Origin of the sequence: Enterobacter cloacae complex sp. P27C (assembly GCF_014895705.1) — a bacterium.
In the GTDB taxonomy this organism is placed as follows: Bacteria; Pseudomonadota; Gammaproteobacteria; order Enterobacterales; family Enterobacteriaceae; genus Enterobacter; species Enterobacter bugandensis.
Window position 1 is genome coordinate 1 of sequence record NZ_JADBQB010000008.1, and the last position, 57671, is coordinate 57671.

The following is a 57671-nucleotide window of genomic DNA, read 5'->3' on the forward strand; positions in this document are numbered from 1 at the left end:
GCGTTATCGATCTGGTCGAATGCACGAGCAGAACCACCGTAGGTTTTAGCCAGAACGGTAGTGATTGCAGCGGTCAGCGTTGTTTTACCATGGTCAACGTGGCCGATAGTACCGACGTTAACGTGCGGTTTTGTACGTTCAAACTTTTCTTTAGACATCGATTGTCCCTCTAAGACACGGATAAATCGGTGATATCACCACATCAACCAGGCGAAATGCCTGAATTGTTGAATACAGTAAAATTGAAACAGAGAGAAACGGGAAGGAGAAGTGAAGTGGTGCTGATACCCAGAGTCGAACTGGGGACCTCACCCTTACCAAGGGTGCGCTCTACCAACTGAGCCATATCAGCACGTATTGGAGCGGGCAGCGGGAATCGAACCCGCATCATCAGCTTGGAAGGCTGAGGTAATAGCCATTATACGATGCCCGCATCCTGAAACTCGGCTACCCAGTTCTTTCTGTAACAAAAAAAGAGATTTCTCTCTTTTTCAGTTTGAGCTGGCTAATTTTTCCAACCAGCTCCGGCGGCATTTACGCTGCCAGAAAGTGGTGGTGGGGGAAGGATTCGAACCTTCGAAGTCTGTGACGGCAGATTTACAGTCTGCTCCCTTTGGCCGCTCGGGAACCCCACCGGACTTGATGGTGCCGACTACCGGAATCGAACTGGTGACCTACTGATTACAAGTCAGTTGCTCTACCTACTGAGCTAAGTCGGCATCAAGTAGCGCGCATTCTATGGATACCTGCGCGGTCATGCAACTAAAAATTTGCATAAAACGTTCTTTCGCTCACATTTTATGCGAACGCAGCGCTAAGCGATGTAAAAGTAGCCATTGCGGGTCAAATAATCAACATACAGGCATGATTTACATCGCATACACCGTAGCGTGACGGCTTCCGCGTAACGCAGCGCTTTCCATCTTTTTTCTTATTATTCCCGCCATCTGGTGTTAACCTCCTGCCCATTGTCCAAAATTAACTGTGTGATGAGCCACGTCCCGGCAGCATAGCGCTGGCTCACTGAAGCATGCTTATGAGCAAAAAAGAGCAAACGTTAATGACGCCTTATCTTCACTTTAACCGCAGCCAGTGGGCTGCCCTGCGTGATTCCGTCCCTATGACGCTGACGGAAGGTGAAATCGCACGGTTAAAAGGGATAAACGAAGATCTGTCCCTGGAAGAGGTGGCAGAAATTTATCTCCCCCTCTCTCGCTTGCTTAACTTCTATATCAGCTCCAACCTGCGCCGTCAGGCGGTGCTGGAGCAGTTCCTCGGAACCAATGGTCAGCGCATTCCTTATATCATTAGTATTGCGGGCAGCGTGGCCGTGGGTAAAAGCACTACCGCACGCGTGCTGCAGGCGCTGCTGAGCCGCTGGCCGGAACACCGCAGCGTTGAGTTGATCACCACCGACGGCTTCCTGCACCCGAACGAGGTCTTAAAAGAACGCGGGCTGATGAAGAAGAAGGGCTTCCCGCTCTCTTATGATATGCACCGTCTGGTAAAATTTGTCTCTGACCTGAAATCTGGCGTGCCGCACGTCACGGCGCCGGTCTATTCACACCTGATTTACGACCGCATCCCGGATGGGGATAAAACGGTAGTCCAGCCGGATATCCTGATCCTTGAAGGTTTGAACGTGCTGCAAAGCGGCATGGACTATCCTCATGACCCGCATCATGTATTCGTTTCGGATTTCGTCGATTTCTCTATTTATGTTGATGCGCCGGAAGATCTGCTGCAGAACTGGTATATCAACCGCTTCCTGAAGTTCCGCGAAGGGGCATTCACCGACCCGGACTCCTATTTCCACCACTACGCCCAGCTTTCTGAAGAAGAGGCGATTAATGTGGCCAGGGGGCTGTGGAATGAGATCAACTACGTGAACCTCAAAGAGAACATCCTCCCGACGCGCGAGCGTGCGAGCCTGATCCTCACCAAGAGCGAGAAGCACGCCGTCGACCAGATTCGCCTGCGAAAATAGTCAGGCAGACATAAAAAAACCGGCTTAGCGCCGGTTTTTTTTCGTTATGCGTGCGGCTTCTCGCCATTTTCATCCTGATCGACCGCAAAGCAGGCGACCAGCTGACCGCCATAATCCTTCAGCTGCGGCTGAAGCTGGGTGCACGGGCCAAAGCGGCGGCTGCAGCGCGCGTTGAAGGCACACCCCGGCGGCGGATTCAGCGGACTTGGCAGTTCACCCGTCAGCTTAATGCGCTCGCGACGATCGTCCGGGTTCAGACGCGGCGTCGCAGACAGCAGCGCCTGGGTGTACGGATGACGAGGATTATTAAAGATCTGCTCTTTGGTCCCCTTCTCCACGCAGCGCCCCAGATACATCACCATCACTTCATCGGCAATATGCTCCACCACCGACAGGTCGTGAGAGATGAACACATAAGACAGCCCCAGATCCTGCTGGAGATCCATCATCAGGTTCAGCACCTGCGCGCGCACGGACACGTCGAGCGCCGAAACCGGCTCATCGGCAATCACCACATCCGGATCGAGCATCAGCCCGCGGGCGATGGCGATACGCTGACGCTGGCCGCCGGAGAACATATGCGGGTAGCGATCGTAATGCTCGGTTTTGAGGCCGACCTTCGCCATCATTGCCAGCGCTTTTTCACGGCGCTGCTCTTTGCTCAGATTGCTGTTAATCAGCAGGGGCTCTTCCAGGATCTGTCCCACTTTTTTACGCGGGTTCAAAGAACCGTACGGATTCTGGAACACAATCTGGATTTTCTGGCGGCGCAGCTTCTGCGCCTGCGGATCGTGCTTGAGCAGATCCTGGCCCTGATAATAAAGCTCACCGCCGGTCGGGACTTCAATCATCGTCAGCAGACGGCCCAGCGTCGATTTCCCGCAGCCTGACTCCCCCACCACCGCCAGCGTTTTACCGCGTTCGAGGTTAAAGGAGACGCCGTCCAGCGCTTTCACCAGGCGCTCGGGGGCAAAAATCCCCTTTTTCACCGGGTAGTGTTTTTTCAGGTCGATGGCCTGCAACAGCGGCTGCTGCGTGGTGGCCTGTTGCGTACTCATAGTGTTGGCCTCCCGGCATCATCGAGTGGGTAGTGGCATTTTGACTGTCGACCGTCGGCCAGCAGATTCAGCTCTGGCTCCTCAACGCGGCATTTGTCCGTGGCATACGGGCAGCGCGGATTAAGCAGACAGCCCTGCGGACGGTCGTATTTGCCCGGAACCACGCCCGGCAGCGACGCCAGACGCGCTTTGTCCTGGGCAAACTCCGGCAGCGCGCGCAGCAGTGCCTGCGTATACGGATGACGCGGCGCGCGGAAGATATCGTGCGAATTTCCGGTCTCAACCACCTGGCCCGCGTACATCACGATGATCTTGTGTGCGGCTTCGGCCACCAGCGCCAGATCGTGCGTAATCAGCACCAGCGCCATGTTCTCTTTCTGTTGCAACTCCAGCAGCAGCTCGATGATTTGCGCCTGGATGGTCACATCCAGTGCCGTTGTCGGTTCATCCGCAATCAGCAGCTTTGGTCGACAGGCAATCGCCATGGCGATCATCACGCGCTGGCTCATCCCACCGGAAAGCTGGTGCGGGTATACGTCCAGCCGCGATGCCGGGTCAGGAATACCCACCTGGTTCAGCAGGTCGATCGCGCGCTGGCGACGGGTTTTCTTGTTACCACCCTGGTGCACCTTAATCGCTTCCATAATCTGGAAGCCGACCGTGTAGCACGGGTTCAGGCTGGTCATCGGGTCCTGGAAGATCATCGCCACTTCGGCGCCCACCAGCTGGCGGCGCTGTTTCTCAGAAATGCGCTTAAGGTCCTGACCGTTGAACTGCAGGTTTTCCGCCATCACGCGGCCCGGGTAATCAATCAGCCCCATGATTGCCAGTGAACTCACCGACTTACCGGAACCGGACTCCCCGACGATACCAACCACTTCGCCCTGATTGACGCTGTAGCTGATGCGGTCCACGGCGCGAAACGGGGTGCCTTCGTCGCCGAAGTGCACCGATAATTTATCTACATTTAATAACGCCATCTCGTGCCTCTTACTGCTTCAGTTTGGGATCAAGCGCATCACGCAGGCCATCACCCATCAGGTTAAATGCCAGCACCGTCAGCAGGATTGCCAGACCCGGGAAGGTGACAACCCACCAGGCGCTTTGTGCGAACTGCAACACGTCGGAGAGCATGGTGCCCCACTCCGGTGTTGGCGGCTGCGCACCCATGCCCAGGAAGCCAAGAGCGGCCATATCAAGAATGGCGTTAGAGAAACCGAGCGACGCCTGAACGATCAGCGGCGCAAGGCAGTTAGGGAAGATATTAACGAACATCTGGCGCATCGCACCGGCACCCGCCACGCGAGAGGCGGTGACGTAGTCGCGGTTCACTTCCACCAGCACCGCCGCGCGTGTTAATCGCACGTAGTGAGGAAGCGCCACGAAGGTCAGCGCCAGGGCGGCGTTACCGATCGACGGGCCGAAGATCGCCACCAGCACCAGAGCCAGCAGCAGGCTTGGCAGTGCCAGCATGATGTCGACGATACGCATAATGATGTTATCAACGATGCCGCCGAAGTAACCGGCAACCAGGCCGAGGATGATCCCCATAATCAGGGAGAGCACCACCACCAGACAGCCAACCAGCAGCGACAAACGCGCGCCGTACATCAGACGCGACAGCACATCGCGGCCCACATCATCGGTACCCAGCAGGTGCGCCAGACTACCGCCGTCCTGCCAGGCAGGAGGTGCCAGCAGCGCATCGCGGAACTGATCCGCCGGGTTATACGGCGCCAGAAAGTTCGCAAACACCGCAATCAGGATCATGATAGCGACATACACCAGCCCGACTACCGCGCCTTTATTGCGCTTGAAGTAGTGCCAGAACTCCTGCAGCGGCGTCATTGGAACCGGTGCAGCAACAGCTTTGTTTTCAGAAACCTGTGACATGATGGCCCCTTACTTCTTATGACGAATACGCGGGTTCACCACGCCGTACAGCAAATCGACCAGCAGGTTGACGAGGATAATCATCGTCGCGACCAGCAGCACCCCACCCTGCACCACCGGATAGTCACGGCGTTGCAGCGCATCAATCAGCCAGCGTCCGAGGCCCGGCCAGGAGAAGATGGTTTCCGTCAGGATCGCCCCCGCCAGCAGCGTACCCACCTGGAGGCCGATAACGGTCACCACCGGCAGCATGGCGTTACGCAGCGCGTGGACGATGATGACGCGCATGCGGGTTAAACCTTTGGCGCGCGCGGTACGGATGTAATCTTCACCCAGCACTTCCAGCATGGAGGAACGGGTCATACGCACGATCACCGCCAGAGGAATGGTGCCCAGCACCATGGCAGGCAGGATCATGTGCGCAACGGCATCAATGAAGTTGCCCTCCTCGCCCCAGATGGCCGTGTCGATCAGCATAAAGCCGGTTAACGGATTGGTATCATCAAGGAAGACCATATCGCTGACGCGTCCGGAGACCGGCGTCAGGTTCAATTGCACCGAGACCAGCATGATCAGCATCATGCCCCACCAGAAGATAGGCATGGAGTAACCGGTCAGCGCCAGACCCACGGCGGTATGGTCGAAAATAGAGCCACGCTTAACGGCAGCCAGTACCCCAACAGGAATACCCACCGCAGTGGCGAAAATCATGGCGCAGATGCCAAGCTCCAGCGTCGCTTTAAAACGCGGCACGAACTCGTCCCACACTGGAAGACGGCTTTTTAACGAAATCCCTAAGTCACCGTGCATCACGCCCCAGATATAGTGGAGGTACTGCTGCCACATCGGCTTATCGAGGCCGAGTTCAGCCAGCAGCTGCGCATGACGTTCAGGGGAGATACCACGCTCGCCCGCCATAATCATTACCGGGTCGCCGGGGATCATATGGACGAAGGCAAAAGTGAGAAGGGTGATACCGATAAACGTCGGGATAACAAGTCCCAGACGTCGGAGGATGAACTGCAACATAACCCGGATTCTCTCTGATGACGCACGGCCAGTGGCGTGACGTCTGTATTGCTCACAAATCTTATTCCCTCCCCTTTCAGAGAGGCAATAAAGCACTGCTGCCGGGTGGCGCTACGCTTACCCGGCCTACATACCGTAGGCCAGTGCAAGCGCAACGCCGCCTGGCGTTGCTTTTAATTATTCAACCGATACGTTTTCGAAGTGGTGTTTGCCCAGTGGATCAACCACGTAGCCCTTCACTTCTTTACGTACTGGCTCATACACGGTGGAGTGAGCAACAATCAGCGCCGGAGCCTGATCGTGCATAACAACCTGAGCCTGCTTGTAGAGTTCAATACGTTTGTTGTGATCGTCGGTCGCACGCGCCGGCTGGATCAGGTCTTCAAACGGCTTGTAGCACCAGCGAGAGTAGTTAGAGCCGTCTTTCGCTGCCGCACAGCTGAACAGGGTGGCGAAGAAGTTGTCCGGATCCCCGTTGTCACCGGTCCAGCCCATCATTACCGCCTGGTGCTCACCCGCTTTGGCGCGCTTCAGATACTCGCCCCACTCGTAGGTCACAATCTTGGCCTGAACGCCAATTTTCGCCCAGTCAGCCTGGACCATTTCCGCCATACGGCGTGCGTTCGGGTTGTACGGACGCTGTACCGGCATCGCCCACAGCTCGACGGTAAAGCCTTTGTCCTGGCCCGCTTCTTTCAGCAGCGCTTTCGCTTTCTCAGGATCGTAACTGTAGTCCTTAACGTCGTCGTTATAGCCCCACATGGTTGGTGGGATCAGGTTCTTGGCAGCAACGCCCGCGCCCTGGTAAACGGCCTTGATGATCGCTTCTTTGTTCACCGCGTAGGTCAGCGCCTGACGTACTTTCACGTCATCAAACGGTTTCTTCTCGGTGTTGAAGGAGAGATAGCCCACGTTCAGGCCCGCCTGCTCCATCAGGTTGATGTTCTTGTCCTGCTTCATGCGCGCGATGTCTGCCGGGTTCGGGTACGGCATCACCTGGCATTCATTTTTCTGCAGTTTAGCGTAACGTACGGATGCGTCAGGCGTGATGGAGAAGACCAGACGGTCGATCTGCGGCTTGGTGCCCCAGTAGCCCGGGAAGGCTTTATACAGAATACGGGAGTCTTTCTGGTACTGCAGCAGCTGGAACGGGCCGGTACCGATTGGGTTCAGGTCCACTTTTTCCGGCGTGCCGGCTTTCAGCATGTTGTCCGCATACTCTTTAGAGAGAATAGAGGCGAAGTCCATGGCCAGGTCAGCCAGGAATGGCGCTTCCGGACGGGTCAGCACGAACTGAACGGTTTTATCGTCTACTTTTTTCACTTCGGCGATCAGGTCCGGCAGACCCATCCCTTCGAAGTATTCGTAGCTGCCGCCAGACACTTTGTGGTACGGGTTCTGGGCGTTTTTCTGACGGTCGAAGGAGAACACAACGTCGTCGGCGTTAAAGTCGCGCGTTGGTTTGAATTCTTTGCTGTCCTGCCACTTCACGCCCTGGCGCAGGTGGAAGGTATAGGTTTTGCCGTCTTCGCTGATGTCCCACTTCTCGGCCAGACCCGGAATCACTTCCGTGGTGCCGGTTTTGAATTCAACCAGACGGTTATAGATCGGTACAGAGCTTGCGTCGTAAGTCGTACCAGAGGTAAAGAGCTGTGGGTTAAAGCCTTCCGGCGAGCCTTCAGAACAGTAAACCAGGGTTTTTGCCTGTACGCTTGCTGCCACGGTCATAGCCACCAGGCTCAGACCAAGCTTCAGCATCCCTGACTTCTTCAAGGAAATACTCATTATTCTGCTCCAATGTGATGTTTTGCTTTGTTGTGTTACGCCGCCAGACCTTTATTTATTTTTTACCCGGTCCGGTCGGAGGTGCCCGAAGGCGTTAAAGGGATGGAGAATCCTTTCAGAAGAGCGTTTGAGTTGCAGCGCAGATCGTCCCTGAAATGCCCCTCATGCCCTACAATCTGTCAACAGAATGTGAAAACGTCAATACAGGTGACGGGGATTTGCGCCGAGTGTGAGAAACCGCAAACAAAGATTAAAAAAACCCTGAACGCCAGTTTTCAGCAGGGAAATTTATGCTACTCGCCAACTTGCAGCACAAATATCTTCATATTTCGCAACAATCAGTGATTAACTTTTATTCAGAATGGGTAAATTTTCTTGCAGAATGGTGATTATCTGAGCACTAAATACCGCGAACGTTAAAACGCACAGCGAAAAATGCTGAGGTTATCCATAAGCAACGCGAAAAAAGATCAATCTATATATAAAAAAATACAATGGATTATGTCACAAAATCGTTAACAGGCAGGAAGAAGCGGGGATAAGGGGCATTTTACTGAATCAGGATAAGTAAGCCGTTAATGCAAAAAGGGCTAACCTTGCGGTTAGCCCTTTTCAGAATGTGGTCGGCGAGAGAGGATTCGAACCTCCGACCCACTGGTCCCAAACCAGTTGCGCTACCAAGCTGCGCTACTCGCCGAATGCGGAGCGCATCTTACTGCTGAGGTGCGCCCCCGTCAATCCCTTATTTTCAAAAAGCCATTCAACTGGCGATATTCTCGCCAGAGCAGCTACTGCGCGGCTTTTGCGGTGTTATCAGGGAGTTTACACCAGTTGTTGTTTTCGTTAATCCCACCGTTCGGTGAGGTATAGCCGAGGCAACCCATAATGGTGTCGTACAGCTCAACGTGACGGCGCGGCACCTTCATTTCCGCCTCTTTCTTAAGCTGCGCAAACATCTTCGCTTTCTCCGGATTTTCAAGATACTTATCCGACATCCACATGATCATCGGCACGCGGAACTGCTCCGGCGGTGCCAGCTTGCGCGGCGTACCGTGCAGGTGCTCTTTCTCATTAATGGACTCACCGTGGTCTGCGGCGTAGATAACAATCGCTTTTTTATCACGCAGCTGGTCAATCACGCGGCTCAGGAAGGTATCCACATACAGAACGGAGTTATCGTAGGCGTTGATCAGCTCCTGCTTGCTGCAGTCTTTATTAATGCCTACGCACTCAGGCTGCCATTTCGCGAAATCACGCGTGTAACGCTGGTAATAACTGTAATGCGACCCTTTGGTATGCAGAATGACGAGATGTTTGCCCTGCGGGTGATTCTTCAGAGACTGGGACATCTCCTCAAGCAGCAGCATGTCGTCAACGTTTTTCCCGCGGTTGCGAGGCTCGGCACCTATCTGCTCACGATACGCGATGTTATCTGCCAGCGTGTTGGTGTAGAACCACATCTCACTTTGCATGGCGAACAGATCGGAGCTAAATCCAAGCTGCTTCAGCACGGCAAAGACGTTTTGCTCTTTGAGGGTACGCTGCGGGTTATCGCTCGCCCCGCCTTCACGCACAAACATACAGCGCAACGAGAGCTTCGTGGCGGTATCGCAGGAATAGCCGCGGTAAGCCACCAGATTCTTCTCCTGCGCCAGTTTCGGCGTGGTATCGCGGTCATAACCGAGGATACCCATATGATCCCAGCGCGTCGTTTCACCGATGACAAAGACTACGTAAGTATCATCCAGCCCGTCAGCCGGCGCCTGGTAGGTGAACTTTTTGGTCGGGTTAATCAGCGATTTCACATCGCTGGATTCGTCCGCCTGTGCCCAGGCGTAAAGACCTAACGCGGACAGCCAGTTGGACGGCAGATACGAGTTAGCCACCACGCCGCCATAGCTCGGCATATCCACACCCGTCGCTTTTTCGATCCGTTTTTGCTGTTTTTCCATCAGGCGAATCGGCGCCCACACCAGCAGGCCCGCCAGCAGAACGACGGCGACGTTGCGGATACGCTGTCCCCGGGTACGCAGCTGGCGTAACAGGGTATAACGGCAGGTATTACTCCAGATAAAGAAGAGCGGGATCAGGCAGGTCAAAATCGTCCATATGATGAACCCTTGACCCACCACCTCTTTCGAGAGGTCGATGTCCGTGGTCATCACCGAGGCGACAATACCGTAGCCAATGACCACGTTCATGAATGTCATGTAATAGCTTGCGGCGGCAGAGATAATCACCACCAGCGAGGCCAGAATTTGCCATGTACGTCGGCCAAAAAGTGAGAGCAGGCGTAACAGGAAGAAGGTTGCCAGGATAGAGCCAAACACTTCAATGACGGCAAAAATTCCATTTCTTACGCTGAGGTGTTCGAAATAACCTTCCACACGTCTGAACAGTACCGCGCCATTCAGAAACAAACCGATATAGACAGCCAGCATCAGACACAATCTTTGCTGGGTAAGAGACCTAATATATTTCATGCAAACAACCCTGGGGGAAGGGGTATAAAGATCCGCCGAATCTCAGTGAGAAAGCTGACAGAGTAAGTAGATGCGAGCGAAACCGTTATCAGAAACGTCTACAAGCGCGATAAGTAGACCACAGCGGGAAAGAAAAGTGGCAGCAGAGAGTGTGATCGAGGAAATTTTTTACAAAATAACAAGTCCGAAAGTGATGTTGAGATAAAAAAAGAGGCCCTGAGGCCCCTTTTCATCGAATCATGCATGCGCTTCTTTATACACCTCGCGCTGCGGCTGACGAATCGTTGTGGACAGCGCCAGCGAGATAATCAGCAAGGCAAATATCACGCAGAAGGTTACGTAGAAGCCACCGAACAGCGAGGCAATCAGCGACCCGCAGATACTGCCGATACCGAAGCCGAGATAAATGACGCCGTAGTTTTTCGCCAGATTGTTGAGGCCAAAGAACTCGCTCACCAGCGACGGGAAAACGGTAATGGTGCCGCCGAAGTTAAAGGCGACGCAGGCAATCGCCGCAAAGAAGGTCGCCTCGTTCAGCGGTGCAAACAGCAGCGCCGCCATGCCTACCAGAGAGATGACCTGCCCCAGCGTAATCACGCGGATGCGGGCGATTTTGTCAGACAGGATACCGAGCACCAGACGACCCGAGAGGTTAGCAATGGAGATGACCGTCACCGCATTCGCCGCCGTCGCGGCATCCAGTTTTACCATCCCCTGCGCGATATCCTTTGCCACACCGATGACATACAGACCGCTCATGCAGGCCGTCAGGAACATCACCGCCAGCATCCAGTACTGCGGTTTACGCATGGACTGCGCGAGGGTGAAATCATTCTCCACCACGCCGTTAACGGTTTTCACTTCCTGCTGCGGGGCATCTTTCATCAGCGTGGCGCCAAACAGAATCATCACCAGGACAATTGCCCCCCAGATCATGAACGTTTTTTCGAGGCCAACGGACGCCAGCAGTTGAGAGTCGATAAATTTAAAGCCAAGGCTGCCCAGGCCATAGGAGCCGATAGCAAACGCGGAGATCAAGCCTTTACGCTCCGGGAACCACTTCACGCAGTTCGACAGCGTCAGCAGGTAACCTGCGCCGTCCGCCAGCCCCACCAGCACGCCGGCGCTCAGCCACAGCATCATCAGGTTGCTGGAATGCGCCGTCAGGAAAAAGCCCAGGCCCAGCAGAATGCCGGAGGCCATGGTCACGCGCTTCACGCCGAAGCGTTCCTGAAGTTTGCCCGCCACGGAAGAGGAAATCGCTAATCCAAGACTCAGCAAGCCGAAAGAGAATGCCACCTGGCTTATCGGCGCGCCGAGCTTATCAGACAAGGCGCTGTTAAACAGACTCCAGGTATAGACCGAACCCAGTGCGAACTGGGTAATGATGGTGCCGAATAGCGTCAGCCAGCGCGTGCGGTTATAGGTTGAGGTGTTCATGGCAGTATCCTGCAAGAGAAATTAAGGAAATTCGCTGAGGACACGATAAACAAAACCCCTAAACGCCAGGGGTAAAACGGCATGAAATGCAGGAGAAACGGAATGAAATGCCTGGAAGCGGGAATGAACGACCTTGCCAGAGAAGAAAACGTTTAAAGGTGAGTGACCACTATCACCACACCCCTCGCCGTTATTGTATTAAATATGTTACCGCAGCGTTTAAAAAAGTAACAACCCTAAAATTTGGCGCTTAAGCCCAGGGTATACAAATATTCTTCTTCCGACTGCTGGTTGTAGCTGATCTTCGCCCAGGGGTGTAAATCGCCGTACTGGGTATCAACACGCCACCCCAGCGAGTTCACGCTGGCATGCCAGAGGGGTTCGGTAAGCGACTGCGCGGTGGTTGTATCACTAAACGTATTTACCGTTGAGGGTGGAGTGCCCTCTGTGCGCCACGCCATGACCGGCCCGGTTGTGATATGCCCCGCCACGGGAAAATTCCAGCCAACGCTCAGAACGGTTTCCGCATCCGAACCGGATGGGTCGTTCAGCGAAAAGCCCGCAGCATTCTGCGAATGGTTAATACGCTCCGCGAGAATATCTTCATAACGAGGTTGGTGATCGGCGTCCCATGTATAGCGTTCTGTCGTATTACTTTGTGCATCTGAAACGATATATTCCTGTTGCCACGCAAAAACGGTGTTACATATAAGCAGGCAGGCTGAAACGCCCACCAGGCCAGAAGCAGCATGGCGACCACTGATTTTTTTTATCATCATCAAAGCGACTCCAGAAAGAGCCGAGTTCGGCGATATATGTCATTGTTCGAAGAGGTATTAGGGCATATAGCCCTGTATTAACTATTGTCTCTTTAGCAGACACGTCAAGCCGGGCAGATTGAAATTTTTGCGTTTATCGTATCAGGAAGGGAGATGACCTATGCAACGTTGCGGTTGGGTAAGCCAGGATCAGCTTTATATCGATTATCACGACAAGGAATGGGGCGTACCGGAAACCGACGGTGAAAAACTGTTTGAAATGATTTGCCTTGAAGGCCAGCAGGCCGGTCTGTCGTGGATCACCGTTCTGAAAAAGCGTGAGAACTACCGCAATGCCTTCCACCGGTTCAATCCGGCTGCGGTGGCCGCCATGACCGACGACGACGTGGAAAGGCTGGTTCTGAATCCCGGTATCATCCGCCATCGCGGTAAAATTCAGGCCATTATCGGTAACGCGAGGGCTTATCTGGCGATGGAGCAAAACGGCGAACCCTTCTCAGCATTTGTCTGGTCGTTTGTGGATAACGAGCCGAAGGTGACGCGGGCCGCCACGCTTGCAGAGATCCCAACCTCGACCCCTGCCTCGGATGCCCTGTCGAAAGCGCTGAAAAAACGCGGCTTCAAGTTTGTGGGCACCACCATCTGTTACTCCTTTATGCAAGCCTGCGGGCTGGTCAATGACCATATTACGGGCTGCATCTGCCACCCGGAGGGCAACCATGATCCGCAAATGGCACAGTGAGAATACCGCTCAGCTCCTGAGACTGTGGCTTGAGAGCACCACCGAGGCGCATCCGTTTATCGACGCCGCCTACTGGAAAGCGAACGAAGCGCTGGTGCGGGATGAATACCTTCCCGCCGCCGAAACCTGGGTCTGGGAGGAGAACGGCACGCCGCGCGGTTTTATCAGCGTCATACAGTCGCAGTTTGTGGGGGCGCTGTTCGTTACGCCAGCGTATATCGGAAAAGGCATCGGGCGCGCGCTGCTGAACCATGTTCAACAGCGCTTCCCGCACTTAACCCTGGAGGTGTATCAGAAAAACGTCCGGGCGGTGAATTTCTACCATGCTCAGGGCTTTCGCATTGAAGACAGCGCCTGGCAGGATGACACCCAACACCCGACATGGATCATGAGCTGGCAGGCGGATCAAACGCCGTTAAGGTAAGCTCGGGCCCCTCATATTTCTCGACCCAGGCCAGCGCCGTGTTCCCTGCGCAACCATTCCCCAGCTTCGAGCTGGGGAGATCTTTGGTCAGCACGTTAACCGCCCCGTTTTTACAGATCCCACCTTCGGTGGGCTCAAGGTCGGGCCAGGCTCCCTGATGAATACAGATCACGCCTGGCTTAATCCCGTCGCTGACCACCGCCCCTGCCAGCACCTGTCCACGCTGGTTCCAGACGCGCACCACGTCACCGTCCGCAATCCCACGCGCTTTGGCGTCTAAAGTATTCAGCGTAATTGGCTCCCGCCCGGCGACCGCATACTGCTCGCGCAGAGAGGTGTAGTTAAGCTGACTGTGCAGACGATGCGCCGGATGGGCAGACAGCACCTGCAGCTGCGCCGGCTGAGCGTTGCCGTGCCACTCGTCCGGCTCCAGCCACGAAGGGTGTGGCGGACAATCGGCATATCCAAAGCTGGCGATGCGCTCGCTGTAGATCACAATCTTGCCGCTCTCGGTTTTCAGCGGATGGTTTTCCGGGTCGCGACGGAAATCGGCGAAACGGACAAATCGGGCGTTCTGTTCGCTTTCCGGCATTTCGAGAATCTGGTTCGCCTCCCAGAATTCAGCAAATGGCGGAAGCGTCACGCCCTGCGCCGCACCACGCTGTCCGGCGATCTGGTAGAAACTCTCCAGCCACTGAAGGTCATTTTTCCCTTCGGTAAAGCGTTCGCGACCGCCCGCTTCCCAGAGCTCGCTCAGTTCAGCAAACACGTCAAAATCATCACGCGCTTCATCACGCGGGGCCACCACGCGCTTCATCGGCACCATATGCTGGTTGCTGTAATCGCCGGTCATGGTGAGATCGTTACGCTCAAACGACGTGGTCGCCGGCAGCACGATATCGGCATGTTTGGCCGAGGCGGTCCAGAAGCACTCGGAAATCACCACCAGCTCCGGCTTTTGCCAGGCGCGGATCAGGCGATTGGTATCCTGATGGTGCGTGAAGTTTGCCCCGCCCGCCCACCAGACAAACTTAATGTCCGGGAAGTGGCGGTCCAGACCGTTATGCTGATAAAAACCGCCCGGGTTTTCCAGGGCTTCAACGATTCGTGCCACCGGGATTTTATCCACGGCATCCACGCCGCCCTGCACCGAGCCTTGCAGGGACGCCAGCACCGCCGCTTTACGCGTTGGGTTACCGCCGTTCGCAAAATGATAGGAAAGACCAAAACCGCCGCCCGGCGTACCAATCTGTCCTAGCATCGCGGCAAGGGTCACCAGCATCCAGTGTTTCTGCTCGCCAAACTGCTGGCGCTGCATCCCCCAGCCGGACATTAACATCGTGGTATTTTTATGGAACAGTGCCGCCAGTTCGCGGATTTTAGCGGCTGGAACGCCACAAATTTCCGCGGCCCACTCTGCCGTTTTCACTACCCCATCAGATTGGCCCGTCAGGTAGTCGGCGAATTTGTCGAAGCCGGAGGTGCACCGGGCGAGGAAATCGCGGTCGTGCCAGCCGTTCTCCACCAGCGTATGGGCGATACCCAGCATCATCGCCACGTCGGTGCCCATATGCGGAGCAATCCACTCGGCGCAGTCGCCGAAGAAGTCCATGGTTTCAGAACGCATCGGATCAATGCAGATGATGCGTTTGCCGCTTTTGCGCAGCGCGTCGAAATACCCCATCCCCTGCTCGTCGCTGGCATTCCAGGCAATTTTCAGCGTGTTCAGCGGGTTGGCGCTCCACAGCACCACCACGTCGGTGTGCTGCAGCACCAGCGGCCAGCTGGTCTGCTGCTGGTACACTTCGTTTCCTCCCACGACGTATGGCATGATCGCCTGCGCCGCACCGGTGGAGTAATCCCCGAGATGACCGGTATAGCCCCCGGCCAGGCTCATGTAGCGCTGCAGCAGGGTCGAGGCCTTGTGCAGCACGCCGTTCGAGCGCCAGCCATAGGAGCCGGCAAAAATGGACGATGGGCCATAGCTGTCGCGAATGCGCTTATGCTGCGTATGGATCAGCGCCAGCGCATCGTCCCAGCTCACGCGAACAAACTCATCCTGACCACGGATCCCCTGCGGCTTATCCGGCGAGGCCAGAAAACCTTTGCGCACCATCGGCCAGCGCACGCGCGTTTTGCTGTGCACCTGATCGCGTACGACGGTCTGTAACGAATTGGGATGTTGTGTTGGCAGTGCCCCACGGGACGACAGAACATTTTCGCCATCGGTTTCGACCAGCATCGGCCCCCAGTGGGCGGCGGTCAGAATGGTTTTTGTTGAGGTGCTCAAGCGTGCGCTCCTGGTTGCGTGCAGGTTTACGGCCTTCTCGTTGAGGTCGTTTATGGTTTGTCACAAATTTCAGAGTTATACCCGGAATTTTCTCCGTATCTGGACGTCATAATCAACTGCCACGCTCGCCGTGGCAAAGAATAAAAAGGATTAAGGAAAGAAGATGAAAAAACGCGTACTCGTTATTGCCGCTCTGGTGAGCGGTGCACTGGCTGTTTCTGGCTGCACAACCAACCCTTACACCGGTGAGCGCGAAGCGGGTAAATCCGGCATTGGCGCAGGTATCGGCTCGCTGGTCGGCGCAGGCGTTGGGGCACTCTCCTCCTCCAAGAAAGACCGCGGCAAAGGTGCGCTGATTGGCGCAGCGGCAGGTGCGGCGCTGGGCGGCGGCGTCGGTTATTACATGGACGTGCAGGAAGCGAAACTGCGCGACAAAATGAAGGGAACCGGCGTGAGCGTCACCCGCAGCGGCGATAACATCATCCTGAACATGCCGAACAACGTGACCTTTGACAGCAGCAGCGCCACGCTGAAACCTGCGGGCGCGAACACCCTGACCGGCGTGGCGATGGTGCTGAAAGAGTACAACAAGACCGCCGTGAACGTGATTGGCTACACCGACAGCACCGGCAGCCAGGATCTGAACATGCGTCTGTCTCAGCAGCGTGCCGATTCCGTGGCCAGCTCCCTGATAACCCAGGGCGTTGAAGCAAACCGCATCCGCACCAGCGGCATGGGCCCTGCCAATCCTATCGCCAGCAACAGCACGGCGGAAGGTAAAGCGCAAAACCGTCGCGTAGAGATTACGTTGAGTCCGATTCAGTAATCCCCGAGGGAGAGGGCCGGGGTGAGGGCAACAGACCGCACACCCCGGCATGAACCACTTGCCATCGTTGATTTTCCCGCTAAGGTATTCTCACTAAATTCAGGGAAATCAGCGATGAGCAAACCAGCCCGGGCCACCATCAGCGACGTGGCGAAAGCCGCCAAAACCGGTAAAACCAGCATTTCGCGCTACCTCAACGGCGAGAAACATCTGCTGTCCGACGCATTGCTGGCGCGTATTGAACAGGCCATTGCCGATCTCGACTATCGTCCCAGCCTGATGGCGCGCGGGCTCAAACGCGGTCGCACCCGTTTGATCGGCCTTATTATCGCCGATATCACCAACCCCTACTCCGTCAACGTCCTCAGCGGTATCGAGGCCGCCTGCCGCGAGAAGGGCTTCACGCCGCTGGTCTGTAATACCAACAACGAAGTCGACCAGGAGCTGCACTACCTCGATCTGCTGCGCAGCTACCAGGTGGAAGGGATTGTGGTTAACGCAGTAGGCATGCGTGAAGAGGGCCTGAACCGCCTGCAGCAGTCCTCCCTGCCCATGGTCCTCATCGACCGTAAAATCCCGGAATTCGCCTGCGATGTCGTCGGGCTGGATAACACCCAGGCAGCCACAACCGCGACCGAGCACCTGATCGAACAGGGCTTCGAAGCGATTCTTTTCCTGAGCGAACCGCTGGGCATGGTAAATACCCGACGCGACCGCCTGGCGGCATTTCGCGCCACGCTTGCGCGTTATCCCGGTACGATCGCCGAAAATGCCGAAACGCCGCTTCACGAAGCCGACCAGATCGACAACACCCTGCGCCAGTTCCATACCCGCCATCGCGGGATGCGCAAAGCCGTTATCTCCGCCAACGGGGCGCTGACGCTTCAGGTCGCCCGCTCGCTCAAGCGCATTGGCCTGCACTGGGGCAGCGATATCGGTCTGCTGGGCTTTGATGAGCTGGAGTGGGCGGAGCTGGCTGGCGTGGGTATTACGACCCTTAAACAACCCACCTGGCAGATTGGCTATGCCGCTGTAGAACAAGTGATTCGTCGTATTGAAGGCACCCGCGATGCCGTACGCGAGCAGGTCTTCTCCGGCGAGCTGATCGTTCGCGGCTCCACCGCCCGTTAATTCCCCCTTGTGATAGCGATCATAAATTCGACATCCTGATCTTTTCTTTGGAACCGGTTCCATCTAGCGTAATAGTATTGATATGTTGCGATGGAGTCCGAAGATGGGCAGGAAAATCATGGTGGTCACCGCCGCGTATGGCGCGGAACAGGTGCGACAGGCAGGCGGTCAGCGGGCGATGCTCCCCGTTATTGCAGGCGCAGGGGCAGACGGCGTGGAGATCCGCCGCGAACTGTTTAACAGCGAAGAGCTGCTGGCGCTGCCTGCACTGAGCGAATCCATCGAGCTAATGGGTCTGCTGGCGTGCTACTCCGCGCCCGCCGCCCTGTTTATGGCCGACGGCACCCTTAACCCGGACCTGCCCCGCTATCTCTCTGAGGCCAACACTCTTAACGCCCTGTGGCTGAAGGTTTCCCTCGGCCATTTCAGCGACACACAGCCTCTCGACGCCCTGCGCGCCCTGCTGAATGCCAGCGGTATGGCGCTTGTTGTGGAGAACGATCAGACCGACTGCGGGCAGCTCGCGCCCATGCGGCGCTTCCAGGCCGCCTGTCGGGAAATGGCGTTGCCCGTCACGCTGACCTTCGACATGGGCAACTGGCTGTGGGTCGGCGACTCTCCCGAAGAGGCCGCGCGTCACCTGGCCCCTGCGGTGAGCTATATCCACGTTAAAGCCGCAGTGCCGCATAAAGATAACTTCCGCGCCGTGGCGCCGGACCGCGCAGACGCGCGCTGGCTGGATCTGCTCGGCCAGCTGCCTGCAGATGCTCCGCGCGGTATTGAGTTCCCGCTGGAAGGGGCGGATTTAACCGCCGTTACCCGTCATTATGTCAACCTGCTGCGCGAGGAGTAAATCATGCACAAAACGCTGGATGCCATCACGATCGGCGAGGCTATGGCGATGTTTGTCGCGACCGAAACGGGCGAACTGAGCGCGGTAGAGCACTTTATCAAACGCGTAGCGGGCGCAGAGCTGAACGTCGCGACCGGCCTGGCGCGTCTCGGTCTGAACGTCGGCTGGGTCAGCCGCGTGGGGGATGACAGCTTTGGCCATTTCGTTCTCGACTCGCTGAAAAAAGAGAATATTGATGCCGCAGGCGTCACCCTGGACGGACGCTTTCCTACCGGCTTTCAGCTTAAATCTAAAGTCGAAAATGGAACCGATCCCATCGTGGAGTATTTCCGCAAAGGTTCGGCGGCAAGCCATCTCTCAACGGAAGATTACCACGCTGGCTATTTTGCCTCCGCGCGCCATCTGCACCTGAGCGGCGTGGCGGCGGCGCTCTCTGACAGTTCCTATGAACTGCTGGACCATGCGGCAACGACCATGAAGTCGCTGGGCAAAACGATCTCTTTCGATCCGAATTTGCGCCCGGTGCTGTGGAAAAGTGAAGCGGAAATGGTCGAGAAGCTGAACCGCCTGGCGTTCCAGGCTGACTGGGTTCTGCCGGGCCTGAAAGAGGGGATGATTCTGACGGGTGAAAATACGCCGGAAGGCATTGCTGATTTCTATCTGAATCAAGGGGTAAAAGCGGTGGTGCTGAAGACCGGTGCCGATGGTGCATGGTTCAAAACGGCAGACGGCGAACAGGGCGCGGTCGCGGCGGTGAAGGTTGAGAACGTTGTCGACACCGTCGGCGCGGGCGATGGCTTTGCCGTAGGCGTCATTAGCGCCCTGCTGGAAGGCAAACCGCTGCAGCAGGCCGTCGCGCGGGGCAATAAGATTGGCTCGCTGGCGATTCAGGTGCAGGGCGACAGCGAAGGATTGCCAACGCGAGCAGAGCTCGGCGTTTAAATTCCCTCTCCCTGTGGGAGAGGGCCAGGGTGAGGGCAGCATGCCACACCAAATAATTAAGCCACCGTGTACCCTACAGACAACGGCGGTAACAACCTCAACAACAGAGGCAAGCCTATGAACAGTTCGACCAATGCAGTAAAACGCTGGTGGTACATCATGCCAATCGTGTTTATCACGTACAGCCTGGCGTACCTCGATCGTGCCAACTTCAGTTTCGCATCCGCAGCGGGGATCACCGAAGACCTCGGCATCACCAAAGGTATTTCATCCCTGCTGGGTGCCCTTTTCTTCCTGGGCTACTTCTTCTTCCAGATCCCCGGCGCGATTTACGCGGAACGCCGCAGCGTGCGTAAGCTGATCTTCATCTGTCTGATCCTGTGGGGCGCCTGCGCGTCACTGACCGGCGTGGTGAACAATATTCCTGCCCTGGCCGCCATTCGCTTTATTCTCGGCGTCGTTGAGGCAGCGGTCATGCCGGCGATGCTGATTTACATAAGCAACTGGTTTACCAAATCTGAACGTTCACGCGCGAATACCTTCCTGATCCTCGGTAACCCGGTCACCGTACTGTGGATGTCGGTCGTCTCCGGCTACCTGATCCAGTCCTTCGGCTGGCGCGAGATGTTTATCATCGAAGGGGTACCCGCAATTATCTGGGCATTCTGCTGGTGGGTGCTGGTAAAAGATAAGCCTGCCCAGGCGAAGTGGCTTTCCGAAGATGAAAAAGCCGCGCTACAGGCGCAACTGGATAAAGAGCAGCAGGGGCTGAAGGCGGTACGCAACTACGGCGAAGCGTTCCGCTCCCGCAACGTTATCCTGCTCTGCGCGCAGTACTTTACCTGGAGTATCGGCGTGTACGGCTTTGTGCTGTGGCTGCCGTCGATTATCCGCAGCGGCGGCGAGAACCTCGGCATGGTGGAAGTGGGCTGGCTCTCCTCCGTACCGTATCTCGCCGCGACCATCGCGATGATCGTTGTCTCTTGGGCGTCGGACAAGCTGCAAAACCGCAAGCTGTTTGTCTGGCCGCTGCTGCTGATTGCCGCTTTCGCCTTCATCGGCTCGTGGGCCGTGGGCGCGAATCACTTCTGGGCCTCATATACCCTGCTGGTGATTGCTGGTGCCGCCATGTACGCCCCGTACGGTCCGTTTTTTGCCATCATCCCGGAAATGCTGCCGCGTAACGTCGCGGGCGGTGCAATGGCATTGATTAACAGTATGGGCGCGCTGGGGTCGTTCTGCGGATCCTGGTTCGTCGGCTATCTGAACGGTGTGACCGGCAGCCCATCCGCGTCGTACATCTTTATGGGGGTAGCGCTTTTCGCCTCCGTGTGGCTTACTTTGATTGTTAAGCCTGCTAATAATCAACAGCACCTCGTCGGCGCACGCCACGCCTGAATCCTTAAAAATCAACGGAGATTAGCATGAAGCCGTCCGTCATTTTGTATAAAGCTCTGCCGGAAGATCTGCAGAAACGCCTGGAAGAACACTTCACCGTTACGCAGGTGAAGAACCTGAGCCCGGAGACCGTGGCGCAGCACGCCGATGCGTTCGCCAACGCCGAAGGCCTGCTGGGTTCAAGCGAAAAAGTGGATGTCGCCCTGCTGGAGAAAATGCCGAAGCTTCGTGCTACCTCAACCGTTTCCGTGGGTTATGACAATTTCGACGTGGATGCCCTGAACGCCCGTAAAATCCTGCTGATGCACACGCCACATGCCCTGACGGAAACCGTGGCAGATACGCTGATGGCGCTGGTGCTCAGCACGGCCCGTCGCGTGGTGGAAGTGGCCGAGCGTGTGAAAGCCGGCGAATGGACGAAAAGCATTGGGCCGGACTGGTTCGGCGTGGATGTGCATGGCAAAACGCTGGGCATCGTGGGTATGGGGCGTATCGGGCTGGCGCTGGCGCAGCGCGCGCATTTCGGCTTCAACATGCCGATTCTGTATAACGCGCGCCGTCATCATAGTGAAGCAGAAGAACGCTTCAACGCGCGTTACTGCGAGCTGGATACGCTGCTGCAGGAAGCCGATTTTGTTTGCCTGATCCTGCCGCTGACGGATGAAACGCGCCATCTGATTGGCAAATCCGCGTTTGAAAAAATGAAGAAGTCCGCCATCTTCATCAACGCGGGTCGCGGCCCGGTGGTGGATGAGCAGGCGCTGATTGAAGCGCTGCAAAACGGCGAGATCCACGCCGCGGGTCTGGACGTGTTTGAGCAGGAGCCGCTTCCGGTGGATTCCCCACTGCTGAGCATGCCAAACGTCGTCGCCCTGCCACACATCGGCTCTGCTACCCACGAGACGCGCTACAATATGGCGGCGACGGCAGTAGATAACCTGATAGCCGCGCTTGCTGGAAAAGTAGACAGGAACTGCGTTAACCCGCAGATCCAACAGTAGAAACGAAAAAACCCGCCAGAAGGCGGGTTTTTGAATTTTGTGCTACTGGGTTGGAAGCTTACAGGCTTACAACGTTACCAGCTGCTGGGCCTTTAGCGCCGCTTTCGATGGTGAAGGAAACTTTCTGACCTTCGTCCAGAGATTTGTAGCCATCGTTCTGGATAGCAGAGAAGTGTACGAACACGTCTTTAGAGCCATCGTCAGGAGTGATGAAGCCGAAACCTTTATCAGCGTTGAACCATTTAACCAGACCAGTCATTTTAGCAGACATAGAAATTACCTTATTAACAAATATATTGTGCCTTCCGGCTTGATGGATTGCGTTACAGATTTTTAAGCGATGAAGGAAGGGTCACTACGAAGGGTATCTATGGATAACAATCTGGACTGCTTTACTAAACTGCTTTAGGTCTGTGTAACAAACCGACGCGAACAGTTATACCGATGTGGTAGAGGAATGACAAGCGTTATTTTCTGAATGCCGAAAAAAAACCCCGCCTGAGGCGGGGTTTTTCGGTTTATTCTGTGGCAGCGACTGCTGCGCCCCACGCCTGGCTAAAGGCCTGGTGCTGGGCGGCCAGCGGCCCAATCAGCGTATTGTACTGACTTGCCTGCTGCGAGGTTGGGAACTGAATGCCGTTGGCAACAAAGCTCACCTGTGTCCCCTGCTGCGAGATGAAATCCCCGACCTGAACCAGCTGCTGAGTGAAGACCTGCGCGGCCGGAATCAGCGGTTGTATCGCTTCAGAGGGTTTCGTCACTACTTTCTCATACACTTTATCGAAGACCGGTTTAAGATCCTCGCCCTGCTTCAGCGCAGAACGTGACGCGTCAGCCTGCATTTTCGCGTTTTGCAGCTGCTGGCTCAGCACGCCGAGCGCACCGTTGGACTGGCGCAGCGGCTCGCGCTGAGTCATATAATCCTGGGGAACACGGATGGCGTTCACGCTATCCACTACCGGGCGGATACCGGAGTCCATCGCCTGGCTCACCTGCTGTGAATACCCATAAAGAATGGCGTAATCGGACACAAAGGGGCCAAACTGTTTTTTCTGATCCGCAGTCAGCGTCGGCAACCGCTCGCCGCTGCGCATCACTGTATTCTGCAGAAAATCGATAAACGCTTTGCGCTGATCGCCTTCTTTATCAAAACACCCACTCAGGCTAACAACCATCAACAACGCCGCAATAGGCGCAAACCAGCGAGAGCAGGACTTTCCTGTCGCCATTTTATTACTCCTTTCACCCAAAAAAGCGCACACCGGCACACGCGTGCCCGACGCTGACAAGGATAGTCCAGGTCAGCCTTGCAAGATACTCTTTTCATGTAAAACGACTATTGCCGATTTATTTCTTACTATTTACAAAAAAATACCTGGCGAAGCCGACATATGGTTAATCAGGGAATTAGCATAACTATCCAGATAGCTGAATCGCGTAAAGCGATCGTTACCGCACGATTAATCACAGCCGTGACGATCCTTGGTTTGTATTAGGGACTATTCTTAATTGGCTCTCTGATGTTCTTGATCACGATGTGAGATTTAAGAGGAGTTCTCAATGGAATATAAAGATCCTGAGTTTGAGCTGCTGAGCAGTCTGGAACAGATCGTTTTTAAAGATGTACCGCAGGCCATTACCCTGCAACAAAAATCCAATCCCTTTACAGAATATGAGCAATTGCGCAAAGGGACAGGACTGAAAACTGAAGAATTCGCCAGAGCGATGGGTGTCAGCGTGGCTATGGTGCTGGAGTGGGAGTCAAAACGAGAGAAACCCACCCCAACCGAGTTAAAGCTGATGCGCCTGATTCAGGCCAACCCTGCACTCAGCAAACAGATAGCGTAGTAAAGTTTGAACGCCCCCGCCTCTGCGGGGGCTTGTGTTTAAAGGCTCTCGAAACGCCAGCCCGTCTCTTCCCACACCATCTCGTGCGTCAACGTTAACCCTTTTAAAAACGCATCATCGTGTGACACCACCAGCAGCGCGCCGGGGAAACCAGCCAGCGCCGCTTCAATAGCCTGCACTGAAGCCAGATCCAGATGGTTGGTCGGTTCATCCAGCAACAGGAGCTGCGTGGCCTCCCCGCGCCAAAGCACGCAGGCCAGCGCAGCCTTCAGACGCTCACCGCCGCTCAGTTCCGCCAGCGGGAGCGAGACTTTGTCGGCCCCCAGCTGAAGCTGGGCTAAACGGGTGCGTAACATACCCTCTTCCAGGGGCGTATTGCCCAGGTTGAGGTGCGTCATGACCGACTGCGACAGATCGAGCCGGGAAAGATGCTGATCGAGATAAGCACAGCTGACCGACACCTTGCAGGTTCCTGAGCGTGGACTAATGTCGCCGAGGATGGCTTTCAACAGCGTCGATTTCCCGCAGCCGTTCGGACCTTTTAGCGCCACGCGCATTGGCCCGTCCATCCGCCAGCTAAGCGGAGGAACAGGCACATGCGGCAGCACCAGATCTTCCAGCACCAGCACCTGTTTACCTTCCGGGATCTGACTCCCCGGCAGGGTAAACATCACCGGGTTATCTTCTTCAACCCGCTCACGCGCCTTGTTTACCGCGGCATTCAGGGCTTCATTTTGCTCGCTGTGCTGTTTTTTCCAGGAGCCAATACGTTCCTTTGCCGCGCCTTTGTATTTGACGCGTTCAAACGACGCGATATTCAGGGTATCGACGGTGCGTAATGTTTTCGCCGAGCGCCGCTGGCTGTCGTCATGCTCTTTTTGCATACGTGCGCGGGTGCGTTTGCGCTCCGTGGCCGCATGTTCCAGCGCCGCACGGGCCGCCTGCTGTTCGGCATCGCGCTGGGTTTGATAATCCGCATAATTCCCGCCGTAGCTGCGCAGCCCGCCGCTGCTTAGCTCAAGAATACGCGGCACCTGCGCCAGCAGCTCACGGTCATGGGAGGCGACGAGCACGCCGCCCTGATAACGGGCAAGCTGGTCGTAGAACCACGCCCGTCCTTGTCGATCCAGATGGTTAGTCGGTTCGTCCAGCAGCAGGAAATCCGCTTCAGCCGTAAATGCCCCGCACAGCAGCGCGCGAATACGCTCGCCGCCGCTGAGCTCACCGGCTGGCTTATCTGGATCAAACGGCGGAAGTTTCGCCCGGGCAAACGCCTCGCCAAGACGTTCAGCTAAATCCCAGAATCCATCAAGCATTTCCAGATCGTCAGGCTGGTAATCGCCGCTGTCGATACGCGCTCGCGCCGCGAAGATGGCCTCGTACCCGAGCAGCTCAGCCAGCGTCGTGTGCGGCAAAATGTCCTGCTGCTGAGCCACATAGACATGTGTTCCGGTACGTTCAATATGCCCACTTGCAGGCTCATCAAGCCCCGCCAGCAGACGCAGCAGACGCGTTTTCCCGCTACCGTTACGGCCAACCAGAGCGCACAGAGACGGCTCCAGAGAAAAACTCAGCGGACCAAAAAGGGTATCGCCCGTCGCAAACTGACAGGTGACCTGATGCAAAATAAAAGAAGGGGACTGCGCAAAATGAGCCATAAGCACTTCTGAATGAAATCAAAATATCCCCTGCCCACGCGGTGGCGTTTAGCAAGGATCGAAATTCATCAGTCGTGTTTGTTCATTTTTGGGGGGCGCTCCAGAGCGAGAAATTTAACGGAGATAAGGATAGCGGTAATGGGTTGACCATTTCAAGGTTAAATTTTGGACGATTTGTACTCCCTCTCCCTTTGGGCTGAGGGATCCCCACCAAATATTGCTTGCACAGACGGCCCCCTCTCCCTTGAGGGAGAGGGCTGGGGTGAGGGGAAGCATACGACTCTGGTGGTCATTCCGTTCACTTTATGTTCCTTGCTACTCTGTAACGACAATACCCGTGAACGTGCCAGGGTGGCTCAGTCGCCACCACCCTGGCTACCCGGGCTCCCGGCGGTAAATCGCCGCTACGCGGTACCTTCGGCTTATTCCTTCCGGCTTATCGGGGACGGGCGGAGGTAACATCCCTGTAAAGCCCGCCCTCTCGGCGCATCCATGCGCCTCGCCCCGGCCTGCAGGAAACGCCTCAGCGATTTACAGCCGGACCATAGCGTCGCTGTAAGACCTCTGCCCGCAGTATGCTTTTCATTGCGGTAATTTTGCGAGTCTCTTTCCAGAAATGGTAATATCCTCAGTGGCATAGCTCAAATCTATTGCCGCCTGTTTTGATGAGCAGTAAGTTCTCTTTGCACCTGCAAAATCAGGTGCCGGGTTTAGCATCCTGGCTTATCTTATCGGCGGCACATTATGTGCAGCATGCTTTGCTACATCTCAATGGTGGGCTGAGCAGGGGCATCGAAAGATGCGCCGGTATCCGATAAGGCCGGTAATGCTAACTCTGTTCAGTCCACCACCAGCGAAGTTAGCATTTCCGGTGGTGGAAGCTTTATCACTTATCGGAGGCTGCCAATATGGCTACTACCCCAACCCAAGCTCATTCTTTATTCACCCTGCCCTTTAACCACGCCACCGACTTCACCGAACTGGCGGATAACTGCGAACGTTTTACCGACGCACTGGTAGATTGCGAAGAACCCGCCCCAAAAATGGCGCTTTACGGCAGACTTTATGCCTGTCTGAATCTTCTGCAACCCACGCTTCTGGAACCTGTTCCGGACGCTTTAAAAGCCAGCCTGACCGTGAAGGAACTCCCGTCACGCGTTCCGGCTTTCGAACCCGAATGCGATCAGCTGGGGCGCTACTGTCAGGAGCTTACGCAGATGCTGATGAACGGCTCACTGCCGCGACAATCTGAAATCGTGATGGAAGATTTGCTGTGCGAGCTGGTCAGCTACTTTGCTGATACGCTGAAGGCACCGCGCTGGCTGCAGACAGACGAAGGCACAATCGCGATCGGCTAAACCTGCCGGATGGCGCTGCGCTTATCCGGTCTACAAAAGACCCATAAAAAAACCCGCCGAAGCGGGTTTTTAGCATGTGTTACAACGGGCACATTACTGCAACAGCGAAATATCCGCCACGCGCAGGAACAGCTCGCGCAGTTTTTCGAGCATGGAGAGACGGTTAATACGCAGTTCTTTATCTTCTACGTTCACCATCACTTTCTCGAAGAAGGCGTCGATCACGTCACGCAGCTCCGCCAGCTCCACCAGCGCTTCCTGGTAACGACCTTCCGCGAAGTACGGTTCGAGCTTGTCGCGCAGCACCACAACCTGCATCGCCAGAGCAATCTCTTCCGGCTCTTTCAGCGTCGCGGCGTTTACGCGCTCGTTCAGCGTCTCGTCGGATTTCGCCAGGATGTTGGATACACGCTTGTTGGCCGCCGCCAGGGCAGATGCCGCTTCCAGCGTACGGAAGTGGGAAACCGCCTTCATACGCGCATCGAAATCAGCCGGACGGGTTGGACGACGCGCCAGCACCGCCTGAATGGTGTCGACAGTGTAACCTTCGTCCTGATACCACGCGCGGAAACGGCCGAGCATAAAGTCGATCACGTCATCCACCACGTTCGCGTTGGTCAGCTTGTCGCCGTACAGACGCACCGCTTCTTCGGTCAGGGTCTGCAGATCAAGGTTCAGGTTCTTCTCAACGATGATGCGCAGCACGCCCAGCGCGGCACGACGCAGCGCAAACGGGTCTTTATCGCCTTTAGGATGCTGGCCAATGCCGAAGATACCCGCCAGGGTGTCCATCTTATCGGCAATCGCTACAGCGCAGGCAACCGGGTTGGACGGCAGATCGTCGCCCGCAAAGCGCGGCTGATACTGCTCGTTCAGAGCTACGGCCACGTCTTCCGCTTCGCCATCGTGACGCGCGTAGTGCATGCCCATTACGCCCTGGGTGTCGGTGAATTCGAACACCATGTTGGTCATCAGGTCGCATTTGGAGAGCAGGCCCGCGCGGGTCGCGTGGTTAACGTCGGCACCGATTTCACGGGCGATCCAGCCGGACAGCTCCGCGATACGGTCGGTTTTGTCGCGCAGCGTACCCAGTTGCTGCTGGAACAGCACGGTCTGCAGGCGCGGCAGGTTATCTTCCAGACGCTTTTTACGGTCGGTATTGAAGAAGAACTCGGCATCCGCCAGACGCGGGCGCACCACTTTCTCGTTACCGGAGATAATCTGGCTCGGATCTTTCGATTCGATGTTCGCCACGAAGATGAAGTTTGGCAGCAGCTTGCCGTCGTTGGCGTAAACCGGGAAGTACTTCTGGTCACCCTTCATGGTGTAAACCAGCGCTTCTGCCGGAACGGCCAGGAATTTCTCTTCGAATTTCGCGGTCAGCACAACCGGCCATTCCACCAGAGAAGTGACCTCTTCCAGCAGGCTGTCGCTCAGGTCGGCATTACCGCCAATCTTACGCGCCGCTTCTTCCGCGTCCGCTTTAATTTTGGCTTTACGCTGTTCGTAGTCGGCAATCACTTTACCGCGTTCCAGCAGGATCTGCGGGTACTGGTCGGCATTGTCGATGGTGAACTCTGGCTCGCCCATAAAGCGGTGGCCGCGGATCACGCGATCGGACGCCACGCCCAGAATGGTCGCCGGGATAACGGTGTCGCCCAGCAGCAGGGTCACGGTGTGTACCGGACGCACGAAGTGTACGTCAGACGCGCCCCAGCGCATCAGCTTAGGAATCGGCAGCTTCGCCAGAGAAGTGGCGATCATGTTTGGCAGCAGCGCTTCCGCGCTTTCGCCTTTCACGTGGGCACGATACAGCAGCCATTCGCCTTTATCCGTGGTCAGACGCTCGGCCTGATCAACGGTGATGCCGCAGCCGCGCGCCCAGCCTTCGGCAGCCTTGCTTGGCTTGCCTTCCGCGTCAAACGCCTGGGCAATCGCCGGGCCACGTTTTTCGACTTCACGATCCGGCTGAGACGCCGCCAGATTTGCCACTTTCAGCGCCAGACGACGCGGCGCGGCAAACCACTCAATTTTACCGTGTGCCAGGCCAGCGTTATCCAGCTCGGCGGTCACGTTCGCAGCAAAAGATTCAGCCAGGCTGCGCAGGGCTTTTGGTGGCAGCTCTTCGGTGCCGATTTCCACCAGGAAAGTTTTCTCAGACATGGCCGCCTCTTATTTGTTTCGGTTGCACATCGGGAAGCCAAGGGCTTCACGGGACGCGTAGTAAGCTTCTGCAACGGCTTTGGTCAGGGTACGAATACGCAGAATGTAGCGCTGACGTTCAGTCACGGAGATGGCTTTGCGGGCGTCCAGCAGGTTGAAGCTGTGGGCGGCCTTCAGAATACGCTCGTAAGCAGGCAGCGGCAGCGGAGTCTCCAGCGCCAGCAGCTGCTGTGCCTCTTTCTCGTACTGCTCGAAGCAGGTGAACAGGAAGTCCACGTCCGCGTATTCGAAGTTATAGGTGGATTGCTCCACTTCGTTCTGATGGAACACGTCGCCGTAGGTGGTTTTACCCAGCGGGCCGTCGCTCCAGACCAGGTCGTAAACGCTGTCTACGCCCTGAATGTACATCGCCAGACGTTCCAGACCGTAGGTGATTTCACCGGTAATCGGCTTACATTCCAGACCACCCACCTGCTGGAAGTAAGTGAACTGGGTCACTTCCATGCCGTTCAGCCACACTTCCCAACCCAGACCCCAGGCACCCAGCGTTGGGTTTTCCCAGTTATCTTCCACGAAACGGATGTCGTGAATGGTTGGATCCATACCCAGCTCTTTCAGCGACCCGAGATACAGTTCCTGAATGTTGTCGGGTGATGGCTTAATCACCACCTGGAACTGATAGTAATGCTGCAGACGGTTCGGGTTTTCACCGTAACGACCATCGGTCGGACGACGAGAAGGCTGCACATACGCGGTCGCCATTGGCTCAGGCCCCAACGCGCGCAGGCTGGTCATCGGGTGTGAAGTGCCGGCGCCGACTTCCATGTCCAAAGGTTGAACAATGGTACAGCCCTGACGAGCCCAGTAATCCTGTAAGGTCAGGATCAGGCCCTGGAAGGTCTTGGTATCAAACTTTTGCATAGTATTTCGTGCTGGATACGTGTGGTTTTAAATGGAAGGGACCAGTATACCCGCTGGCTGCAAGATATACAGTACGAAACGGGGTTGTTTAGGGAAAATTGGGAAATAAGCATTCAAGCCAGGGCGCTGACGGCGTCTGGCTGTTGATTATGCGAGCAGGCTAGCGCATGGAGAGGTGTAAAAACTGGCCGTCCGCATCAAACGAGCAGACAAAGCCCTCTTTACGCGCAGTATAGCCCTTGAGCTCATAGCTACCCTGAAAGCGCTCAAACCCGGTGACGTTGATTTTCTGAACGTCCGAGTTATAGCGGCGTGCGGCCCGGTCCTTGCAGAGTGACTCCATATTCAGTGAACGTTCCGGGCTCATTCTGCCCTGCTGGGCTTTTTGCACAGGTGCTTCCTGTGACGCACTGCATCCTGCCAGCATTAACAGCAGAAAGAGTGACGCCACGCGCTTCATCATCATTTTTATTACCGTCCTGGCCAGCGGCTGTTATTTTTAGTAGCAAAGCTTTTATAGATTAAGGTCTGTCATTCTGCGAATCTCGCCGTCTTACGGCAAGCCTGAGAATAAAAGTCAGAATTTTCCAAACGAAGACATTTGGACACTGGGAGTCACACTCAATTTACAGGGAATACGAGGAACCGATGCCGTCAAAAATTAACTGGATTGATAACCTGCGAGGAATAGCGTGTCTGATGGTGGTCATGATCCACACGACGACCTGGTATGTCACGAATGCCCACAGCATCAGCCCCGTTAACTGGGATATTGCCAATATCCTCAACTCTGCGTCGCGCGTCAGCGTGCCGCTGTTTTTTATGATTTCCGGCTTTCTCTTTTTTGGCGAGCGTAGCGCGCAGCCGAGGCACTTCATCCGCATCGCGGCCTGTCTGGGGTTCTACAGCGCCGTTGCCCTGCTCTATATCACCCTGTTTACCTCCATTAACGCCGGGTTATCCCTCAAATATTTGCTGCAAAAACCGGTTTTCTACCACCTGTGGTTCTTCTTCGCCATCATCGTTATCTATCTGGTCTCTCCGCTCATTCAGGTGAAAAACGTCAGCGGGAAAATGCTTCTGGCCCTGATGGTGGTGATTGGCATTGTCGCCAACCCGAACACGGTCTCACAGAAAATCGACGGTTTCGAATGGTTGCCGGTAAACCTCTATATCAACGGCGACACCTTCTACTACGTGCTTTACGGCATGCTGGGGCGCGCCATCGGGATGATGGACACGCAAAAGCGCGGTCTGAACTGGCTCTGCGGAGCGCTGTTTATCGCCGGCGTGGCGGTGATTTCACGCGGGACGCTACATGAGCTTCAGTGGCGCGGCAATTTTGCCGATACCTGGTATCTGTATTGCGGGCCGATGGTCTTTATCTGTGCCGTATCGCTGCTCACGCTCGTTAAAAACACCCTGAATGCGCGTCCCCTTCCCGTGCTGGGCTTTATCTCGCGGCACTCGCTGGGAATTTACGGTTTTCACGCGCTGGTGATCCACGCCCTGCGAACAAGGGGCGTTGAGCTCAAAAGCTGGCCGGTGCTGGATATCGTCTGGATTTTTGCCGCTACGCTGGTTATCAGCCTGCTGCTGTCGATGCTGCTGCAAAAAATCGACGCGCGCCGCTTCGTCAGCTAACGCTGCGCTGCCGGGCGCGGTGGTACTGGCGCGGGGAGGAAAACCCTGCCGCCAGCGAGGCCTGTTCCACGCCGCGCCCCTGAATCAGCCACTGCTCCGCCACCGCCAGACGCAGCTGCTCCAGATAATCGCGGACGCTAATCCCTAAATGCGTCTGGAAAAGCCGGGTGAGATGGCGCGGGCTGACGTGCGCCAGTGCGGCGATATCAGGCAAGCTCCACGTTTTTTGCGGCTCGGCGGTGAGCGCATCCTGCGCCCGATGGATCGCCGGATGAAGATGATTGCGGTAGCGCAGCCACGGTGAAAGCTGGGGATCGTCACCGGAACGGCGGAACCAGACCACCATCTCGCGCGCCACGGCCAGCGCCTTTTCGGGACCGCACAGGCGGTTAATCATATGCAGCGCCAGATCGATGCCCGACGTGATCCCCGCGCTGGTCCAGATATTCTCGTCCTGTACAAAGATGCGGTTTTCTTTAATCGTCGCCGTGGGAGCCACAGTGCGTAAACGGCTGATAACGTCATGGTGGGTTGTGCACAGTTTGTTATTCAGCAGGCCCGATTTCGCCGCCAGCAGCGCACCAGAACAGACGCACATCACCGTGATATCCCGGCGCTGAATGACCGGCTGCAGGCGCATTAGCCAGTGCTGGATCTGCTGCGCCTGCGGCGATGAGAACTGAACGCGGGAGTCGCTCACCCCCGGCAGGACAAGCAGACTCCCCGGAGGCAGACTTTCCGGCAACGGCTGGATGCCGCCCATCGTCAGGCCTATCGACGTCGGCACGTCCGGTTGCGGCCCAATGTAATGCAGACGAAACGCGTCGCCAGCCAGCACAAAGGTCTCCGCCGGGCCTGACATATCCAGTGCCAGTACCCCGGGTAACATCACGAACCAGACGTCGATGCGCATTACAGTGACTCCAGCGTCTCCGCTACCGTTTTAATTTCGGCAAAACGCCCGGCCAGTACCGTCTCGGTACGATGGCGAATTTCCGCTGCGCTCAGGGTAATGCCCTTGTACATCATGGGAAACGTCAGCGTTGCCTCGCTCACAAACGTCACAGCATAACCCAGATCGGATGCTACCCGAGCGGTGGTTTCACAGCATTGTTCCGTGCGAATGCCGCAGATAATCAGCTGGTTGATATCACGCTCGCGCAGCCAGCGATCAAGCCCGGTATCCGTGAAGGCATTATGGACGTGTTTCTGGAAAACCACATCCGGCTGATGACGCAAAAAGGCCATCGGTTTGACATAGCCGCTTTGCAGCGTGAAGGGGCCGTCTTCATCCACATGAAAAATATCAACGACTGGAATACCGCGCGCCTGGCAGCCTTCAATCAGCCCCAGCATCGCCTGCTGAAAGGCAGGAATGTCCCCCTCCTGCCAGTAAGGGCGATGATGGAAGGACTGCTGAGTATCAATATTGATGAGTGCAATGCGTGACATGATAATCTCCTCGCCAGTGGGTGTGTCACCATACTGGCAAGGAAAGAGAGGCACGCACAGACCAAAAAAGGACATCTTCGTGCCTCTGTCGGACAAGCGAGTTTATGACATCAGCGGCAGCAGCTGCTGATAGATTTTGCGGAACACCTCGCGCCTTTCTGCATAACGGGCATGTCCTGCCGCGTCAGGCACATGCGCCTGTTCAAGCGTAAGCTGCGGCAGCAGTTGCGAAAGCGGTTTTTCCGGGTTCATAGCGATCTGCGCCAGACGCGCGGCGCCGAGCGCGGGGCCAACATCCCCTCCCGTGCGGAAATCCAGCTGCAACCCGCTGATATCCGCCAGCATCTGTCGCCAGTAAGGGCTTCGCGCGCCGCCGCCAATCAGGGTGACGCTCGCCGGTTTCAGGCCGCAGTCGTGCACCACATCCATTCCGTCGGCCAGCGCATACCCCACACCTTCCAGAACCGCACGCGCCAGTTCTGCCGGGCCGTGCTGATGGGTTAGGCCAAAGAATACCCCTTTCGCTTCCGGGTTGTTGTGCGGCGTACGCTCGCCAGAAAGATAGGGTAAAAACCAGACGGTACTCGCCGCGTCATCCGCTTGCTGCGCTGCCGCAATGAGTGCCGGAACGTCCGCCATGCCGGTAAGCTTCGCCGCCCAGTCCAGGCAGGATGCCGCGCTCAGCATCACCGACATCAAATGCCATTTTCCCGGAAGCGCATGACAGAAACTGTGCACAGCGCTTTCGGGATTGCTGCGATAGCCGTCGCTGACGGCAAAATAGACCCCAGAGGTTCCCAGCGACAGCATCGCCTGCCCCGCCTCAACCATCCCGACACCCACGGCACCCGCCGCGTTATCACCGCCCCCGGCCACCACCGGTACGGCAGGCATATTCCAGCGTTCCGCAACGTCTGGCAGCAGCGTACCCGTCACCTCACAGCCTTCGAACAGCGCGGGCATATGTTCCCGGGTCAGATGGCAGGCATCCAGCATCGCCTCGCTCCAGTCGCGCTTCGCCACGTCGAGCCACATGGTGCCCGCGGCATCGGACATGTCGCTGGCGAAATCGCCCGTCATACGAAAGCGCAGATAGTCTTTCGGCAGCAGGACTTTCGCCACCTGACGGAAAATCTCCGGCTCGTGGCGCTGTACCCACAAAAGTTTTGGTGCGGTGAAGCCCGGCATCATCAGGTTGCCCGTAATCTCGCGGGACGTGGGCACACGCGCTTCAAGGATTGCGCACTCTTCCGCACAGCGGCCATCGTTCCAGAGAATAGCCGGGCGCAGAACGCGATGCTGGCTATCCAGCAACGTTGCACCATGCATTTGTCCGGCAATGCCCAGCGCTTTCACGTCGCGCAGGCTGTGCTGCTCGCCTAAGGCTTTTATCGCGCGATCCGTCGCCTGCCACCACTGCTCCGGGTCCTGCTCCGACCACAGCGGATGCGGGCGTGAAACCTGCAGCTTTTCAGTCTGCGTTGCTAACACGTCGCCCTGCTCGCTTAACAGGATGGCTTTCACACCCGATGTGCCAAGATCGATCCCGATATACATTGTGGTGACTCCTTTGACAGAAATGCCCGGTGGCGCTTCCGCTTACCGGGCCTGGATGCTGTTATTTATCGAACAGGTAGTGATTAACCAGGTTTTCCAGCAATTCCTGATGCCCGCTCTGGTGCTGCGGCGCCAGCTGCTGTTGTTCAGCGTACTTCGCGATGTCCGCAAGCGATAACTGACCCTTCAAAATTTGCTGGCCCAGCTCACTGTTCCAGCCGCTGTAGCGCTTCGCCACGCGCTTATCCAGCTCGCCGTCTTCAATCATACGCGCCGCCACTTTCAGCGCCAGCGCCATGGTGTCCATCGCGCCAATGTGGCCGTAGAACAGATCGTATTTGTCGGTGCTCTGGCGACGCACCTTGGCGTCAAAGTTAAGGCCGCCGGTGGTGAAACCGCCCGCTTTGACGATCTCGTACATCACCAGCGCATTCTCTTCCACGCTGTTCGGGAACTGGTCGGTATCCCAGCCCAGCTGCGGATCGCCGCGGTTCGCATCTACCGATCCGAAGATGCCCAGCGCAATCGCAGAGGCAATTTCGTGATGGAATGAGTGGCCCGCCAGGGTAGCGTGGTTAGCCTCAATATTCACTTTGATCTCTTTTTCCAGACCAAACTGCTTCAGGAAGCCATACACGGTGGCGACATCATAGTCGTACTGATGCTTGGTTGGTTCCTGCGGTTTAGGCTCGATCAGCAGCGTGCCGCGGAAGCCGATTTTGTGCTTATGGTCGACAACCATCTGCATAAAACGGCCAATCTGCTCGCGCTCCTGGCGCAGGTCGGTATTGAGCAGGGTTTCATAGCCTTCTCGGCCGCCCCACAGGACATAGTTTTCGCCGCCCAGCTGATGCGTAGCGTTCATTGCCGTCACCACCTGCGTAGCCGCCCAGCTAAACACTTCCGGATCCGGGTTGGTGGCCGCACCCGCACCGTAGCGTGGGTTGGTGAAGCAGTTTGCCGTACCCCAGAGCAGCTTCACGCCGCTTTGCTGCTGTTTTTCTGCCAGCACGTCCACCATCTGCGCAAAATTGTTCAGGTACTCTTTCAGCGACGCCCCTTCCGGCGATACGTCAACATCATGGAAGCAGTAGAACGGCACGTTCAGCTTGTGGAAGAACTCAAACGCCACGTCGGCTTTGCGTTTCGCCAGCTCGATGGCCTCACCCGGCTGTTGCCACGGACGGTCAAAGGAACCCACGCCGAACATATCGGCGCCGTTCCAGCAGAAGGTATGCCAGTAACAGGCGGCAAAGCGCAGATGATCTTCCATGCGCTTACCCAGCACCAGCTCATCCGGATTGTAGTGACGAAATGCTAAAGGATTGGTCGTTTTTGGGCCTTCGTAACGAACGCGATCGAGTTGGTCGAAATAAGCTTGCATATTGAGCTCCATAATCAGGGTATGCGGCGAGTCGTTGATTCAGGAGTAATAGTGAATAGACATTTTGGGTTGCTCAATTACGTTATTTCACACTGCTATTGAGAGAATGCACAACTGTGCGCTGGCTCGCAAAATAATGCGCAGACAAACTATTTTTCGGCGCGCATTCCAGAATCAAATGTAATTAAGGCGTTACGAATTTTAAAATCCGATCGCGGTCATAAATTCAGAAATAAACCAAATATCGTAATGAGAAGATAAAAATCTGTAATTGCCAGCCCGCCTTTCCGCGTTAAAAATTTGCTGCGACCCAGCAGTGAATGTTTCTTTTATCTCAGCAACACATACCCCTACAAAAAGGCCTAATAATTATGAAGATAAAGAACCTGACCCTAACACTCTGCACTACGCTCCTCCTTGTAAGCTTTGCAGGGCATGCCAAGGAGGTCAAAATTGGCATGGCGATTGATGACCTGCGTCTGGAGCGCTGGCAAAAAGATCGCGATATTTTTGTGAAAAAAGCGGAATCACTCGGTGCGAATGTGTTTGTTCAGTCGGCTAACGGCAATGAAGAAACGCAAATGTCGCAGATCGAGAATATGATCAACCGGGGAGTCGATGTTCTGGTCATTATCCCTTATAACGGCCAGGTATTAAGTAACGTGGTGAAAGAAGCGAAGCAGGAAGGCATAAAAGTTCTCGCTTATGACCGCATGATTAATAACGCCGATATTGATTATTATATTTCCTTCGACAATGAAAAGGTGGGCGAATTACAGGCGCAAAGCCTGATCGACAAAGTGCCTCAAGGCAATTATTTCCTGATGGGCGGTTCGCCGGTGGATAACAACGCCAAACTGTTCCGCGAAGGGCAAATGAAGGTCCTTAAGCCGTACATCGACAGCGGCAAAATTAAGGTGGTCGGCGATCAGTGGGCCGACGGATGGTTACCAGAAAATGCCCTGAAGATTATGGAAAATGCGCTGACGGCCAATAACAACAAAATTGATGCTGTCGTGGCCTCCAACGATGCCACAGCAGGCGGGGCTATTCAGGCTCTGAGTGCCCAGGGACTGGCCGGTAAAGTCGCGATTTCTGGTCAGGATGCCGACCTGGCGGGCGTAAAACGCATTATTGCAGGAACTCAGACCATGACGGTCTACAAACCGATTACCGAACTTGCCAATACGGCGGCGGAAATTGCCGTTGAGCTGGGCAACGGTAAGCAACCTAAAGCAGATGCAACGCTCAATAACGGCCTGAAAGACGTTCCGGCTCGCCTGCTCACGCCAATTGAAGTCAATAAAGAGAACATTGACGCCACCGTTATTAAAGACGGTTTCCACAAGAAGAGCGAACTGTAATCCGGCGCTGCCCCTGCTCTGCGGGGGCGCATGACGTTGTACTGTTCTTCCCTCGGGTTATGTGGAGCAGTTATGCCTTATTTACTTGAAATGAAAAGCATCACCAAGCGCTTCGGCGCGGTGAAAGCCGTCGACAACGTCAGTCTCCGGTTGAACCCTGGCGAAGTGGTTTCGCTGTGTGGCGAGAACGGTTCGGGCAAATCAACGCTGATGAAAGTCCTGTGTGGGATCTACCCGCACGGCAGTTACGAAGGCGAAATTGTCTTTGCCGGTGAAGTCATCCAGGCGACGCACATTCGCGACACCGAACGTAAAGGCATCGCCATCATCCACCAGGAGCTGGCGCTGGTGAAACATCTCACCGTGCTGGAGAACATCTTCCTCGGAGCCGAGATTTCCCGCCACGGCGTGCTGGATTACGACACCATGACGCTCCGCTGTGAAAAGCTGCTGGCGCAGGTGAGCCTCAACATTTCACCGGATACCCGCGTGGGCGACCTGGGTCTGGGGCAACAGCAACTGGTCGAAATTGCGAAGGCGCTGAATAAACAGGTCAGGCTGCTGATCCTCGATGAGCCAACGGCGTCGCTCACCGAACAGGAAACTGCGGTTCTGCTCAATATCATCCGCGATCTGCAAAACCACGGCATCGCCTGCATCTACATTTCGCACAAGCTGAACGAGGTAAAAGCCATTTCGGACACCATCTGCGTGATCCGCGACGGGCAACACATCGGCACGCGTGAAGCTGCGGGCATGAGTGAAGATGACATCATCACCATGATGGTGGGCCGCGAGCTGACCGCGCTCTACCCGAATGAGCCCCACAGTCAGGGCGATGAAGTGCTGCGCGTGGAAAACCTGACCGCGTGGCACCCCGTTAACAGCCACATTAAGCGGGTCAATAACGTTTCGTTTTCCCTTCACAGCGGCGAAATTCTTGGGATTGCTGGGCTCGTCGGTGCCGGGCGCACCGAAGCCGTGCAGTGCCTGTTTGGCGTGTGGCCAGGGCGCTGGGAGGGCACGATATATATAGACGGCCAGCCCGTGAGAATCGACAACTGCCAGCAGGCGATTGACCGCGGCATTGCCATGGTGCCGGAAGACCGCAAAAAAGACGGCATCGTACCGGTCATGGCGGTGGGTAAAAACATCACCCTTGCGGCACTCGATCGGTTCTCCGGCGCGCTGAGCAGCCTGGATGATGCCGCCGAGCAGCAGTGCATCCTTCAGTCACTTGCCCGGCTGAAGGTCAAAACCTCCTCGCCGGAACTGGCGATTGGCCGACTGAGCGGTGGTAACCAGCAGAAGGCGATTCTGGCGCGCTGTCTGCTCCTCAATCCACGCATATTAATCCTTGATGAGCCGACGCGCGGGATCGATATCGGTGCCAAATACGAAATCTACAAACTGATTAATCAGCTTGTACAGCAAGGGATTGCCGTCATTGTCATCTCGTCTGAGTTACCCGAAGTGCTCGGCCTGAGCGACCGCGTGCTGGTCATGCACGAGGGGAAACTGAAAGCCAACCTGATTAACCAGAACCTGACGCAGGAGCAGGTGATGGAAGCCGCTTTAAGGAGCGAACGTCATGTCGAAAAGCAATCCGTCTGATATCAAAGTCGCTGTTCCGACGCCCGGCGCGTTCGCGGGGCTAAAAGCGCTGAACCTGCAGGTTTTCGTGATGATCGCGGCGATTATCGTCATCATGCTGTTCTTCACGTGGATGACGGATGGCTCGTACTTAAGCGCGCGTAACGTCTCAAACCTGCTCCGCCAGACCGCCATCACCGGCATCCTGGCCGTGGGCATGGTGTTCGTGATCATCTCTGCGGAAATCGACCTGTCGGTCGGGTCGATGATGGGTCTTCTCGGTGGCGTGGCGGCCATTTTTGACGTCTGGCTCGGCTGGCCGCTGCCGCTGACCGTGGCGGTGACGCTGGTACTGGGGCTGGTTTTAGGGGCCTGGAACGGCTGGTGGGTTGCCTATCGGAAGGTGCCATCGTTTATCGTCACCCTGGCGGGAATGCTGGCCTTCCGCGGGATCTTGATCGGTATCACCAACGGCACGACCGTCTCCCCGACCAGCGCGGCGATGTCGCAAATTGGCCAGAGTTACCTCTCGGACAGCATAGGCTTTACGATCGGCGTGGTGGGACTGCTGGCGTTTGTCGCGTGGCAGTGGCGTGGACGTATGCGCCGTCAGGCGCTGGGTCTTGCGTCGCCAGCGTCAACGTCCGTGGTCGGACGTCAGGCGCTGACGGCGGTCATTGTGCTGGGCGCCATCTGGCTTCTTAACGACTATCGCGGCGTTCCGACGCCGGTACTGCTGCTGGCGCTGTTACTGCTCGGCGGCATGTTTATGGCGACGCGCACCGCGTTTGGACGTCGTATTTATGCCATCGGCGGCAACCTTGAAGCTGCTCGCCTGTCGGGTATTAACGTCGAACGTACCAAGCTGGCGGTTTTCGCCATTAACGGCCTGATGGTCGCTATCGCCGGGTTGATCCTCAGCTCGCGTCTGGGGGCAGGCTCTCCTTCCGCCGGTAACATCGCCGAGCTGGATGCTATCGCTGCCTGCGTCATCGGTGGCACCAGCCTCGCAGGCGGTATCGGTAGCGTGGCGGGCGCGGTCATGGGGGCATTTATCATGGCGTCGTTGGATAACGGGATGAGTATGATGGACGTCCCGACGTTTTGGCAGTATATCGTCAAGGGGGCCATTCTTTTACTGGCAGTCTGGATGGACTCTGCCACCAAGCGACGAGCCTGATAACCGCATTGTGACTTAATTGGGAAGCGAGCCATGTTTGAAAAGCGTCACCGCATTACGTTGTTATTCAATGCCAACAAAGCCTACGACCGTCAGGTGGTAGAAGGCGTGGGTGAATATTTGCAGGCGTCGCAATCCGAATGGGATATTTTTATTGAAGAAGATTTCCGCACCCGTCTGGAGAACATCAAAGACTGGCTGGGTGATGGCGTTATCGCCGACTATGACGATCCCATCATCGAGCAGTTGCTGACCGACGTCGACGTGCCGATTGTGGGCGTCGGCGGCTCGTATCATTCACCCGAACACTATCCGCCGGTCCACTACATCGCCACCGATAATCATGCCCTGGTCGAGGCCGCCTTTCTCCATTTAAAGGATAAAGGCGTCCATCGCTTCGCGTTTTATGGTTTACCCGCCACCAGCGGCAAGCGCTGGGCCGTGGAGCGTGAACATGCGTTTTGCCAGCTGGTCGCACAGGAGAAGTACCGCGGCGTGGTCTATCAGGGGCTGGAAACCGCACCGGAAAACTGGCAGCACGCGCAAAACCGCCTGGCGGACTGGCTGCAAACGCTGCCACCGCAAACCGGTATTATTGCCGTTACGGACGCCCGGGCCCGACACGTGCTGCAGGTCTGCGAACATTTGCATATCCCGGTGCCCGAAAAACTGTGCGTGATTGGCATTGATAACGAAGAACTGACCCGCTACCTGTCCCGCGTGGCGCTCTCCTCCGTAGCACAGGGCACACGTCAGATGGGCTATCAGGCGGCAAAGCTGTTGCACCGTCTGCTGGATAAAGAGGCTCTGCCGCTTCAGCGCCTGCTGGTTCCCCCCGTCCGCGTCGTTGAGCGTCGCTCAACCGATTATCGCTCCCTAAGCGACCCGGCCGTCATTCAGGCCATGCACTATATCCGCAACCACGCCTGCAAAGGGATTAAGGTCGATCAGGTCCTGGACTCGGTGGGCATTTCCCGCTCGAATCTGGAGAAGCGATTCAAAGAAGAAGTGGGCGAAACCATTCATGCCGTCATTCATGCGGAGAAGCTGGAGAAGGCCCGCAGCCTGCTTGTCTCTACGTCACTGTCGATCAACGAAATCTCGCAGATGTGCGGCTATCCGTCGCTGCAGTATTTCTATTCAGTGTTTCGCAAAGAGTATGACACCACGCCGAAAGAGTACCGGGATCGCCACAGCGAGGTGCTGATATAGAAAAGGAAACGCCTTCCAGTGGAAGGCGTTTTTTGAGATTACATATGGGCGGCAATTAAGCGCTGGTTATCCTGGTACATAGCGAACAGATAGTTGTTATAGCTATTTCCCTTCGTCGAATAACCTTTTAGCTTGTGAATCATTGCGCTGGCCGTTACTTCCTGATCCGCTTTACGCAGCTGAGCGCGTGATTTACGGAACGATGAGTAGGCCGGGTGCGTATTAAGATTCACCGCGTAAGCATTCACGGAATCTTTTACTGATTCAAACTGAGAATAGCCCTTCACTTTGCCGGGCGCATTATTACAACGCCCTTTCGCACATTTCATGCCGAACAGGTTGTTGTTATTACGCGCCAGCTTAGACGTTCCCCAGCCGCTTTCGGCTGCTGCCATGGTCGCTACCATGCTGCCTGGGATAATGTCCACACGCTCAAGGAGAGCATTCCACGGTACGCGACGCGTGTTACCGTTCCAGCTCAGTTTGTAGCGCTTCGTGATGTCTTTCAGACGCGCGCGTTCAGACGGCGACCAGCGGCTATCGTACTGTTTTGAAATTAACCAGTTACGATCCGCCGTAATCGCGGCATTTTGACTTGTTATGTAAGGCATTACCGTCCGGAGAAACGCTTTTTTTCTTGGTGTTCCGGAAGGGTATTTTCGCAAATCAGGAAGTGAACTACTCTTTGCACTATTGCGAGAATACTCTTGTTTACTGCTAACCTTACTACTTGTCGTCTTTATTACGTGGGCTTTCTTACTCGTTGTATCCGTGTGCGTCTTCGCAAGCACCCCACCCGAAAATGTCGTGGTGAGTAACATGAGTATCGCGGCCCCATATCGTCGAATGGGAGTCGATATCATTAGGTCTCCTGGTCGGATGTAATCATCCCAACACCTTATTTTTTTCACAAATTTGAGAGCGGAATCTCAAATCATATCAAAAATAGACTTCAAGAGCACGTATAGAAATAGTCCAAATCCGAAACTATGTCACCTGAAACTTGCTCATAAAAACATCATTCCTGAAAAAATGTGTGCGATATCGCAGATAACTGTCTCATTTCGCGCGGGATCATTCATCCTCACAGATCCTCCCGACAGAAAGCGATGGGGGATGAGTTTTTAACCACAACCTGATGGCACACTGGTCAAAAATGCCGCGACAGGAAAATGGAATGAAACGCACCGCATTAGCTTTTCTGATGTTACCCGCTCTGGCACATGCCGACTGGTCATCGCCGGGGTTTAACGCATTTCGCGCCGAAGGCACCGGGGTTTTCACCAGCCAGGCAAAGCTTACGAAGGGTACGCGTCCTCTGACGCTGGGTTTTGACAAGACGTGCTGGCAGCCTTCGGAGGCGATAAAACTCAATGAGATGCTGTCGCTCAAGCCCTGCGACGGGTCTCCGCCGCAGTGGCGCCTTTTCCGCGACGGTGAATACCAGATGCGGATTGATACCCGATCCGGCACGCCCACTCTGTTGCTGACAATTCAGAGCACCGCAGAACAGCCGGTTGCAAGCGTTATCCGCCAGTGCCCGAAGTGGGACGGTAAACCGCTGACGCTGGACGTCAGCCATACCTTCCCGGAAGGCACCGTGGTGCGTGATTTCTACAGCAAACAGACCGCGACGGTGCAGAACGGAAACATAACCCTGCAGCCAGCCGCCAGCAGTGGTGGCCTGCTGCTGCTTGAGCGCGCCGAAACCGACAAACCAGCGCCGTTTAGCTGGCAAAACGCCACCGTCTATTTTGTGCTAACCGACCGCTTTGTGAATGGCGACCCGGGCAACGACAACAGCTACGGTCGTCACAAAGACGGCATGCAGGAAATTGGCACCTTCCACGGTGGCGATCTCAAAGGGCTCGCCAGCAGGCTCGACTATTTACAGCAGCTGGGGGTGAACGCGCTCTGGATAAGTTCCCCGCTTGAGCAGATCCACGGCTGGGTAGGCGGTGGCACCAAAGGGGACTTCCCACACTATGCCTATCACGGCTACTACACCCAGGACTGGACGAAGCTCGATGCCAACATGGGCACCGAGGATGATCTGCGCCATCTTGTTGATGAAGCGCACAGGCGCGGCATTCGCATCCTGTTCGATATCGTCATGAACCACGCGGGCTACGCGACGCTTGCGGACATGCAGGAGTACCAGTTTGGCGCGCTGTATCTGCAGGGTGATGAGCTGAAAAAGACCCTGGGCGACCGCTGGACGGACTGGAAGCCGGGCGCGGGCCAAAGCTGGCATAGCTTCAACGATTACATCAACTTTAGCGATAAAGCCGCATGGGAAAAATGGTGGGGCAAAAAATGGATCCGCACCGACATCGGTGATTACGACAACCCCGGCTTCGACGATTTAACCATGTCGCTGGCGTTCCTACCGGATCTGAAAACGGAATCCACCGCCCCTTCCGGGCTACCCAATTTCTACCAACACAAGCCCGATACCCACGCGAAAGCCATCCCGGGATATACCCCGCGCGACTATCTCACCCACTGGCTCAGCCAGTGGGTGCGCGACTACGGCATCGACGGTTTCCGGGTGGATACCGCGAAGCACGTCGAGCTTGCGGCCTGGCAACAGTTAAAGGACCAGGCTAGTCAGGCGCTGGCCGCGTGGAAAGGGGCCAACCCGGACAAAAAGCTCGATAACGCACCGTTCTGGATGACCGGCGAGTCCTGGGGTCACGGAGTGATGCAAAGCGACTATTACCGCCACGGTTTCGACGCGATGATCAACTTTGATTATCAGGAGCAGGCGGCAAAAGCGGTGGATTGCCTGGCCGATATGGATCTGACCTGGCAGCAGATGGCGGAAAAGCTGCAAAGCTTCAACGTGCTGAGCTATCTCTCCTCCCATGATACACGCCTGTTCCGCGAAGGAGGCCAGCGCGCTGCGGAGCTGCTCCTGCTGGCACCGGGCAGCGTACAAATCTATTACGGTGATGAATCCGAGCGTCCGTTTGGCCCGACGGGGTCTGACCCGCTGCAGGGTACACGCTCGGATATGAACTGGCAGGACGTGAGGGGCAAGCAGGCCTTAACCGTCGCCCACTGGCAAACGCTGGGCCAGTTCCGCGCCCGCCATCCGGCGATCGGTGAAGGCAGACAAACCACGCTGTCGCTGAAAGAGGGGTACGGCTTCGTGCGCGAGCACAAGGGCGATAAGGTGATAGTGGTATGGGCGGGTAATCAATAATTATCCCCCCTCACCCTGGCCCTCTCCCCGCATGGGGAGTGAGCCGGGGTGAGGGGTAAAACCCACCAGAACTATTCACTACAAAAATCCCACCCCGCCCTACAAAACAACAAATCCGACCACATCTCCCGATTTGCACCAGCACAGTGCTAGCGTTATGGTTACCCACTTTCAAAATAAGCTCGATAGAACACCTGCTATGACGTTTTCACTTTTTGGCGACAAATTCACCCGCCATTCAGGCATTACTCGCCTGATGGAGGACCTCAACGACGGGCTGCGCACACCGGGTGCCATCATGCTCGGCGGCGGAAACCCGGCGCAAATTCCGGAGATGACAACCTATTTCCAGACGCTGCTCGCGCAGATGCTGGAAAACGGCAAAGCGACCGATGCGCTCTGCAATTACGACGGTCCGCAGGGTAAAACCGAGCTACTGACTCTCCTTGCCAAAATGCTGCGTGAAGAGCTGGGCTGGGATATCGAACCACAGAATATTGCACTAACAAACGGCAGCCAGAGCGCGTTTTTCTACTTGTTTAACCTGTTCGCAGGGCGTCGCGCCGACGGCACCACCAAAAAAGTGCTGTTCCCGCTGGCGCCGGAGTATATCGGCTACGCCGATTCCGGCCTGGAAGAGGATCTGTTCGTCTCCGCGCGTCCGAACATTGAGCTGCTGCCGGAAGGCCAGTTCAAGTATCACGTCGATTTTGAACACCTGCATATTGGCGAAGAGACGGGGATGATCTGCGTATCGCGCCCAACGAACCCAACGGGCAACGTGATCACCGATGACGAACTGATGAAGCTGGATGCGCTGGCAAATCAGCACGGCATTCCGCTGGTGATCGATAACGCCTACGGCGTACCGTTCCCGGGCATTATCTTCAGCGAAGCACGTCCGCTGTGGAACCCGAACATTGTCCTGTGCATGAGCCTCTCCAAGCTGGGTCTGCCGGGCAGCCGCTGCGGCATCATCATCGCCAACGAGAAAATCATCACCGCCATAACCAATATGAACGGCATTATCAGCCTTTCACCAGGCGGTATCGGTCCGGCGATGATGTGCGAAATGATCAAACGCAACGACCTGCTGCGTCTGTCTAATGAAGTCATCAAACCGTTCTATTACCAGCGCGTTCAGGAGACGATTGCGACGCTTCGCCGCTACTTACCGGAAGAACGCTGCCTGATCCACAAACCTGAAGGAGCGATTTTCCTGTGGCTGTGGTTTAAGGATTTGCCGATCACTACAGAACTGCTCTATCAGCGACTGAAAAAGCGTGGCGTGCTGATGGTGCCGGGCGATTACTTCTTCCCGGGTCTGGATAAGCCATGGCCGCACACGCACCAGTGCATGCGCATGAACTACGTGCCCGATCCGGCAAAAATCGAAGCGGGCGTCAAAATTCTCGCCGAAGAAATTGAAAAAGCGTGGCACGAAGGCAGCCAGTAACACGCTACCCCTCACGCACGTTAAAACCCAGCTCTTTTGATATCGCCTCTGCCGTTTCGCGCAGAGGCTTGAGCAGGTTTTTCTCGCCAACCTGCTTCATGCGGGACGTCGACAACGAAATGGAGATCGCGAAAGCGGCATGATGGTCATCAAGCCGTCCGGCGTGGAGTACGACGTGATGACGGCGGAGGATATGGTGGTGGTGAACATTGCCACCGGTCTGGTGGTCGAAGGCAGTAAAAAACCCTCCTCTGATACACCAACCCATCTGGCACTGTATCGCCGTTATCCGGAGATTGGCGGCATCGTACATACCCATTCCCGCCACGCCACCATCTGGTCGCAGGCGGGACAGGATTTACCCGCCTGGGGCACGACACACGCAGACTATTTCTACGGAGCGATCCCCTGCACGCGGCTGATGAAGAGTGCGCCTATATGGGCCTGTTCTCACGCCAGCTCGCACCACAGTTACCGGCTATGCAGCAGGCGCTGCTGGACAAGCATTATCTGCGCAAGCACGGGGCGAACGCCTATTACGGGCAGTAATCAACCGGAATTAATATGCTCCTTACAGTACCGCCGTTTCCAGACGGCGGGGGTTAACCCGGTATGCTTCGAGAATATCTGCCGGAAATATCCCACGTCGTTAAAGCCGCAGCGCGCTGCGACCTCGGTTAATGACGCAGCGTCGTTGAGCAGGAGTTTTTCCGCCGCCCTGACGCGCTGGCGATGTATCGCCTCCGTCAGGGTTAAATGGAAAGTCCGGCGAAAGACGCGCCCGAGATAATCTGCATTACAGTGCAACGCTTTTGCCAGCTGCGAGGTGGATATCGGTAAATGAAACTGCGTGCGAATAAGCTGTTTTGCCTTCCATGCCATCGCCGCGCCGGCCTGATCTGCGCTGTCTTCATATCCTGAAGAGTTCGACACCTGCTGTAAAATCAATAATAAAATCATCTCCAGCGCCATGCTACGCCGTAATTTCTCCTGCTCGCTGAGGAATTGACGAAAGAGCGCAATCACATATTCCGCATCCCTTACGCGGCAGTGTTGTTCTATTGCCAGAGGAGCAGCGTTGGGTAACGTTGGATCTTGCGGCTCCACCTCAAAATGCAGCCAGTAAAAGCGCAGGTCCGCCGGGAAATCCTCCACGCCCACATGCCGACGCTGCGGCCAGAGCAATAAACTCTCTCCCGCATTAACATCAAAAACATGATTTTCTTCCTGGATCGTTAAAGTCCCTTTTTCGACAAAAATAATCTCCCACGATGTTAATTTTCGCGCAGGGTGGCGGCCCACTCCGCGGGAGATAAATAGCCCGCCATTTTGAACCTTAACCGGAAGCGCTATGGATAATTCGAGCATGGATATTCACCATTCCGCTTTTATTGTCGTTAATATTCGACTTACCCGTTGATTATTAATCAATATTAAAATATCTGTCCGATCGGAATCACATTTTTATCATCAGGTCGGAATCGTCACCTTTTTATACTTTTCCCTTCCCTTGTTGGCCTTCCCGTTCGATGCAGAATAAAGAGGTACCCAGCATAAATACGATAATAAATTCGATCTCCGAGGAGTTACTTCATGACTTCCACACCGATTACAGACGCAGACGCTGCAAAACAGAAAGTCGATGACCGGCTGTCCGTCCGCGAGAAAATGGGCTACGGCCTGGGCGATGCGGGCGGCACGGTAATTACCTGCCTGATCATGAACTTTCTGACCTTTTTCTATACCGATGTATTTGGTCTCACCCCTGCGCTGGTGGGCACGCTGTTTATTGCCCTTCGCGTGTTTGACGCCATTTCCGATCCGGTGATGGGCGTCATTGCTGACCGCACGCAGAGCCGCTGGGGCCGATTTCGTCCCTGGCAGCTGTGGGTCGCCGTCCCGATAGGCATTATCGGCGTAATGACCTTCACCGTTCCGGAAGCCAGCATGGGCGTGAAAATCGCCTGGGCGTTCGGCACCTATTTGCTGTTATCCGTGGGCTATACCGCCATCAACGTGCCCTACTGCGCGCTGATCAACACCATGACCACCCGCCACAACGAGGTGATCGCCTGCCAGTCCTGGCGCTTTGTGCTGTGCGGCGTGGCGGGCTTTTTGGTCTCCGTTGGCCTGCCGTGGCTGGTAGCGGAGCTGGGTCAGGGCGATGCCGCGAAGGGTTATCAACTGGGCGTTGGCGTGCTGTGCGCTATCGCCGTGGTGATGTTCTTGTGCTGCTTCTTCTGGGTTCGTGAACGCGTTCCGCTGGCGCTGATGGGCAAATTCACCCTGCGCGAGCACCTGGCGGGCCTGCGTAAAAACGATCAGCTGCTGCTGATGTTGTTGATGTCGTTTCTGCTGATCAACGTCTTCAACATTCGCGGCGGTGGATATATGTACTTTATCACCTACGTGCTTCAGGGCAGCACGGCGTACACCTCGCTGTTTTTCACCATGGTGACCTTTGCCGCTATTCTGGGCGCAGTGATCGTCAGCCCGCTGTCGCGCCGTATTGATACCGTCAAACTCTACTACTACACCAACCTGGTGCTCGCTGCGCTTGCGGTGGGCATGTGGTTTCTGCCGGGTGGTCCGGCGCACCAGACGCTATGGCTGATCGTCATTTTAAGCAACGGCGTGATCCTGGGCTTCACCCTGCCGCTGCACTTCTCGCTAATGGCCTTTGCCGATGACTACGGCGAGTGGAAAACCGGCGTGCGTTCGTCGGGCATGAACTTCGCCTTCAACCTGTTTTTCATCAAGCTTGCGTGGGCGTCCAGCGCCGGGATTATCAGCCTGGTGTTTATTGCCGTGGCCTATCAGCCAGGCGCGGGCAACCAGACGCCAGCCTCACTGCACGGCATCACCGCCATGGAGACGCTGCTGCCTGCCCTTTTCCATCTGCTGCTGGCGGTCGCTATCCGCTGGTGCAGGCTTAATAACCCAATGATGTCGCGCATTTCCACCGACCTGCGCCAGCGTCACGTACCGTCCTGAGGAGAACGCTATGTCCATAATGGAACCCGACCTGCACCAGCTGAAAATCAACGATCCGTTTCTCGGGCAATATCAACGGCTGGTCCGTGACGTGGTGATCCCTTACCAGTGGGATGCGCTTAACGACCGCGTGGCGGAGGCCGAACCCAGCCACGCCATCGCTAACTTCCGCATCGCGGCCGGGCTGGAACAGGGGGAGTTTTACGGGATGGTGTTTCAGGACAGCGACGTGGCGAAATGGCTCGAAGCCGTGGCGTGGTCGCTGTGCCAGAAGCCGGATGCAGCACTGGAAAAAACCGCCGACGAGGTGATTGAGCTGGTCGCGGCGGCGCAGTGTGAAGATGGCTACCTCAACACCTACTTTACGGTAAAAGCCCCCGAGGAACGCTGGACGAATCTGGCCGAATGCCACGAGCTGTACTGCGCCGGGCATATGATTGAAGCGGGCGTGGCGTATTTCCAGGGAACCGGAAAACGTCGCCTGCTGGACGTGGTGTGCAGGCTGGCGGACCATATCGACAGCGTGTTTGGCCCGGGAGAAACACAGCTACACGGTTACCCTGGTCACCCGGAAATCGAGCTGGCGCTGATGCGGCTGTACGACGTCACGCAGGAGCCGCGTTATCTCAATCTGGTGAAATACTTTATCGAAGAACGCGGCGCGCAGCCTCACTTCTACGATAGCGAATACGAGAAGCGCGGCAAAACATCTTACTGGAACACCTATGGTCCGGCGTGGATGGTCAAGGACAAAGCCTACAGCCAGGCGCATCTGCCCCTTGCGGAACAGCAAACGGCCATCGGCCATGCCGTGCGTTTCGTCTATCTGATGGCGGGCATGGCGCATCTGGCGCGCCTGAGCAACGACGAGGGGAAACGTCAGGACTGTCTGCGTTTGTGGAACAACATGGCGCAGCGCCAGCTGTACATTACCGGCGGGATTGGCTCGCAGAGCAGCGGGGAGGCGTTCAGCAGCGATTACGATCTGCCCAACGATACGGTGTACGCCGAAAGCTGCGCCTCAATCGGCCTGATGATGTTCGCCCGCCGGATGCTGGAGATGGAGGCAGACGGCCACTACGCCGACGTGATGGAGCGCGCGCTGTACAACACGGTGCTGGGCGGGATGGCGCTGGACGGTAAGCATTTCTTTTATGTCAATCCACTGGAAGTGCATCCGAAAACGCTGGCCTTTAACCATATCTATGACCACGTGAAGCCGGTGCGTCAGCGCTGGTTCGGCTGCGCCTGCTGCCCGCCGAATATCGCCCGCGTGCTGACCTCGCTGGGGCACTACATTTATACCGTTCGCCCGGATGCGCTGCTGATAAACCTTTACGTGGGGAACGACGTCGCCATTCCGGTGGGCGATAACGCCCTACAGCTGCGCATTAGCGGTAACTATCCGTGGCAGGAGCAGGTGAAGATTGAAATCACCTCGCCGGTTCCGGTCACCCACACGCTGGCACTCAGGCTGCCGGACTGGTGCGCGGAGCCTGCCGTTTCGCTGAATGGCGAAGCCATTACCGGTGAAGTGTCACGCGGATATCTCTACCTCTCCCGCTGCTGGCAGGAAGGCGACACCCTGACCCTGACGCTACCGATGCCGGTCCGCCGCGTGTACGGTAACCCCCAGGTGCGCCAGCAGGCGGGTAAAGTCGCGCTACAGCGCGGGCCGCTGGTTTACTGCCTGGAAGAAGCTGATAACGGCGCCAACCTGCATAACCTCTCCTTGCCCCGAGATAGCGAGTTCCGGGTATATGAAGGCAAAGGCATTTTCGCGCATAAGATGCTGATACAGACAGAAGGGATTGGGTGTCACATGAAGGAAACGGATGCGCTGTGGCAGTACGACCGCTCGCCGGTACTGCGCCAGCCCCGGACGTTGACCTTTATTCCCTGGTTTAGCTGGGCTAACCGGGGAGAAGGGGAAATGCGGATATGGGTGGATGAAGGCTGAATAGCGGCGGTCTGTTGCCCTCACCCACGGGAGAGGTTTAACGCTATGGCAGCACGCGACGTGCTGCCTCAGCCAGAAATGCGCTTCGATTACCGAACTGAGGATGCTCGCTGACAAAGGAATCAATCTTTACCAGCAAACGTCGAGGCATCGTGATGTTGATACGCTCGGCTCTGCCGTCAAACTGCTTCATATTAATATCCACCAGCAACCATTGCCCGCCCGTGAAGTCGTCAGGGTGATTTTCAAGGTGCACTTCGACATTTCCCGGAAGAGGCAATGCTTCATCCATTTCAAACAGCGCTTCGAAGTGCGCGGTGAGCGCCTCACGTGCATCCTGAAAAGCGTCGTCCAGGGAATCACCTGCAAAAAAACAGCCTGGAACGTCAGGAAAAAAGCCGCTGGCGCTGCCGTCGGTGTCAGAATGAATGTAAGCCGGATAAAACATAACTACTCCTGATATCAGTGTTTAATTCCCGCCTGCCGCCATATCTGCGCGAGCGTGCCCGGTTTAATATCCTTCTTAGGATGTGGGACAGTAACCAGCCCTTTCTGTTCGGGATGGCGAAACTGATGATGTCTTCCTTTCGTTCTGACACATTTCCAGCCGTGGCCGATCAGAACGGTAATGACATCCGCACTTTTCACATCCCAGTCCTTCCATGATTATACACATGATACACACCATTACTATCGGGTCGAATCACATTAGCGCATAAGGAACATCAGTGCAGCCGTGTTTTGGCGGAACAGGAAGAAGCATCGAGAAATGAAAAAGGAATACGTTGTATTGCAGATAAAAATGCAGGCAAGATCGTAGGCCGGGCAAGGCAACGCCGTCGCCCGGCTTTACCGCATCAGAAGCGCCAGGTCAGGCCGGTCATTAGCGCGAAGCTATCATCGCGGTCGATCATCGGGCTGTTCTTCACGTCATCAGGCAATACGGTGTAGACCGCGCTGGCGTTGAGGTACAGCTTCTGGGTTAACTGATATTTAGCTGCCAGACCAACGTAGGGCGTCCAGCTGTCGCCGGCGGTGTATTGATCCAGACCTGAGCGGCGTGACTCGCTGCCGGATACGCCGTAGTAGTAGTCGTTATAGCTCTCGTCGCTGTAAAAAACACCGACAGAAGGCGTCAGGGTCAAACGCTCCATCCTGATTGGACGGAAGTAGGATACCTCGCCCACCACGCCGCCGCTTTCATCCGTGGCATCGCCTGAAACCGCCACTTTCAGAGAACCCCAGCTTTCGTGGTGGTAGTACGCACCGCCGAGGAACGCAGAGGCTTTACGCTCATCAAGCTGCTTCATCTGGTGGTCGTCGTTATCATCCGGATCAAAATGCAGCGGCATCCAGGATGCGGTCAGGCTGAGTTCATTTTTTGCGTCTTTCCACAGGATCCATCCGCCCGTGGTCTGGCGAACATAGAAGCGATCGCCCTCATAGCTAATTAACGGCACCGCGGTGGTATTTTCGTTATAGCCTTTATAAGGAGACTCATTAAATACGGCCCCCGCGCCAAGTGAAAAGTCACCGGCCATTGCAGAAGAGGTTGCAAATAACGTGGCAGCAATCAGTAAATTGTATTTAATAGTCATGTGAAGTAATCCATTTATACGCCAAATAAGCGGGGCGAATAATAATGGTTACAAATTTGCCTGTGCAACGCTGCAGTTTATATAATATTATATATAAAACCATATAGATGGGTGCGCATGATGAATAAATTACAGCTAAAGCCACGCGAGTTAAAAATAATCTCCGTCATCGCAGCCACCCACAGCATTGGTGATGCCGCCGCCCTGCTGGGCATGGCGCAGGCCAACGTCAGTAAATATCTCTCGGATTTTGAAACGCGGGTTGGGCTTAAGGTTTTTGAGCGCACCACCCGCCAACTCGCTCTGACGCAATTCGGTGAGGCGTTGCTCCCCTATGTCGACGCCACGCTGGACAAAAACACGCAACTTATTAATTTCATTGCCGATTATAAGCATGAAAAGCGTGGAAAAGTCACGATTTACGCCCCAACGGGCATCGTGACCTATCTCGCGCGCCACGTGATCCACCAGATAAAGGACATCGGGGATATTCGCATTTCCCTGAAAACCTACAACCTGGACCGCAACGAATATTCAGAAGGTGTGTCCTTCCCGGATGACTGTGATATTTTAATTACCTATGCGCAACCGAAAGATGAAAGTCTGGTCGCCAGCGTATTAACAAAATATTCCGTCACTGCATTCGCAGCCCAGGAATATTTAAATAAACATCCTTTAACCGGACCTGAAGATTTAATTAATCACTCCTGTATTCTGATCGACTCCATGCTGGTCGACGACGCCAACATCTGGCGTTTTCGCATGCATGGCAGTGATGATGTGCATGATTATCGGGTAACCGGAAACTATATTTGCGACAATACCCAGACGGCACTGGAGCTGGCAAGAAATAATCTTGGCATTGTGTTCGCGCCGAAAGAAAGCCTGAAGAAAGAATTAACGCAAGGTACGTTGGTCCCCTGTTTCCCGCATCAGGAAGAGTGGTGGCTCGATCTGACCGCCATCTTCCGCAAGCGCGAATATCAGCCCTGGCGCGTACAATATGTTCTGGATGGTGTCCTCAACTGCCTGCGCCAGCAAATTGCTCAGGCCGTCCATGGACGGCCTGAACTGGGCGATTAGAACAGCCCCAGCGGTTTATCGGAGTAGCTGACAAGCAGACATTTCGTCTGCTGGTAATGCTCCAGCATCATCTTGTGCGTTTCACGCCCGATTCCCGACTGCTTATACCCGCCAAATGCCGCGTGAGCCGGATAGGCGTGGTAGCAGTTGGTCCATACGCGCCCGGCCTGTATACCCCTGCCCATTTTATAGGCCAGATTACCGTTACGGCTCCAGACTCCCGCCCCCAGGCCATACGGCGTGTCGTTGGCAATCTCCAGCGCCTCCTCCATCGTTTTGAAGGTAGTCACCGCCAGCACCGGTCCGAAAATCTCCTCCTGGAAGACGCGCATGTTGTTCTGCCCGAACAGGATCGTCGGCTCAAGGTAATACCCTTCCTGCAGATCTCCGCCGAGCACCTTACGACGACCGCCGGTCAGGATATCCGCCCCTTCCTTCTTGCCGATATCGATGTAGTTGAGGATAGTCTCAAGCTGGCCATGCGAGACCTGCGCCCCCATCTGCGTAACATTATCGAGCGGGTTACCACTGCGGATAGACTCGACGCGGCGAATGGCCCGTTCCATAAAGCGCTCGTAGATGGACTCCTGCACCAGCGCGCGGCTTGGGCAGGTGCAGACTTCGCCCTGGTTAAAGGCAAACAGCGCAAACCCTTCCAGCGCCTTGTCGAAGAAAGCGTCCTCTTCCTCCATCACGTCCGCGAAGAAGATGTTCGGGGACTTCCCGCCCAGCTCGAGGGTCACCGGAATAATGTTTTGCGTGGCGTACTGCATAATCTGCTGGCCCACTTCCGTCGACCCGGTAAACGCTACTTTAGCGATCCGTTTTGAGGTGGCCAGATATTCCCCTATCTCACCGCCCGCGCCGTTCACCACGTTAATCACCCCCGGCGGCAGAAGATCGGCAACAATTTCCATCAGCAGCAGGACAGAGAGCGGGGTTAAACGCGCCGGTTTAAGCACAATGCAATTCCCGGCGGCCAGCGCGGGCGCCATTTTCCAGCTCGCCATCAGCAGCGGGAAGTTCCACGGAATAATTTGCCCGACGACCCCCAGCGGCTCGTGGAAGTGGTACGCCACGGTGTCGCTATCTACCTCGCTTATTCCGCCCTCCTGCGCGCGAATACAGGAGGCAAAATAGCGGAAGTGGTCGATAGCCAGCGGCACGTCTGCCGTCATCGTTTCCCGGATCGGCTTGCCGTTATCCCAGGTTTCCGCCGTCGCCAGCAGCTCCAGGTTCTGCTCCATCCGGTCGGCGATTTTGAACAAAATGGCCGCGCGCTCCTGAACGGAGGTATGGCCCCATTTATCTTTCGCTTTGTGCGCCGCATCCAGCGCCAAATCGATATCCCGCTTGCCGGAGCTGGCAATCTCGCACAGCGGCTGGCCGGTAACGGGCGTCAGGTTGGAATAGTATTCGCCGTCGACGGGGGCCACCCAGTCGCCGCCGATAAAATTGTCATAACGGGGCTTCAGCTTGAGGGGAAAACCATACTCGCCGGGCTGGATACGCGAAGAGGGAGGATTGTTTGTCATGACCGTCTCCTTGCTGTTGGTGTACAACAAGGGTAGTCCCGGCTGGCGGTTTTCTCGCCAGTGGGTGACGGGTTTACGAGCCGTATCACGGATTACCGTACTTTACGTTTCGTTCCTGCCACTGAGCCATACTTAACAGCTCAAGGGCTCATGAGGAACGATGCGATGCAGCTGTTTATCGGTTTTGACGTAGGCGGAACCCACATCAAACACGGCGTGATTGATGAAAATGGCAAGGAGCTGACGACGGACGAGTACGATACTCCTGAGGATAAAAACACCTTCAAAAAGAAGTGGAAAGCGGTAGTTGAAGCGTATCAGGACGAACACGGCATCGTCGGTATCGGCGTGAGCTTTCCCGGCCATATTAACCACCACAGCGGCGAAGCGGCAAAAGCGGGCGCGCTCGACTATCTCGACGGTGAAAACCTGTGCGCACTCTTCGCCGGGCTGACCGATCTTCCCGTCACCGTGGAAAACGACGCCAACTGTGCGGCGCTGGGCGAGCGCTGGCAGGGCGCGGGTAAGGACTACGAGCATTTCGTCTGCATCACCATCGGCACGGGCATCGGTGGCGGGATTGTGATGGAAGGCGATCTTTATCGCGGGTCGCATTACCGCGCCGGCGAATTTGGCGTGCTGCCCGTGGGTAATAACGGCGAACCCATGCATGAAGTGGCGTCGGCCAGCGGCCTGATGAAAGCCTGTCGTCGCGCGCTGGCCGTATCAGAAGAAGAGATGCCTCACGGCGAGGAGCTGTTTAAACGCATGGAGAGCGACGTGCATCTGCGTGAGGCCATTGAGGAGTGGGCCCATTGCCTCTCGCGCGGCGTTTACAGCGTAATCTCAATGTTCGATCCACAGGCAGTGCTGATTGGCGGCGGGGTAAGCGAGCAGGAGAAAATCTATCTCCTGCTCGATAAGTACCTGCAGCGATTCGAGGAGTGGGAGGCGCTCAAGGTGCCCATTCTGCCCTGCGAGCTGGGTAACCAGGCGGGGAGGCTGGGCGCGGTATGGCTGGCTAAGCAAAAACTCTCCCGCCGCACGTAGCGCTCAGGGGAACAGCTGCGCGTCGCGAAGCAGATGGTCATTACCCCGGCGACGCGTAAACCCGATGCGGTTGAAATATTCCAGGATCTGGATCGCCAGCTTGCGGCCAACGTTCAGCCGGTCGCGGAAATCGGCTGCGCAGGTGGAGCCGCGCGCCTGATCCAGTTCGCGGATCAGGTTAGCAAACGCCACAATGCGATCGTTACGGTAATAACGATCTTTCACTATCGCGACTATCAGCCCCTGCTGCGCCGCATGGCGCAATACCTGACGCATCACCTGCTCGTCGGTGTTCGTTTCACGAGCCAGATCGCGAACCCACCAGGGTTCATCGCCAAACAGCGAGGCCACTTTTTGCCAGATTGCCTCCTGCTCTGCGGTGAACCCGGCTTTGTGATCCGGCAGGTGCAGCCAGCCGTGATGGCTTTTAATCACCCCGCTTTCGCGCATGTTTTCAATCAGCAGCAGCACCAGCGCATCGTCTTCCATCGGCAGCGCCATGCGTCGCAGGCGCTCGCGACCAGGACCGGGTTCATCCTGATGCTGTTCATGGTAAGTGGCGAGCGTGTTCAGGATCTTACGCTGCCAGTTTGCCGCAACCGGCGCATCGAGCAGGCTGTTGCCGGCCTGAATAAAGCCCGGCTGTTGGGTCAGCTGATGCAACCCTTCGCCGCTCAGCTGGCGTGCCCATGTAAAATCACTCAGGCTCACGGCCCCGCGCTCAAGATGCACCCGCAGCGCGGCGTTATCATCCTGAGCCTGTGCAAGCGCAGCCAACCATTGCAGGTATTCAGGCTTACGCTTGCCGCGTCGCGGCGGGTTCAGCGTCACTACCCGCGCCCCGGCCAGCGTTTCCCGTGCGGAAATGTCCCGCAGTACCAGACGGTCGTTATCCGCCAGCCAGAGCGGCGAATCAAAAACCAGTTCGGCAAGATCGTTTTCCAGCAGGGACACGCGCCCGGTGATATGGCTGGCCGCGTGGTGAATATGCAGCGGCTGCCATTGGGTCAGCGGGACGTTTGTCTGCAGGGAGACGATGACGCGTTCAGACGGCTCGGGCGGGGCGTCGGCCAGCAGCCAGTCGCCGCGGTTAAGCTGCTCTTTTTCCGCATCCCCGGCAATGTTGAGCGCGATCCGCTGCCCGGCGTGGGCGTGCTCCGCAGGCTGATTTTGCGCATGTAAGCCGCGCACGCGCATCGGTTTATTAACGCCCGTCAGCCAGAGGCTATCGCCCACCTTCACTTCACCGCTTAACGCCGTACCGGTGACCACCAGCCCCGCACCTTTGACGGTAAACGCCCGGTCAATCGCCAGACGGAAGCGGTGATGGCTGGCGTGCTCACGCGACGAAAGTTGCTGTAAATGGTGGCGAAGTTCGCCGATACCGCGCCC

49 protein-coding genes, 5 tRNA genes and 3 pseudogenes (1 of these 57 running past the window's edge) are annotated in these 57671 nt (G+C 56.0%); 24 read left to right on the plus strand and 33 right to left on the minus strand.

Annotated features, from left to right (window positions below; genetic code table 11):
• The 5 genes from IM291_RS16690 to IM291_RS16710 form a co-directional block, all read right to left on the minus strand.
• On the minus strand, positions 1-158 hold a 158-nt coding region (locus tag IM291_RS16690), incomplete at its 3' end, for a GTP-binding protein (RefSeq protein ID WP_227507214.1).
• Between the two features lie 118 nt (positions 159-276).
• Positions 277-352 (minus strand) — tRNA-Thr (locus tag IM291_RS16695).
• A 6-nt stretch (positions 353-358) separates the two neighbouring features.
• Positions 359-433: transfer RNA gene (locus IM291_RS16700), tRNA-Gly, on the minus strand.
• Positions 434-550: 117 nt separating this feature from the next.
• Positions 551-635: transfer RNA gene (locus IM291_RS16705), tRNA-Tyr, on the minus strand.
• 8 nt (positions 636-643) lie between these two features.
• A tRNA-Thr gene (locus tag IM291_RS16710) sits at positions 644-719 on the minus strand.
• Between the two features lie 317 nt (positions 720-1036).
• On the opposite strand from IM291_RS16710, the gene coaA reads away from it, so the two are divergent.
• Positions 1037-1987: a type I pantothenate kinase gene (coaA, locus tag IM291_RS16715; protein WP_032644951.1), complete on the plus strand. Its 951-nt coding sequence runs from the start codon at positions 1037-1039 to the stop codon at positions 1985-1987.
• 44 nt (positions 1988-2031) lie between these two features.
• On the opposite strand, the gene dppF is transcribed toward coaA, so the two are convergent.
• From dppF to IM291_RS16760, 9 genes are all read right to left on the minus strand, one after another.
• Positions 2032-3045 carry a dipeptide ABC transporter ATP-binding subunit DppF gene (gene dppF / locus IM291_RS16720; RefSeq protein WP_048960888.1) on the minus strand — a complete coding sequence of 338 codons (1014 nt, stop codon included), beginning with the start codon at positions 3043-3045 and terminating at the stop codon, positions 2032-2034.
• On the minus strand, positions 3042-4025 hold the full coding sequence (gene dppD / locus IM291_RS16725) for a dipeptide ABC transporter ATP-binding protein (RefSeq protein ID WP_041911597.1): 984 nt from the start codon (positions 4023-4025) through the stop codon (positions 3042-3044). The genes dppF and dppD overlap by 4 nt, the downstream gene beginning before the upstream one ends.
• A 10-nt stretch (positions 4026-4035) precedes the next feature.
• Positions 4036-4938, minus strand: coding sequence for a dipeptide ABC transporter permease DppC (gene dppC, locus IM291_RS16730; protein ID WP_028015093.1), 903 nt, complete (start codon positions 4936-4938; stop codon positions 4036-4038).
• Positions 4939-4947: 9 nt separating this feature from the next.
• Positions 4948-5967, minus strand: a complete 1020-nt coding sequence (dppB, locus tag IM291_RS16735) for a dipeptide ABC transporter permease DppB (RefSeq protein WP_028015092.1) — start codon at positions 5965-5967, stop codon at positions 4948-4950.
• A gap of 177 nt (positions 5968-6144) precedes the next feature.
• On the minus strand, positions 6145-7752 hold the full coding sequence (gene dppA / locus IM291_RS16740; RefSeq protein WP_028015091.1) for a dipeptide ABC transporter periplasmic-binding protein DppA: 1608 nt from the start codon (positions 7750-7752) through the stop codon (positions 6145-6147).
• A gap of 620 nt (positions 7753-8372) precedes the next feature.
• A tRNA-Pro gene (locus IM291_RS16745) sits at positions 8373-8449 on the minus strand.
• A gap of 91 nt (positions 8450-8540) precedes the next feature.
• Positions 8541-10235: a kdo(2)-lipid A phosphoethanolamine 7''-transferase gene (gene eptB / locus IM291_RS16750; RefSeq protein ID WP_028015090.1), complete on the minus strand. Its 1695-nt coding sequence runs from the start codon at positions 10233-10235 to the stop codon at positions 8541-8543.
• Between the two features lie 237 nt (positions 10236-10472).
• The gene (locus IM291_RS16755) at positions 10473-11675 is read right to left on the minus strand and encodes an MFS transporter (RefSeq protein WP_041911599.1); all 1203 of its coding nucleotides are present in this window, start codon (positions 11673-11675) and stop codon (positions 10473-10475) included.
• A 236-nt stretch (positions 11676-11911) separates the two neighbouring features.
• Entirely contained in the window at positions 11912-12454 is a 543-nt protein-coding gene (locus IM291_RS16760; protein ID WP_192971796.1) for a lipase, read from the minus strand.
• A 160-nt stretch (positions 12455-12614) separates the two neighbouring features.
• On the opposite strand from IM291_RS16760, the gene tag reads away from it, so the two are divergent.
• Together tag and IM291_RS16770 are read left to right on the plus strand one after the other, a co-directional pair.
• Positions 12615-13196: a DNA-3-methyladenine glycosylase I gene (tag, locus tag IM291_RS16765; RefSeq protein WP_028015087.1), complete on the plus strand. Its 582-nt coding sequence runs from the start codon at positions 12615-12617 to the stop codon at positions 13194-13196.
• Positions 13174-13620, plus strand: a complete 447-nt coding sequence (locus tag IM291_RS16770; protein WP_041911602.1) for an N-acetyltransferase — start codon at positions 13174-13176, stop codon at positions 13618-13620. Before tag ends, IM291_RS16770 begins: the two co-directional genes overlap by 23 nt.
• Here IM291_RS16770 and IM291_RS16775 read toward each other — a convergent pair.
• The gene (locus tag IM291_RS16775) at positions 13583-15862 is read right to left on the minus strand and encodes a molybdopterin guanine dinucleotide-containing S/N-oxide reductase (protein ID WP_248111291.1); all 2280 of its coding nucleotides are present in this window, start codon (positions 15860-15862) and stop codon (positions 13583-13585) included. The genes IM291_RS16770 and IM291_RS16775 overlap by 38 nt on opposite strands.
• A gap of 211 nt (positions 15863-16073) precedes the next feature.
• Here IM291_RS16775 and IM291_RS16780 point away from each other — a divergent pair, with 211 nt between their 5' ends.
• The 6 genes from IM291_RS16780 (at position 16074) to ghrB (ending at position 22061) form a co-directional block, all read left to right on the plus strand.
• Positions 16074-16736 (plus strand): OmpA family lipoprotein, encoded by a 663-nt coding sequence (locus IM291_RS16780; RefSeq protein ID WP_008502762.1) that lies wholly within the window; start codon positions 16074-16076, stop codon positions 16734-16736.
• 114 nt (positions 16737-16850) lie between these two features.
• Entirely contained in the window at positions 16851-17867 is a 1017-nt protein-coding gene (locus IM291_RS16785) for a LacI family DNA-binding transcriptional regulator (RefSeq protein WP_192987342.1), read from the plus strand.
• A gap of 103 nt (positions 17868-17970) precedes the next feature.
• On the plus strand, positions 17971-18720 hold the full coding sequence (locus IM291_RS16790) for a sugar phosphate isomerase/epimerase (RefSeq protein WP_047363373.1): 750 nt from the start codon (positions 17971-17973) through the stop codon (positions 18718-18720).
• 3 nt (positions 18721-18723) lie between these two features.
• Complete coding sequence (locus IM291_RS16795) at positions 18724-19662, plus strand: sugar kinase (protein WP_028015082.1); 939 nt, start codon at positions 18724-18726, stop codon at positions 19660-19662.
• 117 nt (positions 19663-19779) lie between these two features.
• The gene (locus IM291_RS16800) at positions 19780-21060 is read left to right on the plus strand and encodes an MFS transporter (RefSeq protein ID WP_028015081.1); all 1281 of its coding nucleotides are present in this window, start codon (positions 19780-19782) and stop codon (positions 21058-21060) included.
• Positions 21061-21086: 26 nt separating this feature from the next.
• A complete protein-coding gene (gene ghrB, locus IM291_RS16805) occupies positions 21087-22061 on the plus strand; it encodes a glyoxylate/hydroxypyruvate reductase GhrB (RefSeq protein WP_063155179.1) in 975 nt (324 codons plus the stop codon).
• A 58-nt stretch (positions 22062-22119) separates the two neighbouring features.
• Here ghrB and cspA read toward each other — a convergent pair whose 3' ends face one another.
• Positions 22120-22332 carry an RNA chaperone/antiterminator CspA gene (cspA, locus tag IM291_RS16810; protein ID WP_003860775.1) on the minus strand — a complete coding sequence of 71 codons (213 nt, stop codon included), beginning with the start codon at positions 22330-22332 and terminating at the stop codon, positions 22120-22122.
• 247 nt (positions 22333-22579) lie between these two features.
• Positions 22580-23290 carry a DUF3053 domain-containing protein gene (locus IM291_RS16815; RefSeq protein ID WP_045260020.1) on the minus strand — a complete coding sequence of 237 codons (711 nt, stop codon included), beginning with the start codon at positions 23288-23290 and terminating at the stop codon, positions 22580-22582.
• 331 nt (positions 23291-23621) lie between these two features.
• On the opposite strand from IM291_RS16815, the gene IM291_RS16820 reads away from it, so the two are divergent.
• Complete coding sequence (locus IM291_RS16820; RefSeq protein WP_028015078.1) at positions 23622-23909, plus strand: HTH-type transcriptional regulator; 288 nt, start codon at positions 23622-23624, stop codon at positions 23907-23909.
• 38 nt (positions 23910-23947) lie between these two features.
• Here the strand turns inward: IM291_RS16820 and IM291_RS16825 are convergent, their stop codons facing one another.
• Complete coding sequence (locus IM291_RS16825; RefSeq protein WP_192987344.1) at positions 23948-25567, minus strand: ABC-F family ATP-binding cassette domain-containing protein; 1620 nt, start codon at positions 25565-25567, stop codon at positions 23948-23950.
• A 795-nt stretch (positions 25568-26362) separates the two neighbouring features.
• On the opposite strand from IM291_RS16825, the pseudogene IM291_RS22055 reads away from it, so the two are divergent.
• Positions 26363-26587 (plus strand): annotated as a pseudogene (locus IM291_RS22055) (hypothetical protein); the annotation flags it as partial.
• The gene (locus tag IM291_RS16835) at positions 26548-26925 is read left to right on the plus strand and encodes a hypothetical protein (RefSeq protein WP_301538619.1); all 378 of its coding nucleotides are present in this window, start codon (positions 26548-26550) and stop codon (positions 26923-26925) included. The pseudogene IM291_RS22055 and the gene IM291_RS16835, both read left to right, overlap by 40 nt.
• A gap of 93 nt (positions 26926-27018) precedes the next feature.
• On the opposite strand, the gene glyS is transcribed toward IM291_RS16835, so the two are convergent.
• From glyS to IM291_RS16850, 3 genes are all read right to left on the minus strand, one after another.
• Entirely contained in the window at positions 27019-29088 is a 2070-nt protein-coding gene (gene glyS, locus IM291_RS16840; RefSeq protein WP_028015075.1) for a glycine--tRNA ligase subunit beta, read from the minus strand.
• A 9-nt stretch (positions 29089-29097) separates the two neighbouring features.
• A complete protein-coding gene (glyQ, locus tag IM291_RS16845; protein ID WP_003860141.1) occupies positions 29098-30009 on the minus strand; it encodes a glycine--tRNA ligase subunit alpha in 912 nt (303 codons plus the stop codon).
• Positions 30010-30169: 160 nt separating this feature from the next.
• A complete protein-coding gene (locus tag IM291_RS16850; RefSeq protein WP_192987345.1) occupies positions 30170-30475 on the minus strand; it encodes a YsaB family lipoprotein in 306 nt (101 codons plus the stop codon).
• A 182-nt stretch (positions 30476-30657) separates the two neighbouring features.
• Between IM291_RS16850 and IM291_RS16855 the strand changes: the two genes are divergently transcribed.
• Complete coding sequence (locus IM291_RS16855; protein ID WP_126300638.1) at positions 30658-31653, plus strand: acyltransferase; 996 nt, start codon at positions 30658-30660, stop codon at positions 31651-31653.
• On the opposite strand, the gene IM291_RS16860 is transcribed toward IM291_RS16855, so the two are convergent.
• The 4 genes from IM291_RS16860 to xylA form a co-directional block, all read right to left on the minus strand.
• The gene (locus IM291_RS16860; RefSeq protein WP_192987347.1) at positions 31646-32566 is read right to left on the minus strand and encodes a GlxA family transcriptional regulator; all 921 of its coding nucleotides are present in this window, start codon (positions 32564-32566) and stop codon (positions 31646-31648) included. The two genes, IM291_RS16855 and IM291_RS16860, sit on opposite strands and share 8 nt — an antisense overlap.
• Entirely contained in the window at positions 32566-33105 is a 540-nt protein-coding gene (locus tag IM291_RS16865; RefSeq protein WP_028015071.1) for an isochorismatase family protein, read from the minus strand. Before IM291_RS16865 ends, IM291_RS16860 begins: the two co-directional genes overlap by 1 nt.
• Before the next feature lie 102 nt (positions 33106-33207).
• The gene (xylB, locus tag IM291_RS16870; RefSeq protein ID WP_192987349.1) at positions 33208-34662 is read right to left on the minus strand and encodes a xylulokinase; all 1455 of its coding nucleotides are present in this window, start codon (positions 34660-34662) and stop codon (positions 33208-33210) included.
• A 61-nt stretch (positions 34663-34723) separates the two neighbouring features.
• Positions 34724-36046, minus strand: a complete 1323-nt coding sequence (gene xylA / locus IM291_RS16875; protein WP_127334651.1) for a xylose isomerase — start codon at positions 36044-36046, stop codon at positions 34724-34726.
• 371 nt (positions 36047-36417) lie between these two features.
• Between xylA and xylF the strand changes: the two genes are divergently transcribed.
• The 4 genes from xylF to xylR all read left to right on the plus strand — a co-directional run bounded on the left by xylF (position 36418) and on the right by xylR (position 41395).
• A complete protein-coding gene (gene xylF / locus IM291_RS16880) occupies positions 36418-37410 on the plus strand; it encodes a D-xylose ABC transporter substrate-binding protein (protein ID WP_041911619.1) in 993 nt (330 codons plus the stop codon).
• 72 nt (positions 37411-37482) lie between these two features.
• Positions 37483-39024, plus strand: a complete 1542-nt coding sequence (locus IM291_RS16885) for a xylose ABC transporter ATP-binding protein (protein ID WP_192971805.1) — start codon at positions 37483-37485, stop codon at positions 39022-39024.
• The gene (gene xylH / locus IM291_RS16890) at positions 39002-40183 is read left to right on the plus strand and encodes a xylose ABC transporter permease XylH (protein WP_041911621.1); all 1182 of its coding nucleotides are present in this window, start codon (positions 39002-39004) and stop codon (positions 40181-40183) included. The genes IM291_RS16885 and xylH overlap by 23 nt, the downstream gene beginning before the upstream one ends.
• A gap of 33 nt (positions 40184-40216) precedes the next feature.
• Complete coding sequence (gene xylR / locus IM291_RS16895; RefSeq protein WP_192987350.1) at positions 40217-41395, plus strand: D-xylose utilization transcriptional activator XylR; 1179 nt, start codon at positions 40217-40219, stop codon at positions 41393-41395.
• Between the two features lie 38 nt (positions 41396-41433).
• Here the strand turns inward: xylR and IM291_RS16900 are convergent, their stop codons facing one another.
• Positions 41434-42258: a protein bax gene (locus IM291_RS16900; RefSeq protein WP_045630274.1), complete on the minus strand. Its 825-nt coding sequence runs from the start codon at positions 42256-42258 to the stop codon at positions 41434-41436.
• A 314-nt stretch (positions 42259-42572) separates the two neighbouring features.
• Between IM291_RS16900 and IM291_RS16905 the strand changes: the two genes are divergently transcribed.
• Together IM291_RS16905 and avtA are read left to right on the plus strand one after the other, a co-directional pair.
• Complete coding sequence (locus IM291_RS16905) at positions 42573-44603, plus strand: alpha-amylase (protein ID WP_192987352.1); 2031 nt, start codon at positions 42573-42575, stop codon at positions 44601-44603.
• Positions 44604-44802: 199 nt separating this feature from the next.
• A complete protein-coding gene (gene avtA / locus IM291_RS16910) occupies positions 44803-46059 on the plus strand; it encodes a valine--pyruvate transaminase (RefSeq protein WP_126327133.1) in 1257 nt (418 codons plus the stop codon).
• Between the two features lie 4 nt (positions 46060-46063).
• Here avtA and IM291_RS16915 read toward each other — a convergent pair.
• A pseudogene (locus tag IM291_RS16915) lies at positions 46064-46204 on the minus strand (IclR family transcriptional regulator C-terminal domain-containing protein); the annotation flags it as partial.
• Between IM291_RS16915 and IM291_RS16920 the strand changes: the two are divergent.
• A pseudogene (locus IM291_RS16920) lies at positions 46184-46608 on the plus strand (class II aldolase/adducin family protein); the annotation flags it as partial. The pseudogenes IM291_RS16915 and IM291_RS16920 sit on opposite strands and share 21 nt — an antisense overlap.
• Here the strand turns inward: IM291_RS16920 and IM291_RS16925 are convergent.
• Positions 46609-47427 carry an AraC family transcriptional regulator gene (locus tag IM291_RS16925; protein WP_126300642.1) on the minus strand — a complete coding sequence of 273 codons (819 nt, stop codon included), beginning with the start codon at positions 47425-47427 and terminating at the stop codon, positions 46609-46611.
• 225 nt (positions 47428-47652) lie between these two features.
• On the opposite strand from IM291_RS16925, the gene IM291_RS16930 reads away from it, so the two are divergent.
• On the plus strand, positions 47653-49053 hold the full coding sequence (locus IM291_RS16930) for an MFS transporter (RefSeq protein WP_062935829.1): 1401 nt from the start codon (positions 47653-47655) through the stop codon (positions 49051-49053).
• 10 nt (positions 49054-49063) lie between these two features.
• Positions 49064-51013 (plus strand): glycoside hydrolase family 127 protein, encoded by a 1950-nt coding sequence (locus tag IM291_RS16935; protein WP_192987354.1) that lies wholly within the window; start codon positions 49064-49066, stop codon positions 51011-51013.
• 43 nt (positions 51014-51056) lie between these two features.
• On the opposite strand, the gene IM291_RS16940 is transcribed toward IM291_RS16935, so the two are convergent.
• From IM291_RS16940 to IM291_RS16950, 3 genes are all read right to left on the minus strand, one after another.
• The gene (locus IM291_RS16940; protein WP_045260040.1) at positions 51057-51461 is read right to left on the minus strand and encodes a type II toxin-antitoxin system HicB family antitoxin; all 405 of its coding nucleotides are present in this window, start codon (positions 51459-51461) and stop codon (positions 51057-51059) included.
• Positions 51462-51475: 14 nt separating this feature from the next.
• Positions 51476-51661 (minus strand): type II toxin-antitoxin system HicA family toxin, encoded by a 186-nt coding sequence (locus tag IM291_RS16945; protein WP_192987356.1) that lies wholly within the window; start codon positions 51659-51661, stop codon positions 51476-51478.
• A gap of 209 nt (positions 51662-51870) precedes the next feature.
• Entirely contained in the window at positions 51871-52611 is a 741-nt protein-coding gene (locus tag IM291_RS16950) for a MipA/OmpV family protein (RefSeq protein ID WP_059357122.1), read from the minus strand.
• Positions 52612-52728: 117 nt separating this feature from the next.
• On the opposite strand from IM291_RS16950, the gene IM291_RS16955 reads away from it, so the two are divergent.
• Positions 52729-53694 (plus strand): LysR family transcriptional regulator, encoded by a 966-nt coding sequence (locus IM291_RS16955; RefSeq protein ID WP_192987358.1) that lies wholly within the window; start codon positions 52729-52731, stop codon positions 53692-53694.
• Here the strand turns inward: IM291_RS16955 and aldB are convergent.
• Positions 53691-55229 (minus strand): aldehyde dehydrogenase AldB, encoded by a 1539-nt coding sequence (aldB, locus tag IM291_RS16960; RefSeq protein ID WP_192987360.1) that lies wholly within the window; start codon positions 55227-55229, stop codon positions 53691-53693. The two genes, IM291_RS16955 and aldB, sit on opposite strands and share 4 nt — an antisense overlap.
• Before the next feature lie 165 nt (positions 55230-55394).
• Here aldB and IM291_RS16965 point away from each other — a divergent pair, with 165 nt between their 5' ends.
• The gene (locus IM291_RS16965) at positions 55395-56279 is read left to right on the plus strand and encodes an ROK family protein (RefSeq protein ID WP_192987362.1); all 885 of its coding nucleotides are present in this window, start codon (positions 55395-55397) and stop codon (positions 56277-56279) included.
• A 3-nt stretch (positions 56280-56282) separates the two neighbouring features.
• Here IM291_RS16965 and selB read toward each other — a convergent pair whose 3' ends face one another.
• Positions 56283-57671 carry the 3' portion of a selenocysteine-specific translation elongation factor gene (selB, locus tag IM291_RS16970; RefSeq protein ID WP_192987364.1) on the minus strand. The gene runs 450 nt beyond the window's last position, so the window shows 1389 of its 1839 coding nt (coding positions 451-1839); its start codon lies beyond the right edge, outside the window; its stop codon occupies positions 56283-56285.

What these genes read in the sequence shown, in the direction of transcription:
- IM291_RS16855 (WP_126300638.1), top strand. Translation starts at nt 30,658, where the DNA reads ATGCCGTCAAAAATTAACTGGATTGATAACCTGCGAGGAATAGCGTGT.
- IM291_RS16785 (WP_192987342.1), top strand. Translation starts at nt 16,851, where the DNA reads ATGAGCAAACCAGCCCGGGCCACCATCAGCGACGTGGCGAAAGCCGCC.
- IM291_RS16925 (WP_126300642.1), bottom strand. Translation starts at nt 47,427, where the DNA reads ATGCTCGAATTATCCATAGCGCTTCCGGTTAAGGTTCAAAATGGCGGG.
- dppB (WP_028015092.1), bottom strand. Translation starts at nt 5,967, where the DNA reads ATGTTGCAGTTCATCCTCCGACGTCTGGGACTTGTTATCCCGACGTTT.
- IM291_RS16825 (WP_192987344.1), bottom strand. Translation starts at nt 25,567, where the DNA reads ATGGCTCATTTTGCGCAGTCCCCTTCTTTTATTTTGCATCAGGTCACC.
- IM291_RS16860 (WP_192987347.1), bottom strand. Translation starts at nt 32,566, where the DNA reads ATGCGCATCGACGTCTGGTTCGTGATGTTACCCGGGGTACTGGCACTG.
- IM291_RS16865 (WP_028015071.1), bottom strand. Translation starts at nt 33,105, where the DNA reads ATGTCACGCATTGCACTCATCAATATTGATACTCAGCAGTCCTTCCAT.
- cspA (WP_003860775.1), bottom strand. Translation starts at nt 22,332, where the DNA reads ATGTCTGCTAAAATGACTGGTCTGGTTAAATGGTTCAACGCTGATAAA.
- IM291_RS16755 (WP_041911599.1), bottom strand. Translation starts at nt 11,675, where the DNA reads ATGAACACCTCAACCTATAACCGCACGCGCTGGCTGACGCTATTCGGC.
- xylF (WP_041911619.1), top strand. Translation starts at nt 36,418, where the DNA reads ATGAAGATAAAGAACCTGACCCTAACACTCTGCACTACGCTCCTCCTT.
- IM291_RS16770 (WP_041911602.1), top strand. Translation starts at nt 13,174, where the DNA reads ATGATCCGCAAATGGCACAGTGAGAATACCGCTCAGCTCCTGAGACTG.
- IM291_RS16965 (WP_192987362.1), top strand. Translation starts at nt 55,395, where the DNA reads ATGCAGCTGTTTATCGGTTTTGACGTAGGCGGAACCCACATCAAACAC.
- IM291_RS16900 (WP_045630274.1), bottom strand. Translation starts at nt 42,258, where the DNA reads ATGATATCGACTCCCATTCGACGATATGGGGCCGCGATACTCATGTTA.
- xylH (WP_041911621.1), top strand. Translation starts at nt 39,002, where the DNA reads ATGTCGAAAAGCAATCCGTCTGATATCAAAGTCGCTGTTCCGACGCCC.
- xylA (WP_127334651.1), bottom strand. Translation starts at nt 36,046, where the DNA reads ATGCAAGCTTATTTCGACCAACTCGATCGCGTTCGTTACGAAGGCCCA.
- dppC (WP_028015093.1), bottom strand. Translation starts at nt 4,938, where the DNA reads ATGTCACAGGTTTCTGAAAACAAAGCTGTTGCTGCACCGGTTCCAATG.
- dppA (WP_028015091.1), bottom strand. Translation starts at nt 7,752, where the DNA reads ATGAGTATTTCCTTGAAGAAGTCAGGGATGCTGAAGCTTGGTCTGAGC.
- aldB (WP_192987360.1), bottom strand. Translation starts at nt 55,229, where the DNA reads ATGACAAACAATCCTCCCTCTTCGCGTATCCAGCCCGGCGAGTATGGT.
- coaA (WP_032644951.1), top strand. Translation starts at nt 1,037, where the DNA reads ATGAGCAAAAAAGAGCAAACGTTAATGACGCCTTATCTTCACTTTAAC.
- dppF (WP_048960888.1), bottom strand. Translation starts at nt 3,045, where the DNA reads ATGAGTACGCAACAGGCCACCACGCAGCAGCCGCTGTTGCAGGCCATC.
- tag (WP_028015087.1), top strand. Translation starts at nt 12,615, where the DNA reads ATGCAACGTTGCGGTTGGGTAAGCCAGGATCAGCTTTATATCGATTAT.
- ghrB (WP_063155179.1), top strand. Translation starts at nt 21,087, where the DNA reads ATGAAGCCGTCCGTCATTTTGTATAAAGCTCTGCCGGAAGATCTGCAG.
- IM291_RS16905 (WP_192987352.1), top strand. Translation starts at nt 42,573, where the DNA reads ATGAAACGCACCGCATTAGCTTTTCTGATGTTACCCGCTCTGGCACAT.
- IM291_RS16950 (WP_059357122.1), bottom strand. Translation starts at nt 52,611, where the DNA reads ATGACTATTAAATACAATTTACTGATTGCTGCCACGTTATTTGCAACC.
- IM291_RS16775 (WP_248111291.1), bottom strand. Translation starts at nt 15,862, where the DNA reads ATGCTGGTCGAAACCGATGGCGAAAATGTTCTGTCGTCCCGTGGGGCA.
- glyQ (WP_003860141.1), bottom strand. Translation starts at nt 30,009, where the DNA reads ATGCAAAAGTTTGATACCAAGACCTTCCAGGGCCTGATCCTGACCTTA.
- avtA (WP_126327133.1), top strand. Translation starts at nt 44,803, where the DNA reads ATGACGTTTTCACTTTTTGGCGACAAATTCACCCGCCATTCAGGCATT.
- glyS (WP_028015075.1), bottom strand. Translation starts at nt 29,088, where the DNA reads ATGTCTGAGAAAACTTTCCTGGTGGAAATCGGCACCGAAGAGCTGCCA.
- IM291_RS16930 (WP_062935829.1), top strand. Translation starts at nt 47,653, where the DNA reads ATGACTTCCACACCGATTACAGACGCAGACGCTGCAAAACAGAAAGTC.
- IM291_RS16820 (WP_028015078.1), top strand. Translation starts at nt 23,622, where the DNA reads ATGGAATATAAAGATCCTGAGTTTGAGCTGCTGAGCAGTCTGGAACAG.
- IM291_RS16955 (WP_192987358.1), top strand. Translation starts at nt 52,729, where the DNA reads ATGATGAATAAATTACAGCTAAAGCCACGCGAGTTAAAAATAATCTCC.
- eptB (WP_028015090.1), bottom strand. Translation starts at nt 10,235, where the DNA reads ATGAAATATATTAGGTCTCTTACCCAGCAAAGATTGTGTCTGATGCTG.
- IM291_RS16940 (WP_045260040.1), bottom strand. Translation starts at nt 51,461, where the DNA reads ATGTTTTATCCGGCTTACATTCATTCTGACACCGACGGCAGCGCCAGC.
- IM291_RS16760 (WP_192971796.1), bottom strand. Translation starts at nt 12,454, where the DNA reads ATGATGATAAAAAAAATCAGTGGTCGCCATGCTGCTTCTGGCCTGGTG.
- xylR (WP_192987350.1), top strand. Translation starts at nt 40,217, where the DNA reads ATGTTTGAAAAGCGTCACCGCATTACGTTGTTATTCAATGCCAACAAA.
- IM291_RS16815 (WP_045260020.1), bottom strand. Translation starts at nt 23,290, where the DNA reads ATGGCGACAGGAAAGTCCTGCTCTCGCTGGTTTGCGCCTATTGCGGCG.
- IM291_RS16935 (WP_192987354.1), top strand. Translation starts at nt 49,064, where the DNA reads ATGTCCATAATGGAACCCGACCTGCACCAGCTGAAAATCAACGATCCG.
- dppD (WP_041911597.1), bottom strand. Translation starts at nt 4,025, where the DNA reads ATGGCGTTATTAAATGTAGATAAATTATCGGTGCACTTCGGCGACGAA.
- xylB (WP_192987349.1), bottom strand. Translation starts at nt 34,662, where the DNA reads ATGTATATCGGGATCGATCTTGGCACATCGGGTGTGAAAGCCATCCTG.
- IM291_RS16850 (WP_192987345.1), bottom strand. Translation starts at nt 30,475, where the DNA reads ATGATGATGAAGCGCGTGGCGTCACTCTTTCTGCTGTTAATGCTGGCA.
- IM291_RS16800 (WP_028015081.1), top strand. Translation starts at nt 19,780, where the DNA reads ATGAACAGTTCGACCAATGCAGTAAAACGCTGGTGGTACATCATGCCA.
- IM291_RS16885 (WP_192971805.1), top strand. Translation starts at nt 37,483, where the DNA reads ATGCCTTATTTACTTGAAATGAAAAGCATCACCAAGCGCTTCGGCGCG.
- IM291_RS16795 (WP_028015082.1), top strand. Translation starts at nt 18,724, where the DNA reads ATGCACAAAACGCTGGATGCCATCACGATCGGCGAGGCTATGGCGATG.
- IM291_RS16780 (WP_008502762.1), top strand. Translation starts at nt 16,074, where the DNA reads ATGAAAAAACGCGTACTCGTTATTGCCGCTCTGGTGAGCGGTGCACTG.
- IM291_RS16790 (WP_047363373.1), top strand. Translation starts at nt 17,971, where the DNA reads ATGGGCAGGAAAATCATGGTGGTCACCGCCGCGTATGGCGCGGAACAG.